Origin of the sequence: Rosenbergiella sp. YN46 (assembly GCF_036620675.1) — a bacterium.
Lineage (GTDB): Bacteria > Pseudomonadota > Gammaproteobacteria > Enterobacterales > Enterobacteriaceae > Jejubacter.
Genome location: NZ_JAZHEE010000001.1, coordinates 57,672 through 113,780, shown reverse-complemented (window position 1 = coordinate 113,780; position 56,109 = coordinate 57,672). Strand labels below are relative to the sequence as shown.

At 54.3% G+C, this 56,109-nt stretch carries 64 protein-coding genes and 1 pseudogene (2 of these 65 running past the window's edge); 62 read left to right on the top strand and 3 right to left on the bottom strand.

The window, feature by feature from the left end; all coding sequences use genetic code 11:
- The 5 genes from V3W49_RS00545 to V3W49_RS00525 form a co-directional block, all read left to right on the top strand.
- Nucleotides 1-49, top strand: the end of a protein-coding gene (locus V3W49_RS00545; protein ID WP_500142961.1) for a DinI-like family protein. The gene continues 188 nt to the left of window position 1, outside the view; only the last 49 of its 237 coding nucleotides appear in the window; its start codon lies off the left edge, out of view; its stop codon occupies nt 47-49.
- 353 nt (nt 50-402) lie between these two features.
- A complete protein-coding gene (locus V3W49_RS00540) occupies nt 403-999 on the top strand; it encodes a DUF1367 family protein (protein ID WP_500142959.1) in 597 nt (198 codons plus the stop codon).
- Complete coding sequence (locus tag V3W49_RS00535) at nt 996-1,286, top strand: DUF1364 domain-containing protein (protein ID WP_500142958.1); 291 nt, start codon at nt 996-998, stop codon at nt 1,284-1,286. Before V3W49_RS00540 ends, V3W49_RS00535 begins: the two co-directional genes overlap by 4 nt.
- Complete coding sequence (locus tag V3W49_RS00530) at nt 1,283-1,867, top strand: MT-A70 family methyltransferase (protein ID WP_500142956.1); 585 nt, start codon at nt 1,283-1,285, stop codon at nt 1,865-1,867. The genes V3W49_RS00535 and V3W49_RS00530 overlap by 4 nt, the downstream gene beginning before the upstream one ends.
- Complete coding sequence (locus tag V3W49_RS00525) at nt 1,860-2,207, top strand: antiterminator Q family protein (protein ID WP_500142954.1); 348 nt, start codon at nt 1,860-1,862, stop codon at nt 2,205-2,207. Before V3W49_RS00530 ends, V3W49_RS00525 begins: the two co-directional genes overlap by 8 nt.
- A gap of 19 nt (nt 2,208-2,226) precedes the next feature.
- Here the strand turns inward: V3W49_RS00525 and V3W49_RS00520 are convergent, their stop codons facing one another.
- Both V3W49_RS00520 and V3W49_RS00515 read right to left on the bottom strand, forming a co-directional pair.
- Entirely contained in the window at nt 2,227-3,405 is a 1,179-nt protein-coding gene (locus V3W49_RS00520; RefSeq protein WP_500142952.1) for a hypothetical protein, read from the bottom strand.
- Nucleotides 3,392-4,423, bottom strand: a complete 1,032-nt coding sequence (locus tag V3W49_RS00515) for a nucleoid-associated protein (protein WP_500142951.1) — start codon at nt 4,421-4,423, stop codon at nt 3,392-3,394. The genes V3W49_RS00520 and V3W49_RS00515 overlap by 14 nt, the downstream gene beginning before the upstream one ends.
- 236 nt (nt 4,424-4,659) lie before the next feature.
- On the opposite strand from V3W49_RS00515, the gene V3W49_RS00510 reads away from it, so the two are divergent.
- The 35 genes from V3W49_RS00510 (at nt 4,660) to V3W49_RS00340 (ending at nt 28,085) form a co-directional block, all read left to right on the top strand.
- On the top strand, nt 4,660-4,995 hold the full coding sequence (locus V3W49_RS00510) for a phage holin, lambda family (protein WP_500142950.1): 336 nt from the start codon (nt 4,660-4,662) through the stop codon (nt 4,993-4,995).
- Nucleotides 4,995-5,624, top strand: coding sequence for a glycoside hydrolase family 19 protein (locus V3W49_RS00505; RefSeq protein ID WP_500142948.1), 630 nt, complete (start codon nt 4,995-4,997; stop codon nt 5,622-5,624). The genes V3W49_RS00510 and V3W49_RS00505 overlap by 1 nt, the downstream gene beginning before the upstream one ends.
- Nucleotides 5,621-6,151, top strand: coding sequence for a DUF2514 family protein (locus V3W49_RS00500; protein WP_500142947.1), 531 nt, complete (start codon nt 5,621-5,623; stop codon nt 6,149-6,151). Before V3W49_RS00505 ends, V3W49_RS00500 begins: the two co-directional genes overlap by 4 nt.
- Nucleotides 6,151-6,291, top strand: coding sequence for a hypothetical protein (locus V3W49_RS00495; RefSeq protein ID WP_500142945.1), 141 nt, complete (start codon nt 6,151-6,153; stop codon nt 6,289-6,291). The genes V3W49_RS00500 and V3W49_RS00495 overlap by 1 nt, the downstream gene beginning before the upstream one ends.
- A gap of 117 nt (nt 6,292-6,408) precedes the next feature.
- Nucleotides 6,409-6,609: a hypothetical protein gene (locus V3W49_RS00490; protein WP_500142944.1), complete on the top strand. Its 201-nt coding sequence runs from the start codon at nt 6,409-6,411 to the stop codon at nt 6,607-6,609.
- Nucleotides 6,610-6,670: 61 nt separating this feature from the next.
- The gene (locus tag V3W49_RS00485) at nt 6,671-7,459 is read left to right on the top strand and encodes a hypothetical protein (protein ID WP_500142943.1); all 789 of its coding nucleotides are present in this window, start codon (nt 6,671-6,673) and stop codon (nt 7,457-7,459) included.
- Nucleotides 7,386-8,786 carry a PBSX family phage terminase large subunit gene (locus V3W49_RS00480; RefSeq protein WP_500142942.1) on the top strand — a complete coding sequence of 467 codons (1,401 nt, stop codon included), beginning with the start codon at nt 7,386-7,388 and terminating at the stop codon, nt 8,784-8,786. Before V3W49_RS00485 ends, V3W49_RS00480 begins: the two co-directional genes overlap by 74 nt.
- A 210-nt stretch (nt 8,787-8,996) precedes the next feature.
- Entirely contained in the window at nt 8,997-10,469 is a 1,473-nt protein-coding gene (locus tag V3W49_RS00475; RefSeq protein WP_500143253.1) for a DUF1073 domain-containing protein, read from the top strand.
- Nucleotides 10,470-10,539: 70 nt separating this feature from the next.
- Nucleotides 10,540-11,073 carry a phage head morphogenesis protein gene (locus V3W49_RS00470; RefSeq protein WP_500143251.1) on the top strand — a complete coding sequence of 178 codons (534 nt, stop codon included), beginning with the start codon at nt 10,540-10,542 and terminating at the stop codon, nt 11,071-11,073.
- Nucleotides 11,074-11,076: 3 nt separating this feature from the next.
- The gene (locus V3W49_RS00465) at nt 11,077-11,280 is read left to right on the top strand and encodes a hypothetical protein (protein ID WP_500142941.1); all 204 of its coding nucleotides are present in this window, start codon (nt 11,077-11,079) and stop codon (nt 11,278-11,280) included.
- A gap of 48 nt (nt 11,281-11,328) precedes the next feature.
- Nucleotides 11,329-12,594, top strand: coding sequence for a DUF2213 domain-containing protein (locus tag V3W49_RS00460; protein ID WP_500142940.1), 1,266 nt, complete (start codon nt 11,329-11,331; stop codon nt 12,592-12,594).
- Between the two features lie 11 nt (nt 12,595-12,605).
- The gene (locus V3W49_RS00455; protein ID WP_500142938.1) at nt 12,606-13,124 is read left to right on the top strand and encodes a structural cement protein Gp24; all 519 of its coding nucleotides are present in this window, start codon (nt 12,606-12,608) and stop codon (nt 13,122-13,124) included.
- Between the two features lie 8 nt (nt 13,125-13,132).
- Entirely contained in the window at nt 13,133-14,080 is a 948-nt protein-coding gene (locus V3W49_RS00450) for a DUF2184 domain-containing protein (RefSeq protein WP_500142936.1), read from the top strand.
- Nucleotides 14,081-14,120: 40 nt separating this feature from the next.
- Entirely contained in the window at nt 14,121-14,378 is a 258-nt protein-coding gene (locus tag V3W49_RS00445) for an STY1053 family phage-associated protein (RefSeq protein WP_500142935.1), read from the top strand.
- Nucleotides 14,347-14,751 carry a DUF4054 domain-containing protein gene (locus V3W49_RS00440; RefSeq protein WP_138096813.1) on the top strand — a complete coding sequence of 135 codons (405 nt, stop codon included), beginning with the start codon at nt 14,347-14,349 and terminating at the stop codon, nt 14,749-14,751. Before V3W49_RS00445 ends, V3W49_RS00440 begins: the two co-directional genes overlap by 32 nt.
- A complete protein-coding gene (locus V3W49_RS00435) occupies nt 14,748-15,251 on the top strand; it encodes a hypothetical protein (RefSeq protein ID WP_138096815.1) in 504 nt (167 codons plus the stop codon). The genes V3W49_RS00440 and V3W49_RS00435 overlap by 4 nt, the downstream gene beginning before the upstream one ends.
- Complete coding sequence (locus tag V3W49_RS00430) at nt 15,251-15,640, top strand: head-tail adaptor (RefSeq protein ID WP_500142933.1); 390 nt, start codon at nt 15,251-15,253, stop codon at nt 15,638-15,640. Before V3W49_RS00435 ends, V3W49_RS00430 begins: the two co-directional genes overlap by 1 nt.
- Nucleotides 15,630-16,178 carry a phage neck terminator protein gene (locus tag V3W49_RS00425; protein WP_500142931.1) on the top strand — a complete coding sequence of 183 codons (549 nt, stop codon included), beginning with the start codon at nt 15,630-15,632 and terminating at the stop codon, nt 16,176-16,178. The genes V3W49_RS00430 and V3W49_RS00425 overlap by 11 nt, the downstream gene beginning before the upstream one ends.
- A 3-nt stretch (nt 16,179-16,181) precedes the next feature.
- Nucleotides 16,182-17,327 (top strand): DUF3383 family protein, encoded by a 1,146-nt coding sequence (locus tag V3W49_RS00420; RefSeq protein WP_500142930.1) that lies wholly within the window; start codon nt 16,182-16,184, stop codon nt 17,325-17,327.
- A gap of 10 nt (nt 17,328-17,337) precedes the next feature.
- The gene (locus V3W49_RS00415; protein WP_500142929.1) at nt 17,338-17,778 is read left to right on the top strand and encodes a DUF3277 family protein; all 441 of its coding nucleotides are present in this window, start codon (nt 17,338-17,340) and stop codon (nt 17,776-17,778) included.
- A 3-nt stretch (nt 17,779-17,781) separates the two neighbouring features.
- Nucleotides 17,782-18,189, top strand: coding sequence for a phage tail assembly chaperone (locus tag V3W49_RS00410; protein WP_500142927.1), 408 nt, complete (start codon nt 17,782-17,784; stop codon nt 18,187-18,189).
- Nucleotides 18,186-18,377, top strand: a complete 192-nt coding sequence (locus V3W49_RS00405; RefSeq protein ID WP_500143249.1) for a DUF6889 family protein — start codon at nt 18,186-18,188, stop codon at nt 18,375-18,377. Before V3W49_RS00410 ends, V3W49_RS00405 begins: the two co-directional genes overlap by 4 nt.
- Complete coding sequence (locus V3W49_RS00400) at nt 18,367-20,400, top strand: lytic transglycosylase (RefSeq protein WP_500142926.1); 2,034 nt, start codon at nt 18,367-18,369, stop codon at nt 20,398-20,400. The genes V3W49_RS00405 and V3W49_RS00400 overlap by 11 nt, the downstream gene beginning before the upstream one ends.
- Before the next feature lie 2 nt (nt 20,401-20,402).
- Entirely contained in the window at nt 20,403-20,978 is a 576-nt protein-coding gene (locus V3W49_RS00395; protein ID WP_500142924.1) for a phage baseplate protein, read from the top strand.
- Nucleotides 20,978-21,280, top strand: coding sequence for a phage baseplate plug family protein (locus V3W49_RS00390; RefSeq protein WP_500142923.1), 303 nt, complete (start codon nt 20,978-20,980; stop codon nt 21,278-21,280). The genes V3W49_RS00395 and V3W49_RS00390 overlap by 1 nt, the downstream gene beginning before the upstream one ends.
- Nucleotides 21,281-21,282: 2 nt before the next feature.
- Nucleotides 21,283-22,347, top strand: a complete 1,065-nt coding sequence (locus V3W49_RS00385; protein ID WP_500142921.1) for a hypothetical protein — start codon at nt 21,283-21,285, stop codon at nt 22,345-22,347.
- 2 nt (nt 22,348-22,349) lie between these two features.
- Nucleotides 22,350-22,700 carry an STY1065/STY2022 family phage-derived protein gene (locus tag V3W49_RS00380; protein WP_500142920.1) on the top strand — a complete coding sequence of 117 codons (351 nt, stop codon included), beginning with the start codon at nt 22,350-22,352 and terminating at the stop codon, nt 22,698-22,700.
- Between the two features lie 40 nt (nt 22,701-22,740).
- Nucleotides 22,741-23,322 carry a hypothetical protein gene (locus V3W49_RS00375; protein ID WP_500142918.1) on the top strand — a complete coding sequence of 194 codons (582 nt, stop codon included), beginning with the start codon at nt 22,741-22,743 and terminating at the stop codon, nt 23,320-23,322.
- A complete protein-coding gene (locus V3W49_RS00370) occupies nt 23,322-23,732 on the top strand; it encodes a type II toxin-antitoxin system YafO family toxin (protein WP_500142917.1) in 411 nt (136 codons plus the stop codon). The genes V3W49_RS00375 and V3W49_RS00370 overlap by 1 nt, the downstream gene beginning before the upstream one ends.
- Before the next feature lie 64 nt (nt 23,733-23,796).
- Nucleotides 23,797-24,453, top strand: coding sequence for a Gp138 family membrane-puncturing spike protein (locus V3W49_RS00365; protein WP_500142916.1), 657 nt, complete (start codon nt 23,797-23,799; stop codon nt 24,451-24,453).
- Complete coding sequence (locus tag V3W49_RS00360) at nt 24,450-24,803, top strand: contractile injection system sheath initiator (protein ID WP_500142914.1); 354 nt, start codon at nt 24,450-24,452, stop codon at nt 24,801-24,803. The genes V3W49_RS00365 and V3W49_RS00360 overlap by 4 nt, the downstream gene beginning before the upstream one ends.
- The gene (locus V3W49_RS00355; RefSeq protein WP_500142912.1) at nt 24,804-26,003 is read left to right on the top strand and encodes a baseplate J/gp47 family protein; all 1,200 of its coding nucleotides are present in this window, start codon (nt 24,804-24,806) and stop codon (nt 26,001-26,003) included.
- Nucleotides 26,000-26,680, top strand: coding sequence for a baseplate wedge 1 family protein (locus V3W49_RS00350; protein WP_500142910.1), 681 nt, complete (start codon nt 26,000-26,002; stop codon nt 26,678-26,680). Before V3W49_RS00355 ends, V3W49_RS00350 begins: the two co-directional genes overlap by 4 nt.
- Nucleotides 26,680-27,489, top strand: a complete 810-nt coding sequence (locus tag V3W49_RS00345; protein ID WP_500142909.1) for a tail fiber protein — start codon at nt 26,680-26,682, stop codon at nt 27,487-27,489. The genes V3W49_RS00350 and V3W49_RS00345 overlap by 1 nt, the downstream gene beginning before the upstream one ends.
- Nucleotides 27,489-28,085 (top strand): tail fiber assembly protein, encoded by a 597-nt coding sequence (locus V3W49_RS00340; protein ID WP_500142908.1) that lies wholly within the window; start codon nt 27,489-27,491, stop codon nt 28,083-28,085. Before V3W49_RS00345 ends, V3W49_RS00340 begins: the two co-directional genes overlap by 1 nt.
- On the opposite strand, the gene V3W49_RS00335 is transcribed toward V3W49_RS00340, so the two are convergent.
- Nucleotides 28,057-28,470, bottom strand: coding sequence for a tail fiber assembly protein (locus V3W49_RS00335; RefSeq protein ID WP_500142907.1), 414 nt, complete (start codon nt 28,468-28,470; stop codon nt 28,057-28,059). The two genes, V3W49_RS00340 and V3W49_RS00335, sit on opposite strands and share 29 nt — an antisense overlap.
- Before the next feature lie 429 nt (nt 28,471-28,899).
- Between V3W49_RS00335 and V3W49_RS00330 the strand changes: the two genes are divergently transcribed.
- The 22 genes and pseudogenes from V3W49_RS00330 to tssG form a co-directional block, all read left to right on the top strand.
- Entirely contained in the window at nt 28,900-29,460 is a 561-nt protein-coding gene (locus tag V3W49_RS00330; RefSeq protein WP_500142906.1) for a recombinase family protein, read from the top strand.
- A gap of 1,111 nt (nt 29,461-30,571) precedes the next feature.
- Entirely contained in the window at nt 30,572-31,069 is a 498-nt protein-coding gene (gene tssB / locus V3W49_RS00325) for a type VI secretion system contractile sheath small subunit (RefSeq protein ID WP_500142904.1), read from the top strand.
- 35 nt (nt 31,070-31,104) lie between these two features.
- Nucleotides 31,105-32,652 carry a type VI secretion system contractile sheath large subunit gene (tssC, locus tag V3W49_RS00320; protein WP_500142903.1) on the top strand — a complete coding sequence of 516 codons (1,548 nt, stop codon included), beginning with the start codon at nt 31,105-31,107 and terminating at the stop codon, nt 32,650-32,652.
- A gap of 13 nt (nt 32,653-32,665) precedes the next feature.
- Nucleotides 32,666-34,003 (top strand): type VI secretion system baseplate subunit TssK, encoded by a 1,338-nt coding sequence (gene tssK, locus V3W49_RS00315; protein WP_500142901.1) that lies wholly within the window; start codon nt 32,666-32,668, stop codon nt 34,001-34,003.
- Nucleotides 34,000-34,653 carry a type VI secretion system protein TssL, short form gene (gene tssL, locus V3W49_RS00310; RefSeq protein ID WP_500142898.1) on the top strand — a complete coding sequence of 218 codons (654 nt, stop codon included), beginning with the start codon at nt 34,000-34,002 and terminating at the stop codon, nt 34,651-34,653. The genes tssK and tssL overlap by 4 nt, the downstream gene beginning before the upstream one ends.
- 3 nt (nt 34,654-34,656) lie before the next feature.
- The gene (locus V3W49_RS00305; RefSeq protein WP_500142897.1) at nt 34,657-36,366 is read left to right on the top strand and encodes an OmpA family protein; all 1,710 of its coding nucleotides are present in this window, start codon (nt 34,657-34,659) and stop codon (nt 36,364-36,366) included.
- Nucleotides 36,367-36,507: 141 nt separating this feature from the next.
- On the top strand, nt 36,508-36,999 hold the full coding sequence (gene hcp / locus V3W49_RS00300; RefSeq protein WP_500142896.1) for an Hcp family type VI secretion system effector: 492 nt from the start codon (nt 36,508-36,510) through the stop codon (nt 36,997-36,999).
- Between the two features lie 255 nt (nt 37,000-37,254).
- Complete coding sequence (gene tssH, locus V3W49_RS00295; RefSeq protein WP_500142895.1) at nt 37,255-39,903, top strand: type VI secretion system ATPase TssH; 2,649 nt, start codon at nt 37,255-37,257, stop codon at nt 39,901-39,903.
- A gap of 14 nt (nt 39,904-39,917) precedes the next feature.
- Nucleotides 39,918-40,475 (top strand): type IV secretion protein Rhs, encoded by a 558-nt coding sequence (locus V3W49_RS00290; RefSeq protein ID WP_500142894.1) that lies wholly within the window; start codon nt 39,918-39,920, stop codon nt 40,473-40,475.
- Nucleotides 40,469-40,993 carry a putative T6SS immunity periplasmic lipoprotein gene (locus tag V3W49_RS00285; protein WP_500142893.1) on the top strand — a complete coding sequence of 175 codons (525 nt, stop codon included), beginning with the start codon at nt 40,469-40,471 and terminating at the stop codon, nt 40,991-40,993. The genes V3W49_RS00290 and V3W49_RS00285 overlap by 7 nt, the downstream gene beginning before the upstream one ends.
- 20 nt (nt 40,994-41,013) lie before the next feature.
- Nucleotides 41,014-43,530 (top strand): type VI secretion system Vgr family protein, encoded by a 2,517-nt coding sequence (locus tag V3W49_RS00280; protein ID WP_500142891.1) that lies wholly within the window; start codon nt 41,014-41,016, stop codon nt 43,528-43,530.
- 33 nt (nt 43,531-43,563) lie between these two features.
- Nucleotides 43,564-45,132 (top strand): T6SS phospholipase effector Tle1-like catalytic domain-containing protein, encoded by a 1,569-nt coding sequence (locus V3W49_RS00275; protein ID WP_500142889.1) that lies wholly within the window; start codon nt 43,564-43,566, stop codon nt 45,130-45,132.
- On the top strand, nt 45,129-45,824 hold the full coding sequence (locus V3W49_RS00270) for a DUF2931 family protein (protein WP_500142887.1): 696 nt from the start codon (nt 45,129-45,131) through the stop codon (nt 45,822-45,824). Before V3W49_RS00275 ends, V3W49_RS00270 begins: the two co-directional genes overlap by 4 nt.
- Nucleotides 45,825-45,885: 61 nt before the next feature.
- Nucleotides 45,886-46,557 (top strand): DUF2931 family protein, encoded by a 672-nt coding sequence (locus tag V3W49_RS00265; RefSeq protein ID WP_500143247.1) that lies wholly within the window; start codon nt 45,886-45,888, stop codon nt 46,555-46,557.
- Nucleotides 46,558-46,618: 61 nt separating this feature from the next.
- Nucleotides 46,619-47,288: pseudogene (locus V3W49_RS00260) on the top strand (DUF2931 family protein).
- A gap of 109 nt (nt 47,289-47,397) precedes the next feature.
- Complete coding sequence (locus V3W49_RS00255; protein ID WP_500142885.1) at nt 47,398-47,664, top strand: PAAR domain-containing protein; 267 nt, start codon at nt 47,398-47,400, stop codon at nt 47,662-47,664.
- Nucleotides 47,665-47,667: 3 nt separating this feature from the next.
- The gene (locus tag V3W49_RS00250) at nt 47,668-48,825 is read left to right on the top strand and encodes a KPHS_23130 family T6SS system protein (RefSeq protein WP_500142883.1); all 1,158 of its coding nucleotides are present in this window, start codon (nt 47,668-47,670) and stop codon (nt 48,823-48,825) included.
- A complete protein-coding gene (locus tag V3W49_RS00245; RefSeq protein WP_500142882.1) occupies nt 48,809-52,216 on the top strand; it encodes an ImcF-related family protein in 3,408 nt (1,135 codons plus the stop codon). The genes V3W49_RS00250 and V3W49_RS00245 overlap by 17 nt, the downstream gene beginning before the upstream one ends.
- A complete protein-coding gene (gene tssA / locus V3W49_RS00240) occupies nt 52,213-53,808 on the top strand; it encodes a type VI secretion system protein TssA (RefSeq protein ID WP_500142880.1) in 1,596 nt (531 codons plus the stop codon). The genes V3W49_RS00245 and tssA overlap by 4 nt, the downstream gene beginning before the upstream one ends.
- A 69-nt stretch (nt 53,809-53,877) precedes the next feature.
- Nucleotides 53,878-54,252, top strand: a complete 375-nt coding sequence (locus V3W49_RS00235; RefSeq protein ID WP_500142878.1) for a hypothetical protein — start codon at nt 53,878-53,880, stop codon at nt 54,250-54,252.
- A 48-nt stretch (nt 54,253-54,300) separates the two neighbouring features.
- Entirely contained in the window at nt 54,301-56,064 is a 1,764-nt protein-coding gene (tssF, locus tag V3W49_RS00230) for a type VI secretion system baseplate subunit TssF (RefSeq protein WP_500142877.1), read from the top strand.
- On the top strand, nt 56,019-56,109 hold the 5' portion of the coding sequence (gene tssG / locus V3W49_RS00225; RefSeq protein ID WP_500142876.1) for a type VI secretion system baseplate subunit TssG. 1,010 nt of this gene lie beyond the right edge of the window; 91 of the gene's 1,101 nt are visible here — the first part of the coding sequence; it begins with the start codon at nt 56,019-56,021; its stop codon lies off the right edge, out of view. Before tssF ends, tssG begins: the two co-directional genes overlap by 46 nt.

Sequence of the window (56,109 nt, the reverse complement as noted above, 5' to 3'; positions counted from 1 at the left end):
GGAGCTGCTCCAGGAGACCTGGGAAAGCGCCGACGACTGGTTTTTTTAACCACACCTCATTTTAATGATTTATATAACGCCAAACGGCTGCAGGAAGCGCAGCTGTAGAGGTGTATTTGTATTCACGGCCAGAGGGGGTAAAACAGTGGCGGAATATTCAGATGTTATTGACTATTTACCCCGGGATGGCCGTGTAGTCGTGCAATGCAAAGATGGTCACGTCGTAAATGTGCGTAAGGTTTACCCTGACGAGCACATAGCATCATTTAACGCATTGATTGAACTGGCAAAACTGGCCGGATATTCTGTTGTATCGCCAGACGGCAATAAGCTATAATTAAGTGGCTGGCCTGAACAACCAGCTTTTAATTCTGAACAATTGCTGCGCTAACGGGGGAACCAATGGCGCAGTATTCTTTTATCAAATCACAGGGCGGGATATTAGTCCCCGCGACGCCTGACGCACAGGAGTTTATTGAAACTAAGGTGCGGCTGGGCGATGTCATTTATGCCGATTTCAAGAAGGCGCGGAATGCGGCATTCCATCGCAAATTCTTCTCTTTGCTGGGGCTGGGATTCAATTACTGGACGCCGGGCGGCGGTGCTATTTCTCCTGCGGACAAAACGCTGGTTAATGGCTTCGTTAAGTGGATCGCATACCACACCGGGCATGAAGGGGTACTGGATGAGCTGGCGACCCAGTATCTGGATGATACCGCGCAGAAGCGCGCCGGTAATATCAGCGCCGTAAAATCGTTTGAGGCGTTCCGCGCCTGGGCGACTATCCAGGCTGGGTTCTATATTCAGCACCGGATGCCGGATGGCAGCATACGCCAGGAGCCGAGATCGATCTCATTCGCAAAAATGGATGATGTCGAATTCTCCGAGCTCTATAAATCCGTCCTGGACGTTCTCTGGAACTACATCCTTTACCGTACCTTCCCAACCCAGCAGGCAGCCGAGAACGCTGCCGCGCAGCTAATGAGTTACGCCGCATGAAGAGAGACCTCCGTAAAGCGGCGCGCGGCCGCGAATGTACTGTGCGCATTCCGGGAATTTGCTGTTTCAACCCTGATACCAGCGTACTGGCGCATTATCGCATGTCAGATACCTGCGGCACAGGCTGCAAACCCAATGACCAGCAGGCGGCCATTGCCTGCAACTGCTGTCACGATGCCATCGACGGCAGGATTAAAACCGACTATTCCCGCGAGGAACTGCGCCTGATGCACGCAGAGGGTGTTTTCCGCACCCAGAAGGTCTGGAGAGAGGAGGGATTACTGTGAGCTATCGGCTGATATATGCGGATCCGCCCTGGACGTACCGGGATAAATGCAGAGGTGGCGAGCGTGGTGCTGGCTTTAAATATCCAACGATGACCGTCGCGGATATATGCCGCCTCCCCGTCTGGGAACTGGCTGACTCTGAATCATGCCTGCTGGCTATGTGGTGGGTACCGACTCAGCCGGTTGAGGCGCTGAAAGTGGTGGAGGCCTGGGGGTTCCGGTTTATGACCATGAAGGGCTTCACCTGGCACAAAACGAACCCCAAAAAGGGAAATTCTGCGCTGGGAATGGGGCATATGACGCGGGCCAATTCGGAAGACTGCCTGTTTGCCGTTCGTGGCCGTTTGCCAGAACGTGTTGATGCGTCCATTTGCCAGCATGTTACAGCACCACGCGGGCGCCATAGCGCCAAACCGGAAGAGATTCGCGACAGTCTGGTGGCGTTACTGGGAGATGTTCCGCGCATTGAGCTATTCGCCCGCAGCAGTGCCCCAGGCTGGGACTGTTGGGGAAATGAATGTAACAGCAGTGTCGATCTGCGAGTCGGCGAAGCGATTAAACGCGAGGTGGAAAATGCGTGATATGTATGAGGTCCTGGATCGCTGGGGCGCATGGGCTGCAGATGAACATAGCGGCGTTGACTGGCAGCCTATAGCGGCAGGTTTTAAAGGCGTTCTGCCTTACGGTAAAAAGTCGCGTCTACAATGTGATGATGATGAAGGCATTATGATTGATGGGTGCGTGGGGCGATTAAAGCAGTATAAGCCGGAAGAGTATGAACTTCTCATTGCTCATTTTGTTATCGGAATTTCTCTGCGTACTATAGCGAAGAAACGGAAGTGTTCAGATGGGACTATAAGAAAGGATCTGCAGACAGCTCTTGGGTTTATTGATGCAGTCCTTTATATGCTCAAGGAGTAAGGTAACGGCCTGAAGACCGTTACCCAAATAGATAGCTATGTGCATAAGGTGTTAGGAGGAAATAGAATTTAAATGTTAAATAAAGCCCTGTTGTAACAAATAACCCGAGAAAAACGAAAACAGCTTTTTGTGCTAATAATCTCATCGATAAACTATTGAACGTGCCATTTATATCTGTATATATGGCACTGTAATTATTTTTAGCTTGTTTTTTTTTGTGTTTTAGTTCGTCCGAGATGGCAGATAATGTTTGCCATTGATTAAATAATACAAATACAATCATCGTTGTAAAAAATATGGCGCCTAGTAATATAGCTGTATTGATTAATGCTTGCGAATCCCATTTTACAGTTTGTTTCATTTGTGTTGCAACAATTATTGTTGCAACAGGTATTCCCAATATTTGGTTTTGTATGTCGCTGAAAACCTTATGAATTTTACCCATCTCTTCAATTTTTGCCACTCGTAGCTGATCCAGAATTTTTTCATAAGAGAACCCGGAAACAAAGACTTTATAACCTTTCTGAAAACTATCAAGTAATTGTGGTAATTCACTTAAGAGGAATGGGAATGATCTTTCTTTTGTTTTTGATTCACATATGGATTTAATACTATTGGCAAGAATTGTTAGTTTTTGCTCTTTGTGTGTATCTTCAGCGAAATTAGCTATAATATTATTAACCAATTCGTCGTCAATTAATTCAAGCTCTGCTGATGAATATAATGTTGGTATTTTAAGTACATTTGAATCTACAAAGATTAGTTCAAAATTAGTTTCGTCAAGATAAGCCGAAGACTCTTTGAATAAAGATATTAATTGCAACACCTTTCGATATTTTTTTATTATAGATGGAGAGTTTTTATCTCTATTATAATAATTAATGTCTACAATAAAAAAATTGTTTGCTTCTTTTGTTCTATTCTTTGCGTTTTTTAAATAATCATCGAAAGTACGATGAAATTGCCCCAATCGTATTCTTGGTGGTTTTATATTCAAAGTTAGAGAAGAACCAACTTCTATATGACCCGATTCGACAGTGATGCCAAAATCTTGCGGGAGCTCTATGATATCAGAAACGATACTACAGAGCTCCTCTGTCGTAATGGTGAGTGTGGCTCCAGATGTGTTTTCTTCAAAGCTGGCAGCCTTATATAATTCCACTAAGTCTTTGAAATTTCTTTCTTTATTGCTGCTCATCCTCTTCACCTAACTCTGCCAAAATCTCATCCCTAAGGTTATCTGGGATCTCAGTAAGTATCAATTTATTATTATCCTGGTCGTACCACACACTTCCATCATGTAATGCTGCGCGTTCAAATTTAAGGGTCCAATTCCTTGATTTACCTTTAAAGCTCACTAGGCTTCTGATTATATTTCCATCTGGTACAAAGCCATCAGAGAATTGTATTTCTTCGTTTGTTAATTTGTTTAGTAGTAATTCAGGATCTGCTGGCCACAACTCATTTGCGAACTCTTGCGAATCGAATTGATGGCCATCTTTGTTCATTTGGCGTAGTTTATCATGAGCACGGTTAAGGAACTCTTCCCTAGCTTCAGGCTCGAATCCCCTTTCAGTAGCGAACTGTAATAATATATCCCTTAGTTTTGTTGTTTCTTGCTTTGCGAATAAAATATCATCACAACCAAGGAATTTTTTAAAATAACCAGCAACAGAGTTTTGGCCTTTTAAAAAACTAATGTATCGTTCTTTGCCATTCTGCCAGCCAGAAAGATCAATTCTTCCAGCTACACGAAGCTTAGCGATATCTAAGTATTCACTTGATCGTATATCAAAGTCCTGAACAGTTGATCCAACGGCAGAAGTTAAGATGGCTACAAACATGAAGTGATGGTTATTAACTTCAGTATGAGCAATGATAACAAAGCCACCAGTAGCCATTTGCTCAGCATCGGCACGTGCTCGTAAATGGTTTATCATTCGAATACTGGTATTATAAAAGTCTTCTTCACTTGATACATAATAATCTTCAATGATAGAGCCCATAGGGAAGTTGTCTCTATCTTCTTCAAAACGACCATAACCCTTACCAGCCCTCCCCGAGTAGCGCTGTGTAAGGTCTCCAATCAATCGTTTACAGGCATTTTGTACTGGTTTCTCATCGGGGCTGGGAACTATCGTAGCATTTTCGTGTTGTTCTTTGTTCATAATGTGAACAATGAAATGATGTGTAGTAATTTCATTTTGTTCAGACATTCGCCGATCCTTACCTATAGCCATGACATCTATGTGAGTACGGCGAAGATAATACTAGAAAAAAGCTAACGCGTACGCAAAAACTGTCGTACTCTGTTAAGAGTGATTACTACGTCACATCGCTTAATCATCGAAACCCTGCCAGCAATGGCGGGGTTTTGTCGTTTTTTAGGCTGCTATCAGTGGCCTTTCTTTCTACTACACAGCACCCCCGAGAGAATAACGGAGGTGATCCCATGATCCTGAGCGGCTTAATCGGACAAACAATGAAATGGATCGAAGATTTCCTGCCGTCGCTCTATGCAGCTACCGCCGCGGGTAGCATTTCTGCGCTGATGAGTATCTACGACGGAAAATCTGTAGTTAAAACCGTAACCGGCGCGCTGTCGTGCGGGATCCTGACGCTGTCGATCGCTGGTTCGTTAGAACTGTTCGGCCTGCCTGGTAACTCTGTGACCTTTGTCGGCGCCACCATCGGTTTTGTCGGCGCTGAGAAGGTACGCGACAAGGTGCTGGCGCTATTCAATCGCCGTATTGATCGCAACAGCGGCGACTCCATCGAGAAAAAATAATGAACGAATCACAGTTTCAAAAAGCGGCTGGTATTGGTGCCGAGGCCGCCGCACGCTGGTACCCGCATATTGACGCCGCGCTGGCGGAGTTTGGGATCACTACCACGGAAGATATAGCGATGTTTATCGCTCAGGTTAGTCATGAGTCAGCCGGATTTTCCCGCCTGGTCGAGAGCCTGAACTATACGCCGACCGCGCTGGTATCCACATTCGGAAAGGCTCGCATTTCTCAGTATCAGGCCGATATGCTGGGGCGCACCGTCGATCACCCGGCGAATCAGCCCGCCATTGCCAATCTGGTTTACGGCGGGGAGTGGGGTAAAACCTACCTCGGCAACCAGGGATCTGGCGACGGCTGGAAATATCGAGGGCGTGGCCTGATCCAGATCACCGGCCTGGCAAACTACCGGAGCTGCGGCGCCGCGCTGAAAACCGATCTGGTTTCGGCTCCCGAACTGCTCGCCCAAGATGATGGGGCCGCCCGCTCTGCGGCATGGTTCTTTTCTTCCCGTGGCTGCCTGCAGCATACCGGCGACCTTGCGGCAGTTACGCGGATTATCAATGGCGGCCTGACCGGCATAGAACAGCGCCGGAGTTTATACGGTCGGGCACTGGATGCGCTGAAATGATAGCCATAGCGGAAAAATACTGGCGGCTGCTGGTGTTGGTTGCGCTGCTGGCCGCTCTCTGGGGGTTTGGTCACTGGCGCTATGCCGCCGGGCAGGATGCAGCTAATACCGCATGGAAGCAGGAGTGGGCCAAACGTGACGCAGCAGACGCTAAAGCGGTGGCACAGCGGGAGGCCGCAGAGCGCGAAGAAGAACGCCGCCGCCAGGCTGCGGTAGATAAGGAATCGAACGATGCCGACAAAAAAATTGCTGCTGCGGCTGCTGATGCTAAACGGGCTGATCTGGCTGCTGCAGGGTTGCGGGACGAAATATCCCGAGTACAGCGCCAGCTCCGTAACAGTGAGCAGCGCAGAAATGCCACAGTTGCCGAACTCCGCCAGGCAAGGGCCGAGGTCACCGAACTGTACGCCCAGCTGCTCCGCGAATCTGACCGCGCGGCGGGAGAGTATGCGGCAGAGGCTGACCGCAGTTTTACAGCAGGCCAGGCATGTGAACGAATCTACGACGCAGTGAGAGAGAGAAAATAATGGAATACGCAATTCTTGCAGTTGGTTGTCTCATCGTTGGTTTTGTCGCTGGCGCGCTGGTGTACCGCAAACACTCGGTACAGGGTGACGCTATCGTGCAGCAGCTGAAGGAGCTGCAGGCCAAGATCGAGAAGCGATAGGGCATTACAGCAGCCATTTAATGAGTGGCTGCGATAATGGCCTTGTTATTTTTATGGAAACCCCCATTTACATCTTGTTACCCACCATTCTGGTGGGGGAAAAGAAAGGGAGTTGATATGTTAGAAGGCTATACGATTAAAACATCTGATGATCGTGAAAGGGTTCTTGCTGTCCAGGCTGCATTGGAGATAGCAAAGGCATCGGTGGGTTCTGTCGGTGCCAGTACTCAATCAAGAGTAGCCGCCGATCTCAAAGCTGTAGCAAGCGAAATTAGTGATCTGGCTGATGCTATTCAAGCAGCTGTCGCCAAACGGTAGACGGTCAATTTTTTTACTTATAACCCGCTTAGGCGGGTTTTTTGCTTTTTGAGAGGAATTAATGGCAAAACCGGACTGGGAGGCCATTGAGTCGGCTTACCGGGCCGGGGTATTGAGCCTCCGTGAAATTGGTGCTCAGCATGGTGTTACAGAAGGGGCTATCAGGAAGAGAGCCAAGAAGCTGGAATGGGTACGCAAGGGTGGTACGCAGGTACGCAAAAAAGGTACGCAGAAGAAAAACGCGCGTACCAAAGATAAGTCCGCCACCTCTGGAGATTCGCAAAAGCGAACACAGCCAGAAGATGGACGCCTCGCAGATACGAAACCGATTCGTGGTTCGCGTACTGCGCCGCCAGTAAATCCATTCCAGCCTGGAAACCAACACGCTCTTAAACACGGTGGTTACGCCCGACGCCTCCTACTGAAAGATGAAGTTATCGAAGACGCCAGAGCGCTGACGCTGGAGGATGAACTCTTTCGCCTCCGGGCGAGCAACCTGGTGGCTTCGGAAAACATCGGGCGCTGGATAACTTTGCTGGAAGACGCAGAGGGCGACCAACAGCGCAAGGTTCTGATGGATAACATTAGCGCCGCTGAAAAGGCCATGATGCGTAACACGGTGCGTATTGAATCCATCGTAGGAACGCTGGCAACTGTCGGGAAAATATTTGCTGACACCGACTACCGTAAAGCCGCCACTGAAAAAGTGTCGCTGGAGGCTGATCGCCTGCGCCGCGATGCTGGTATTGATGATGGTAATGGAGAGCGTGACCTCAATGACTTCTACGCTGACATCCAGACCGACCCTGAATCCGGTTCTGAGAAATTTCTGGACGACACAGGCGCGTAACAAGGTGCTTTTTGGCGGTCGGTCATCATCGAAATCCTGGGATGCTGCCGGTTTCGCGATATTCCTGGCGAATAAATACAGCCTGCGCTTTTGCTGCGCCCGGCAGATTCAGAACAAAATTGAGGAGTCGGTTTACACGCTGCTCAAAATCCAGATTGACCGATTTGGCCTGCGCCACAGATTCCGCATCCTGAATAACAAAATTATTAACCGGGTTACCGGCTCTGAGTTCGTTTTTTACGGCCTCTGGCGAAATATCGAAGAGATAAAGTCGCTGGAGGGGATCAGCGTGCTGTGGCTGGAAGAAGCGCACGCCCTGACTGAATATCAGTGGAAGATTCTGGAGCCGACGATCCGTAAATCCGGTTCTGAATGCTGGTTTATCTTCAACCCCGGGTTGGTCACTGATTTTGTGTGGCGAAACTTCGTTGTTGACCCACCAGAAGACACGCTGATCCGCAAAATCAATTACGACGAAAACCCCTTCCTGTCTGACACTATGTTGAAAGTTATCGACGCTGCCCGGCGCCGAGACCCTGACGGGTTTAAGCATGTCTACGAGGGAGTGCCAGAGTCTGACGATGATGCGGCCATTATCAAGCTGTCGTGGATAGAGGCGGCGGTCGATGCGCATAAGGTTCTGAACTTCGAGCCCAGTGGTCGTAAGCGAGTGGGCTTTGACGTTGCTGATAGCGGAGCCGATAAGTGCGCCAACGTCTATCGTCACGGCTCTGTTATCTACTGGGCCGATGAATGGAAAGCGAAGGAAGATGAGCTGCTGAAAAGCTGTCAGCGCACATATCAGGCCGCCCTGGAACGCAATGCAGATATCGTCTACGACTCGATTGGCGTTGGTGCCTCTGCAGGTGCCAAATTCTCGGAGATTAACGAGGATCGGCGAAGTGAGAATGCTTACTCCAGCAGAGTGAATTATCAGCGGTTCAACGCTGGTGCTGGTGTCCATGAGCCGGATGGAGAATATAACGGCATTCCGAACAAAGATTTTTTCGCAAACCTGAAGGCCCAGGCGTGGTGGCTGGTGGCCGATCGCTTCCGCAATACCTTTAATGCCATCAATAACGGTGAACAGTATGAAGTTGATGAGCTGATCAGCATTGATTCAGCATGCCCGCTACTGGAAAAACTTAAGCTGGAGTTGACCACGCCACATCGCGACTTTGATCGTAATGGCCGTGTAATGGTGGAGAGTAAAAAAGACCTGGCCAAGCGTGATGTTCCATCGCCGAACGTAGCCGATGCTTTCATCATGGCATTCGCTCCGACAGACTCCTCTCTGGATGCCTGGGCTGCGTTGGGGCGGGAATAGAAAACTGCTGAAAACAGGCGCTTCAACGAGAAAATGCGCTATGCACTTTTCGTCCCGTTTTATGCATGGTTTATTCACCCATTTTTCCTCACTTTACCAATCAAAATAGCCGCTTCGCCGGATAATCCCGGCGAGTGCTCTCGCCGTGGTGCGGGTAACGTCCATTATGTTAAATCGCGCCCTTTTTATGAAAATTTAACGGGGGGGACAATGGCCCGTAAAAATCGCCGTAAGGGCGGAAAAAAGCAGCCCGTTCGCACCGGCGACGGCTACAACAATTTCCCCGCAAAACTGGGAGCCCAAACGCAAAATATCCAGTCTGGCGGAACGTACATCCCTGGCTACCTGACGCGTAACCGCGTCGAACTGGAATTCGCCTACCGATCATCATTTCTGGTCGGTGCTGCTGTCGATGCGGTAGCGGATGACATGACACGTAAAGGGGTGACCATCGGCGGGGAACTGGATCCCGACCAGAAAGGAAAGCTGGAAACGTTCTGGGAGTCTATCGGGCTTTGGGATGGCATGAACAATACCCTGAAATGGTCGAGGCTGTACGGTGGCGCTGTTCTGGTTGCTCTCATTGAAGGGCAGGACATGTCAACGGAACTACGTCCAGAGACCATCAAGGAAAACCAGTTTAAAGGGGTGATTTGCCTCGATCGCTGGATGTTGCGGCCCAGCTATGACGACCTAGTGACAGAATACGGCCCGGATTTTGGCAAGCCGAAATTCTACGAGGTTGTGACCAACCAGCAGGGGATTCCTGCCTGGCAAATCCACCATTCTCGCCTGATCCGAATGGATGGGGAAAAGCTGCCATTCCAGCAGGCCCAGACCGAGAACGGCTGGGGGATGTCGGTTGTTGAGCGCATCTTCGAGCGTATCCAGGCGTTTGATACTGCAACGGTAGGGACAACTCAGCTAATCCACAAAGCCCACCTGCGGACGTACAGCATTAAAGGGTTGCGTAGCATCCTGGCTAGTGGTGGCCCCATGGAAAAGGGGTTGATGCGCCATATGGATATGATCCGGGAATATCAGACCATCGAAGGGATGACACTGATGGATGCCGAGGATGAATTCCAGACCCATAGTTATTCATTCGCCGGGGTTGCCGACGTCATCCTGCGGTTTGCTGAACAGGTTTCCGGCGCCACGGGGATACCTCTGGTCAGGCTGTTCGGCCAGTCTCCATCTGGTTTCAGTACCGGGGACGGCGACCTGGAGAACTACTATAGCCGGATAAACACACAGCAGGAAAACAGGCTACGCCGTGGCCTGCGGTGGCTGCTGGATATCTCCTGGCGGTCATTGTTCGGTGAGGAGCTGCCGAAGGGCGTCTCGTTCGAGTTTAACAAGCTGTGGGAGATGTCGGACGTTGACCGGGCTACCATGGCTAACAACGTGGCTACAGCCATTTCTACGCTGGTGGATCGTCAGATTATGCCGGTACATGCTGCAATGACTGACCTGCGCAACATGTCGGACGTGATCGGCATTGGCGGCTCTATCACCGATGAGGATATCGAGAATGCGAAGAAAGAGTGGGAGGAGGATGAACCTCCGGCCAGCGCTCCGCCGCCGTTCGGAGATCCAGTATCAGAAAAGCCTACTGGCGATAGCGAGCCAGGTCGGCGAAATCGTCGCGGGATCCTACGATGGTTCACAGGCCAGCGCTGACCGCGCGGCGTCGCAGCTACTCGATTATTCGCTGGTGCTCGACGACTGGGCGAAACTGACCGCGCAACGCATGTTCACCCAGGTAGAGCGCGAGGAGTGGAACCAGTGGCGCAGCGTGTCGCAATCAATCTCTGATGAGCTGCGCGATGTGGTCGGTAATACCCCCATCGGACAGACTGCCAGCGATATCGTTTACCGACAGATTCAGGTTATCAAATCCCTGCCCATTGAGGCGGCCGATCGCGTGCGGGATATACAGACCCGGGCGTTGCAGGCGGTGGTTAATGGTGAGCGACCAGATGAACTCTACGAAATGATCCTGTCATCCGGGGATGTGGCCGCCAGCCGCGCGCGCCTTATAGCCAGAACGGAAATCGGGCGGGCCACCGTGGCGCTAACAGAGGCCCGGGCCACGGCAGTTGGGTCAGAGGGCTACTGGTGGAGGATAGAAGGTGCCGGAACGCGCCAGTCACATTTCTGGATGCGAAATAAATTTGTGCGCTGGGATAACCCGCCAACGCTGGACGGCATGACCGGCCATGCTGGATGCCTGCCGAACTGCAAGTGCTGGCCGGAAGTCCAGATCCCCACATCAAGGAGATAAAAAATGAAGCATAACTACTATTCGTATTTCGAGGGATACAATACTCGCGGAGAAGTTATTTTTAATGGAAATGGCTATTTCACCACGGAGCCACATCCACCAACGAATGATAACCTTATCGGTCATGTGGAACATTTGCTTAAAATTTCCCGGGAAAAGAACCCCCTTGTAACCCGAGTAGTTATCAAGAACCTCACCAAATTGTAGACCGTCGCCCAGGCGGTTTTTTATTGCCCGCTATTCAGTAGGTAACCAATGAAATATTTCTTCACCACCCGCTTGGGCGAAACGCGCTACCTACAGGCGGACGGCTCCTTGTTGTGCAAGGACGTGCCGATCGCACGCCTCGGAACGCAAACATACCTGGCGGAAGAACTGCCGGACATTGAGCCCGGCCCGGACGGCTTGATCACTGTCTACAGAACTGAAGATGAAGTCTTCTCTCCTGAGACGATGGCGAGCTTCGAAGGTGTCGCCGTTACACTCGGACATCCGGAAGACCACGCCGGAAACATCGTATTCGTTAACCCGGAAAACTACGGTGACCTGGCGCACGGCCATATACAGAACGTTCGCCGCGGTACCGACGCAGATTCAGACCTGCTGATAGCCGATCTGCTGATAAAGCGCCAGGCGGCAATTGATGCCGTGAATAACGGGGCACGTGAAGTCAGTTGCGGATATGACGCCCACTACAAGCAGATCTCACCAGGCAAAGCGAAGCAATACCTAATCACCGGGAACCACGTAGCCATTGTTGATAAGGGTCGCGCGGGTTCCCGCTGTGCCATCGGGGATTCCGCCCCATCAATGAAAAAGGAGAAGCCTGTAATGTCATGGCTGAAAAAACTGGCGACGGCCATTAAAACGAAAGATGAAGATGCGCTGGAAAAGCTCATCGATGAGGCGCCGGATATGCCCTCTGACGGCATGAGCAATATCCCGGGCGTCACTATCAACCTGAACACGCCCGCCCAGGCTACATCGTTGCCGGAGGAGCAGCAGACCACCACCGATGATGATCCCGACCCCGAGGCAACCGGGGACGATGAAGAGATCCCGGAGTGGGGCAAGAAGCTGATCGCCGCCGTAGAGGCTCTGTCCGGGAAAACGGGTGATGCTGATCCCGATGATGACGAAACCCAGACCGACGACGAAGACGCGGAAGAAGACGCGAAAATCACCGGCGACGCGGCATATAAGCGTCACATTATCGGTGATGCTGAAATTATCGCGCCGGGATTTAAGCCGAAGGGTAGCAAGGGGATTAAGCGACAGGTACTCAACCACGCGCTGCGTACCGGCGACAGCCTGGCGGCATTCGGCATTGATGATTTTAGCAAGGTGCCGAAAGCTACCGTGGATGCCGTGTTTACCGCCGCTGCGGCGATGAATAAAGCGCGCAATCAGATCACCCCACTGACGCCCACGCGCGACAGCGCCCCTTCCGCTGGCTCCAAACATGCAAATCCGGCGCAGCTGAATCAGCAGTACGCCGAGTTCTGGAAACGCTCTAACTAAAAGGTACCCCCATGGCTGGAACTTCCTATTTAACCCGGATGCCGCTTGGCATCGCCGGGTCGATTACCCGTCTGCGCGATCTGACCACTGAACCGGTCATGCTGGACACCACCCAAAAATTCGATAAGTACGGCTACGCCGGGAAGTACGACGGCGATAAGTTCGTCCCCCTGGAAGATGGCGATTCGGTCGATAAGGTCGCCGGTATTCTGGTTCGCCCGTACCCGACGCAATCTCCCTCTGATGTGGCTTATATCGGCGTTGAATCCGGTTTCACCGGCGATGCCCTGAAACGTGGATACATTTGCGTGACTGTCACTTCCGGGGATGCCGCCGCGGCCAAAAAAGGCGATCCGGTTTATGTCCGTGTTGCGGGCGCGACCACCGATAGCCCGCTGGGTTCTTTCCTGCTGGCTCCCGATTCCACGGCTGAGAATACCCCTCAACTGACCATCGCCCAGGTTATGGGGCCAGGTGATGCCGCAGCCGGTACCGGCAAAGGGCATGTAGAAATCGCTTACAACATCTAAGGAACACTATGTTTACTATCGACAAAAAAACCGCCGATGCTGCAGGCGCTTTCCTCGTTGGCGAGCTGGAACGCCTGGATCAGACGCTAAACCTGCCGCTGGTCTCCTACAAATGGAGCCGCGACATCTCGCTGCGTAGCGATGTTTCTATTGCTGATGAGATGTCATCGTTCACTAATACCGATCTGGCCGCCGCTGGTGGTGTAAACCCCAACGGTAAGAACTGGATCGGCAAAAACTCCACGGCGATTCCCGGTGTGAATCTCCTCATCGAGAGAACTGCGCAGCCGCTGACCCTCTGGGGTATGGAAATTGGCTGGACTCTGCCGGAGCTGGCATCCGCTCAGCAGTTGGGCCGCCCGGTCGACACGCAGAAATACGACGCCATGCGCATGAAATGGAATATGGACGTTGACGAGCAGGTGTATATCGGCGATGAGGGACTGGGTATTACTGGCCTGTTGAACCTGAAACAGGTACCGGCACAGGCCGCCGCTGCGGCGTGGACGGCTGCAACCTCTCCCGACGACATTGTGCAGGATATCAATATCGTGCTGACCGATGCCTGGTTGCGTTCTGGTTACGCGATGTGCCCCCGCAAAATTGGGCTGGCTCCCGAGCTGTTCGGCCTGCTGGCCAGCAAGAAGGTTTCCGAAGCAGGGAATATTTCCGTACTGGAATACGTGAAGATCAACACTATCGCGTTCCAGGAGAACGGGGAGCCGCTGGAAATCGTCTCTATGAAGTGGGCGAGCAAGCGCGGCGCCAATGGCGCGCATCGTATCGTTGCGTACACCCAGGATGAAAAATACATTCGCTTCCCTCTGGTGCCGCTGCTGAACACGCCGCTGGAATATCGCGGCCTGCATCAGCTCACCACCTACTACGGCCGCCTAGGTCAGGTAGAAACGCCATACGCGAATACCATTTCATATCTGGATGTCCCGGCATCCTGACCACTGAGCGGGGGAAACCCCGCTATCAAGGAGAATCGCAATGAAACGATATCTGGTTGAGCGCGTTGCAACGCTGGCATTCCCGAATGGTTCCCGCGTCACCCTGGAGACCGGGATTCAGAATTACCCCGATGAAGTGGCCGCGCACTGGGCGTTTTCTGCCTACGCGAAGCCCCTGGATAATCCTACTGAGCAGCAGGAGCAGCAGGAGCAGCAGGAGCAGCAGGGGGAGGATAAGAGCGGCAAAGCCGATAAGGGGAAAGCTGATGGCAAAAAACAGCAGGCTACCGACAAGTGACCGGTTTCGCGCCGACTTCCCCGAATTTTCAGATGAAACTCGCTACCCCTCCGCTTCGATAGATTTTTACCTCGGTATGGCCGACACCATCCTCGATCAGAACAAGCTGGGTGACCAGTTCGTGTATCTGGCCGAGCTGTTTGTCGCTCATTACACAGAGTTACGCGGGCGGATAACCGCTGGCGCTTCTTCTGGGGTGAACTCATCCGGGGGCGGGGTGGCAACGTCAAAATCTGTAGATAAGGTCAGCGTCAGCTACGACACCTCCGGGATTATCAATCCTGATGCTGGTTTCTGGAATAACACCGGCTACGGGCGAGAGTTTTTCTGGTGGTGGTCGATGTTCGGCGCAGGCGGGAGGCAATTGCTATGAGTGGAGTAAAGATCACCACCGACAACGCCAGCGCGGTTTTGTCTGCGCTGTTGAATTTGTCCAAAACCGAGGTGCTGGTCGGCATTCCTGAGCAGAACGCCAACCGGGAAGACGGCGAAGTACTGAATAACGCCGAAATAGCCTACCTGCAGTCAACCGGCGGCGACGTGGTATTGGGCGGCCAGACGGTCACTCTGACGCCGCGCCCCTTCCTGGATATTGGTATCGAGGATACGTCTGATATCACCTCCGGTTTTCTGGCCGATGCGGCATCAAGTGCAATGGATGGTGATGATGCCGCGGCAAGCCGCGCGCTGGAAAAGGCCGGCATTACGGCCCAGAACGGCGCTAAGCGGGTAATTAGCGATGGTGACAGACTGGCACCACTGTCACCGGCCACGCTGGCGGACAGGCGCAGAAATGGTATCCCTGGTCAAAAGCCACTGTACGCCCACGGCTATTTACTTCGCTCGGTTAACTACGTCGTGAGGAAAAAATAATGCCATTTCTCGATGTGTCTGATGTTCTTCTCGATCCTGACTTTTGCGACAACAGCCTGATTTGCAAACGCAACACGCAAACCACGGATGCAGATGGCTTCACCAGCAACGCGACCGAGTCCATCCCGTTTGTCGGGGTGGTGACCGTTGATCGATCGCTGGAGGCCCGCAGGATGGAGGCAGGGCAGAGCATAGACGGCGCTATTTTCATTGCTACGCAGTTCCGGCTGACTCAGGGCCAGCCCGGTATTGATGCCGATGTGGTGACCTACAACGGGCGGGATTACCGCGTCACATTTGTTGACCCCTATGTGCGCTATGGCGCCGGGTTTGTGCAGGCGCACTGTGAACTGATGCCCGTAGACGGAGGGATACCCATTGACGGCTAACAGCAGTGAACAGGCGGGCTATCTGGCCCCGCTCAGCGACTCCCCGGCATACGACGAAACGCTGGAGCGCGAGATCAGCCGCTGGATCCGTGCAGTAAGCGGATTGCCCGACGGTAAAGTATTTCCGCGCTGGACAGACCCGCAGCCGGAGATACCGCCGCTCGGAACCAACTGGGCGGCGTTCGGTATCACCTCCATTCAGGAGGATGCCAACCCGGCCAGCGTCAGTAACGGCGATGAGTCGGATCAGCAATGGCAGCATGAAACCATCGTCATCATCGTCTGCTTTTACGGCCCCGGCGGTCAGGCGATAGCAACCCGATTCCGGGATGGCCTCAGAGTCGCGCAGAACAACGCCGAGCTAAATCGCACGACGCTAAGCTACGCCGATAATTCCCGCATCGTTTCCGCGCCGGAACTCATCAACAAGCAGTGGCAACGCCGCTACGACATCAACGTAACGCTGCGCCGGAAGGTAGTGCGCGAGTACGGCATTAAACGGCTGGTGGATGCACCAGTAACCTATTTTGGAGATTAACCTATGGCACAGGGCTTACCTGTTTCCAACGTTGTTAACGTTGACGTGATTATGGCGCCCAAAGCGGCTACCGGCCGGAACTTTGGCGCGCTGCTGATTTTGGGTCCATCCACCGTTATTCCGGTTGGTGAGCGTATCCGCATGTATGCCGCCGCTGAGGATATCGCGGAAGATTTCGGCGTGGATAGCCCAGAATACGAGGCGGCTGTCGCATATTTTTCTCAGTCTCCTACACCGTCCGATGTGTATATCGGGCGCTGGGCTAAAACCCCGGATGACGAAGAGAACGGAACCCCGGAAACCCTGCTGGAGGCGGTAAACGCCGCTATGCAGTTTACGAACTGGTACGGGCTGGCGATTGCCGACAGTGAGGCGATCCCTGACGCTGATTACCTGGCGGTCGCGGCAGCGGTGGAGGCGTCCAGCCTGAGCCGGATTCTGGCAGTTACTACGGACGCGGCGGCCACGATTGAAACCACATCGACCGACGATCTGGCGTCGAAACTGAAAGCGGCCAGCTACGGGCGCACATTCATTCAGTATTCGACCAGCAGCAAATACGCCGCGGTCTCTGCGTTCGGGCGTGCGTTCACCGTCAATTTCAACGGCAGCAATACCACGCTGACGCTGAAATTTAAGCAGGAGCCGGGCGTCACCTATGAAATGCTGACCGTTAACCAGGCGGCGGCCGTCGATGCCAAAAACTGCAACGTGTATGTCTACTACGCCAATGACACCGCCATTTTGCAACAGGGCGTGATGTCGAACGGTGATTTCTTTGATGAGCGCCACGGCCTGGACTGGTTGCAGAACTACGTACAGACCAACCTCTATAACCTGCTGTACACCAGCACCACCAAGATCCCCCAGACCGACGCAGGCGTAACCCGCCTGGTGGGGAACGTAGAACAGTCAATGGATCAGGCAGTGACTAACGGCCTGGTGGCCGCGGGCGTCTGGAACGGTGGCGATATCGGCGAGCTGGTGGCTGGCGACACTCTGACGAAGGGCTATTACGTTTATGCGCAGCCGCTGAGCCAGCAGGCACAGTCAGACCGCGAAGCGCGTAAGGCGCCTCTGATTCAGGTGGCCTGTAAGCTGGCTGGCGCCGTTCACTATGCCGATGTGCAGATTAACGTGGTGCGTTAAGGGGTAACTGATGAGCACTTATTCTTTTATGGATGTAACGGCCTCTTTCACGGGGCCGACTGGCGTTATCGATCTGGGCTATGGCTCTGCGAACTCGGAAGAGGGTGTGACCGTCACCATGACGGAGAACAAAAACACCATGACGATTGGCGCCGACGGTGAAGTGATGCACAGCCTGCACGCCGGGAAAAGCGGCTCGGTTACCGTCACGCTGCTGAAAACTTCCCCGGTAAATAAGAAGCTGTCTCTGGCCTACAACGCCCAGAGCCAATCTTCGGCGACCTGGGGGAATAACGTCATTGTGATCCGCAACACGGCCTCGGGGGATATCACAACGGCGCGCTCGGTGGCGTTCCAGAAGCAGCCCGACAACAACAACGCCAAAGACGGCGGGACAGTGGCCTGGGTATTTGACTGCGGCAAAATTGACCAGGTACTGGGGGAGTTTTAACGTATGGAAATCACTATCAAAGAGCAGAATTACCGCATCGCGAAGCTGAGCGTATTTGATCAGTTGAAAGTCGCCCGTAAGCTGCTGCCGGTGGTGGCGGGTGTGGTGGGGGACTTTCGCGCCATGCAGGATGGCGCGGCCTCTCTGGAAACTGCGCTGCCGAAAATCGCGGATGCTATCAGCTCGCTGAGTGATGAAGACTGCAACGCGATTATCTACCCCTGTCTGGCGGTGGTTTCGCGCCAGCACCAAAAAGCCTGGGTACCGGTATTCAGCCAGGGCGCGCTGGCGTTCGACGACATCGACCTGATGACCATGCTGCAACTGGTGGCCCGGGTGGTGGCCGATTCGCTGGGAAATTTTTTGCAAGAACTCCCTACCAGCGAGACAGCCCCCCTTCCTGCGAAATAACGTTCAACCGCCTGCCGGGTGGTGAGGATTTTATCCTGCGCCCGGCGCTGAAATTCCAGATTGATCAGAAAGACCTGGACAGCGGGCGGGTTGATCTCGCCCGTATCGCGCTACTGAACGATTATCTGGATATGGACGCGGACAATATGAACCGAATAGAGAAATGGAGAGCGGCCAATGAACGCTGAGGTGATGAAATCGTTTTTGGTTTCGCTCGGTTTCGACGTTGACGAGTCCGGACAGCGAAAATTCGAGGCGACGCTGACCGGCGTCACGGCGAACGCCATTAAGGCCGGTACCGCTATCGAGGCGGCGGCGCTGTCTGTTGTAGCGTTTACGGCGAAAATTGCCAGCGGTCTTGATGAGCTGTTTTGGGCGTCCCAGCGCACTGGCGCCAGCGTCCAGGGTATCAAAGCGGTCGGTTATGCCGTCAGTCAGGTCGGCGGTGACGCTAACGCGGCGCGGAATTCACTGGAAAATCTCGCCCGGTTCCTGCGTAACAACCCGGGCGCCGAAGGCTTCCTGAACCGGCTGGGCGTGCAGACCCGCGACGCAAGCGGGCGTATGCGTGACATGTCACAGGTGTTTGCCGACGCTGGCCGCCAGCTCAGTAAAATGCCGTACTACCGCGCTAACCAGTACGCGCAGATGCTCGGCATTGACGAAAATACCCTGATGGCAATGCGCCGGGGACTGGGACAGTACCAGGGCGAATACTCCGCCATGGCGAAGGCAATCGGCTTTAATGCTGACCGGGCGGCGGAATCCTCCAATCGCTTCATGACGTCGCTTAAGTCGTTCGGCACTCTGGCGGGGCTGGCCCGGGATAAAATCGGCTCCGGGTTGGCTGACGGCCTGGCCGACTCGCTCGATACCCTGCGTAAGCGCATCCTCGACAACTTCCCCAAAATCGAGGCGGTGATTACCCGCGGTGTTAAAGGCATCCTACGGCTGGCTGACATTATCAATCACCTGGTATTTCGCCTCATCCAGGGGGTCGACGCGCTGGCGCGCTGGTGGTCGTCACTCAGCAAATCAACCCGGGAGCTGATCACTCTGTTCGGCGCGCTGACGGTGGCCCTTCGCCTGATGAGCAGCGCCTTCTGGATGTCGCCCATTGGCATCATTACCGCACTGGCTGGCGCTATCGCGCTACTGTGGGACGACTACCAGACCTGGAAGGAGGGCGGCAAAAGCCTGATTGACTGGGGGAAATGGAAACCGCAGATCGACACCGCCATGAAAGCGCTGGCGGAGTTTCAGCGATCTGTTTCTTCGCTTAAAGACGCGCTGCTGACGCTGCTGGGAATTGACCCTAAAACATGGTCACTGAAATGGGACTTTGAGAACTTCATCACCCAGATGGGTGAGTTCGGCAAGATGCTGAATATGATTGCCGACCTGCTGAACGCCATCAAAGACGGCAACTGGGGCCAGGCGGCCAGTATTGGTAAGCAGTTGCTCAAACAGGGAAGCGATCAGCCTGATGCCCTGCCAGCGGTAACGGCCAGCGCAGAGGCTACCCGCAAAGGGATCATAGACTGGTACAACACAGCCAACGACCAGTTAAACCAGTATCTACCGGTGTGGATGGGGGGCACACCGAAAGCGCCAACGGTGCAAGGCGCACCGGCAGCGGCGCAGGATATTCCGGGTAATGCCCCAAGGGGTATCCGCAACAACAACCCCGGCAATCTGAACTACGTCGGCCAGCATGGCGCCACGCTCGAACGCCCCGGCGGCCGGTTCGCCCGGTTCGAAAGTGCCTTTGACGGGCTACAGGCGCTGGGTCGCCAGCTTCTTCGTTATTTCGATGGCAAAACTACCGGGCGGCGCCTGCAGACTGTGCGCGACATTATTTCGACCTGGGCGCCAGCGTCAGATAACAACAACACAGCGGCATACATTGCGCAGATAGCGCGGCATCTGAATGTTGCTCCGGACGCAGCGCTAAACCTGCGCGACCCTGAAACACTGTCGCGGCTGATGAATGGCATCATTCGCCACGAGAACGGCGCAAATCCGTACCAGCGTGAGCTGGTGGCCGCCGCGGCAAACTCGGCAACCGGCCGGGGGGCGGAGGTGAACCAGAGCAACACCTATCACATCTACGGTGGTGGGGATCCCCGGTCGGTTGCGTCCGAGGTTGAACGCCGCCAGGTCAGCGCGAATTCCATGGCGCTACGCAATCAGCAAACTAAGGTGGGGTGATAATGGACTTTTTATCGACGCTGTTCCGACAGCAGAGCCGGGCAATCGGATTACTGGTGCCTGCTGTCGTTGTCTCTGAAAAGCACGCTGACACGCTTGAAATCACCGAGCACCCGGTAGAGACCGGCGCCGCGGTATCAGACCACGCGTATAAGCGCCCGGCGGAAGTGACCATGGAAGTGGGGTTTTCCGGTGGCGGCTCCCTGCTGGACTTCGTGAATACGGCAGCCATCGGCCTGTCTGTCGGGCTGAGTCCGAAAGAAACCTACCAGCAGTTGCTGGAGCTACAGGAAAGCCGGGTGCCGTTCGACGTTGTGACCGGAAAGCGGCTTTACAGCAACATGCTGATGCGCGCCCTGGAGGTTACGACAGACCGCACCAGCGAAAACGTGCTGATGGCAACCCTGACGCTGCGCGAGGTGATTATCACGTCCACTCAGTCGGTACAGGTTGCGGATAAAAAAAATATGGCCCAGGGCGTGAACACGTCAGCGGTGCAGAACTCCGGCACGAAAACCACGACGCCGGTAAATCAGTCCCTGCTGTCCAGCGGGGCCGGCCTGTTGGGGGTAGGGTGATGTCCATAACTGAAATACCGCTAACAGCGAATAACCAGACGTTCAGTATCTCTCTGGCCGGTACAGACTACCGGATAACCGTGCTGTGGCGCGGTACGTTCTGGTGCCTCGATCTTGTTGATGCCGCAGGTAATACGATAATCGCCGGTATCCCCCTGGTCACTGGTTATGACCTGCTGAAACAGTACGAATACCTGAAACTGGGATTTGCGCTGTACGTCGTCTGTGACGTTGCAGGGCAGGAAAACCCCACATCGTATGACCTCGGCACTCTATCCCATCTACTGGTAGTAACGGAGTAATCATGTCACAGAACTGGATGCGCCACTTTGAGCTGCAGCTTACCGACGACCAGGGGCAGGGCATATCCCTGTCGGATTTTAAGGTCACGTTTAACATTGAGTGGTTCAATATCAGCAAACAGAACCGGATCGGGACGTTCAGAATTTACAATCTGGCGCCCGACACGGTGAACAAAATCACCGCCGGGGAGTTCAGCAAAATAAGGCTTATCGCCGGGTATGAGGGCATTGCCGAAACCGTATCCGCTGACCAGGTAGGGATCGCCCAGGACGTTAACGAGGATGAAATCGGGACGCGCAACGGGCGCAACTTCGGCCTGATTTTTAGCGGCGACGTTCGCTATTCGGTGACCGGCAAAGACAATCCCGTTGACCGCTATGTGCTGATTCAGGCGGCCGACAGTGACCAGGCGTTTTTGACGACGGTCACCACCACCACGATCGGTGCGGGGTGGACGGCGGACAGCCTCAACGATGTGCTGATGCAGGGTTTCAACGCCAACGGTGCAACCCAGGGGCGCAAGCCGGAAATGCCGCCCACCGTATTTCCCCGCGGGCGGGTAGTGTTTGGTGTGACCCGCGACATTATGGACAACGTAGCCGCGCAGTGTAACGCCCGGTGGATGTTCGTTGACGGCAAAGTGGAAATGGTGCGCGATGACGAATATGTGCATGAGGCCATTGTACTGAACAGCGAAACCGGGCTGATTGGCATGCCGCAGCAGACGATCGGCAACGGCGTTAACGTGCGCTGCCTGATAAATCCGAATATCCGGGTGAATGGCCTGATTCAGTTAGACCAGGCCTCGGTTTACCGCACTGCGCTCAGCAGCGACGAAATCGCGATGGCAGGCGGCCAGATCACCACCGAAGACCAGAACGGCAATCTGACGCTGTCTGGCACCACCGCGCAGCCTGCCAGCATAGCCACCGATGGCATTTATATTGTCAGGGGTATTATGTACACTGGTGATACAAGAGGCCAGGCGTGGTACATGGATCTGATGTGCGAAGCGCGTGGTGCTACCGATATGCGTTCTGCCGCATCTTTACAACAAAGAGGGTAAAAATGAAAAGCTGGATATTGTTAGTGTGCTGCTTGGCTCCTGGCTTAGCGATGGCGGGCAATAGTGGTGGTATTACACTGCAATGTTCAGGTTATAGGTTGGAACTTATCCCTGACTCTATGTTTAAGATTAATGGTGAGTTCGTTACCTCTCAAAAAATAAAAGATCTTGGCACCGATGGTTTAAAGGTCGATATGGGCCTCATGCCAGCCCGCGACGGCAATAACTACGGATTCCAGTACATTCGCCGCCCCGGCACCGAGAAGCGCTTCCTGAACGTCCAGCTACTCCAGAACAGCATGGACGCGCCAAAGGTGATTGGCTCTTTCCCGTGTAAGAAAGTAGCGGGTTAGTGCTAAAATGATACTGTGAAATACAAGACAGGATACGAAGATGATTGCAGGACTTGAAGCAATGGCGTTACAGGTAACAGATGTTCGATCTGTTTCTCGCGCCGCCCAACAGATAGTTACTCCGCTGGCTACAACGAACAGTAAGCTGGCAACATCTCCCGTACCTGTCAGCCCTGATGAAGTTAAATTCGCGCTGGACAGGGCTTCGGTTGCTATTGATGTCGTTGAAAGAAAACTCATCGAATGCGCTGATATTATTGGTGCAATGGATGCGCCAGAAGAAAACGGGCTTGCTTTTACGGCTGAATTCCCCGAAGAATTAAAAGCCAGGGCCGATCTTTTGACTGACCAGATAGAAAATCTGAAAAATGTTTTCTCTCTGGTGGAAAGCGCCGAATCGTGGAAACCATACCTTCCTCTGGTTCAGGACAGAAAGAAAAAGGCAATCCGGGCTATCGCTAATTTGCGAAGCGCGTACCTTAATATTGCTCTTATAGCTAATCAGTATATATCCCCCGTTCCGGCTGTTGACAGTAGCGTAGAAGGGAACTCGGAAGAATTTGCGTCTGCGGTTTCTGCTTCTAATCGTCTGCTGGGAATCAAACAGTCGGAGTGGCGGTAATGGCGAAGGTTTGCATTCATCCCGGTATCGCAGATAACCCAACCGTTCAGGGATACGCGAGGGAGCTATCGAGTTTCCTGAATGGTGTTTCTTTATCGGGAAGGCTGGGTAAAAACGGTGGGTTCGAGAGAAACACCTCTGCCACAGCCTCCGGCATTATGAAAATGCATATTAAAGTTCCTGGGGAAGGGTTCTGGAATCCACGGCAAAGGCAGGCCCAGAGAACAAGTGATAACTATCTTGTTTATGCGCGCCACTGGGACATGATCGATCTGTATCAGGTTATTGCGATTGTCACGCCCGATGCTCATGCCAGAATTGATGGCTTGCTTCCTGACATTATCAAAGCCGTGGAGGAATCCTTTCACGATTTGAATGAAAACCAGTTAACGCAATATGTATTTTATTGAATAACCAAATATCGTATGAAGGGCCCGCCACTGAGCGGGTTTTTTATTTCCTGGAGATAATGAAATGGCAGTATCCGCACAAACACGATCCGGCGATCTGTCGGAGGCGCTTAGCGCTGAGTCCACCAAAACCAAAGAGCAGCTACGCGTGGCGCTGCCGGGGATTATCCAGTCGTTCAACCCCGCCACAGTTACCGCAGAGATACAGCCGTCGATTCAGTACACGCACGTTGATAACGACGGAACGGCTATCCAGCAGGATTACCCGTTGCTGGTCGATGTGCCGGTGATATTCCCCCGTGGCGGCGGTTGTACGCTGACCTTCCCGGTAAAGAAGGGGGACGAGTGCCTGGTGGTCTTCGCAGACCGCTGTATCGATTTCTGGTGGCAGTCCGGCGACGTGCAAAAATCCGGCGACCCACGTATGCACGACCTTTCTGACGGTTTTGCCATTGTGGGGCCAATGTCCCAGCGCTACAAAATCGGCAACATCAGCACCAGCGCCGCGCAGCTGCGCACCGACGACGGCAGCGCCTTTATCGAACTGGCCGCCGGTGGTGCGGTGACTATCACCAGCCCACAGGTCACGATTAATGGCCCTGTGCAGGTTAACGGTACTATCACATCCACCGGTGACCAGACCGCCGCAGGCATCAGCCAGGTGAACCATACCCACGGAGGCGTTCAGTCTGGTAACAGCAACACAGGTAAACCGCAATGAGGTATCGACGCGAGGATAGTAGCGGCGATTACACCTTCGGCCAGGGTGACGACACCTGGCTGGTGAACTCGCCCGAAACGGTGGCGCAGGCGGTAAAAACGCGCTTTGAATTATGGTACGGCCAGTGGTTTCTGGATACGACCGACGGCACACCGTGGATCCAGTCTGTACTGGGTAAGCAAAAGCCGGAGGTTTACAACCTGGCAATACGCCAGCGCATTCTGGAAACCCGCGGCGTTAACCAGATCACCGAGTTCAACAGCACCATTAACACCAGCTCCCGGCGCGTCGTATTCACGGCGACCATCTCCACTATCTACGGACAAACCACAGTAACCAGCGAGGCATAAATGGCCCTTAACCTGGACACGCTCGGCTTATCGGCAACGGTAACCGCCGACGGCATCAGCGCGCCTGATTACCAGACGGTGCTGAGCAAAATCACCGACTATTTCCGGCAGATTTACGGCAGTGACGCCTATCTGGAGCCGGACAGTAAAGACGGCCAGTTAGTGGCGCTGGTGGCGCTGGCGGTGCATGACGCAAACAATACCGCTGTAGCTGTCTACAACTCGTTTTCCCCGTCCACGGCTCTGACTGATGCCCTGACAAAGAACGTCAAAATCAACGGCATTGTGCGCCACGGAGCCACCAACTCCACGGTAGACGTCACGCTATCCGGTGAAGTGGGGACGGTCATCACCAACGGGTCGGTTAAAGACGTTAACGGCATGGTCTGGAACCTGCCAGCGACGGTAGCGATCGACACTGACGGCTCCGCCACGGTAACCGCCACCTGTGCCACCTCGGGCGCCGTAGCTGCGATGGTGGGGAGCGTTAACCTGATAAACACCCCGACGCGCGGCTGGATATCTGTGACCAACTACACCGCCGCTACAGTAGGCTCTGACGCAGAGACTGACGCAGAGCTACGTCGGCGCCAGCATCAGAGTGTCGCTATCCCGTCGATCACTCCATTCGAAGCCGTGGACGGCGCCCTGGCAAACGTGGCCGGGGTGAGCCGACACAAACTGTATGAGAACGATACCGGGCGCACTGACGAAAACGGCCTACCACCGCACTCAATATCCGCCATTGTGGAGGGGGGCGACGTCGAAGAAATCGCGCAGACTATCCGCGGGAAGAAAGGCCAGGGGGTATCAACATACGGTAAAACCACGGTGCAGGTACCAGATATTTACGGCAACCCGCACAGCATTTCGTTTTCGCGTCCCTCGGATGTCCCGGTTTACGTCTCGATCACCCTGGAGCCATTCACTGGCTACACCACGCAGATAGGCGAGGAAATCCGCCAGGCGGTGGCCGACTATATCAACTCGCTGGCGATCGGCGAGAGCGTGAAGCTAAGCCGTGTGTACTCCCCGGCTAACCTCGGTGTGGTCAGCGGCGGGAATGCCCGTTACTACGACATCAACGAGCTGCTAATCGGGAAATCAGCGGGTAGCGTGGCCGCCGCGAATATCGCGATTGCATACGATGAATCGGCATCGTGCGACACCGACAACATCAAAATCACGGTGACGTCATGAGCAAATACACGCGACTAATCACCAACTACCACGCCACCAAACCGCTGTTCTACCAGCACGTGGATTTGTCCACCCGGCCGCTGATCGACATCGATACCGCGATAGCCGGGCTTATCGACAATTTCGACATCGATACCGCCGTCGGCGTGCAGCTCGATATCCTGGGCGAGTGGATCGGGCGGTCGCGCATCGTCGGCGTTCCCATTACCGACATCTATTTTTCGTGGGATACCGACGGGCTGGGCTATGACCAGGGCGTGTGGCAGGGGCCTTATGACCCTGATGCCGGCCGGACGGCACTCAGTGACGACACGTACCGGATCATCCTCAAGGCGCGGATAGCGATCAACAACTGGAACGGCCAGAACGACACGCTGCCGGAAATCCTTGATACGGCGCTGGCTGGCTCTGGCCTGCGAATGCAGATCGTCGATAACCAGGACATGACTATTTCAGTGTGGGTGTTTCCGGAAACAGATATCGATGACGTGTCCCGCGAGTTGCTGGCGGCTATCCGGCAGGGCTATCTGACAGTGAAAGCCGCTGGCGTGTGGGCTGGCGATATCGAAACGCCGGGGATAGAAACCCCGTCCACCGGCACTAAGTTTTTTGGGCTTGATATGGATAACGAATACATCGGCGGGTTCGATGTTGGATCATGGGAGAAAATACTGTAATGGCTACCAACGATTTTAAGGCTTTTGCTACCGGCACTAATGCCAATGTGATGAGCCAGGAGGAATGGGAGGCGCTACCTGCGGTTATCGATGGATTCACCAGTGGTAAGGCGTCGAGTGCGCAGGTCAATAAAGCGTTGCGCCAGGCGTCGTTCGTCGCGGCTGCGCTGGCGCAGTTCGTCGCAGAGAAGACCGACTCCGACGTGTCCGACGATGGCGATATCGCCGCGTTCGTTGCGAAGCTGACCAGCGGCTTTGCTGCGCAGTACCTCAGCCGCGAAAACCCATTCGGCGATATCGCCGCAGATGGTGAAACGGCCATTTCCACGGCTCTCGCAAACCTCGGTTTGGGGGAAGGCAGTGCGTTGCCGGTTGGCGTACCTGTTCCGTGGCCGTCGGCGACGCCGCCAGCGGGCTGGCTTAAATGCAACGGTGCTACGTTCACGGCGGCGCTGTATCCGAAGCTTGCGCTGGCGTACCCGAGCGGGAAGCTGCCTGATTTGCGGGGCGAATTTATTCGTGGATGGGATGATGGGCGTGGTGTTGATGCTGGTAGAATTTTATTGGTCGCTCAAGCTGAAACAAAAATCAGTAACTATCATGGCAATGGTAGTAGTTATGACGAGGTATCAACGGGCGTACCTGGTTCCCCACCTAAAAACTTTGCATATAACGTGGATTCGAAAGAGCTAATTAGTTCCACTTTTACTTCATATGGCTCTCAGGAAATGACTATGACTGGAATCGCTTACCGCTTTGGCGTTAGGCCGCGCAACATCGCATTTAATTACATCGTGAGGGCCGCATAATGAGCGCTATCCTGGATAAAAATAATATTGCCACCACTGCCGGGGATCTGACGGTTTACAACTATGCGGCAGACACCCGCGAATATCTGTCCTCTGCTGTGGAATATCTGGCGGTGGGAGTGGGGATCCCGGCTAATTCTGCTGTAGATGAACCACCGGCGAAAAAGAAAGGGAAGGCAATTTGTCGCAACGCCGACGATGCTGGGTGGGGATATGTCGCAGATCATCGCGGTGAAACCGTCTACAGCACAGAGAATGGCGAGCCGGTGGAAGTTACAGCACCAGGTGATTACCCGGCGGGAACGACCACTACAGCACCGGCTACGCCATACGACGAGTGGGATGGGGAAAAGTGGGTAACTGATACCGACGCTCAGCACACCGCTGATGTGGCCGCCGCAGAGCAGCAGAAAGCAGCAATGCTGGCAGAGGCTCAGGCTACGATCAGCATCTGGCAGACCGAGCTACAGCTGGGCATTATCAGCGATGACGACAAAGCCAGCCTGATTAGCTGGCTGTCGTACATCAAAGAGCTGCAATCCGTTGATACCGATGCAGCGCCGGACATCAACTGGCCGGTTGCTCCGGCGGCGTAGGCCACTCAATATCTGGAGCGGTGGAGGTGTCTACGGCACTCACTGCGTCCAGATAGTCCAGCCATTCGTTAAACTGCGCCGTTTCATCCTCAGAGAGGCGGCCCAGCGCTAATTTAGACGGCCATTGCTGCCCGTTTATCCAGGCGTTGGCCTCATCAATCTGCCGCTGCTTTTCGGCTTCCGTTTGTGCAATCAATTCCTCTTTCGTCGGAGGAGGAATGTCTACCAGAACAGGACGCCCCTCAGTATCGCTCGACCACTTTTTACAATCAGGTGTAGCCTCGGTTTTAAATGGATGTTGGTCATCATCAATCTCAATGCACTGGCTAATATCGTGAACGCCCGGCAGCGCTTCATTGCAATCAACAGGATTCCAGAACCACATATCAATATCCCTCCACAACGATATATCCGACAAATTTTGATAAATATAATCCAGTTGCGTTAGAGCTATTTGATACCGACATAGAGAGAACCCTGATAGACGTTAGTGATTCAGATGAATACCCAGGGAATTCCAGTCCATTATCAATACCAGTATTCAGGGCCATGGCGATATTTGTAATCGTTGTCTTAAAGGACGTTGGGAACCGAACAATCTCTCCCGACGAGGGTGCCGTGATAATCAAAGGAGCATTATTCGGGAATTTCATGCCCTGTCTGATAAATCCGTCGCTGTATACCTCATACCAGCCATTAGCGTTGGAATCCTTGGCGACCATGTATCGGGGCGTTTTTGACAGTTCCCCCAAACCGAGGTTTTAGAGAACAGCGCTTGCATGCCATTATTTGCGCTTTGCCGGGGGTAAACAGCGTGTTAATCGGCTATGTAAGGGTATCGACGAGCGATCAGCATACGGAGCTACAGCGTGACGCGCTGGAAAAAGCTGGTTGCGATTTAATCTTTGAAGACCGGATCAGTGGTAAAGCATCAGAACGGCCAGGATTAAACCAGTTGTTAAAGCGGCTGGCGCCCGGGGATACCCTGATGGTGTGGAAGCTCGATCGCCTGGGCCGCAGTATGCGCCATCTGGTAGCGCTGATTGAGGAGCTGCGCGAACGTGGGGTTAATTTCCGTAGCCTGACCGACAGCATAGACACCTCATCGGCAATGGGGCGTTTCTTCTTTCATGTAATGGGCGCTTTAGCAGAGATGGAGCGCGAGCTGATTGTCGAACGCACCCGGGCGGGACTGGCATCGGCCAGAGCAAAGGGAAGGGTAGGCGGTCGACGTCCAAAACTTACCCCTGAACAGTGGGAGCAGATCGGACGGCTGCTGGCAACCGGCCATTCCCGTTCCGAACTAGCGCGCATTTTCGATATCTCAGAGAAGACGATATATAAGCGTTTTCCGGCAGGGAAATTGATAGAATAAGCGGAAACTTAGCGTCATAAGTGATTGATGTACTGAGTACAAAAAATAACAAATTATTCAACTAATACTCCTTAACTGGTTGAATTTTAAATATTTAGTCTTGGTCTTGAAAACCGGCGAGGGGAAACCCTCCCAGAGTTCGAATCTCTGCGCTTCCGCCATCTTTAAACCCCATGATATTGAGTATCATGGGGTTTTTTATTTTGTGCTGAAATGAGTACACCATTCAGCAGGTCATCATTCGTTAGCTTATATCGGCGGCCTGGTTTAGTTGCTATCAGGCTGAGATATGCTTTCCCGGCCGTCTGCGTGCCGGCCTGTGCCGCCTGGCTCCGTTCCCCGCGTTGAATACCCTCGCCTGGCTGCGTGGCGTTATGCCAAGGATGATGCCGCAGAACCCGTCACCCGGGGCGCTGGCCGTGCCGATCCGTAAGGAAGCGATGCATATCCCATATGCAGATACCCGTATCTGGCGGGCTGCTGGCGTCACGGATAGGCAGAAATCGTCCAACAGGCTGGACGGGTCGGTACATCATGTGCAGGCGGAACCAAAACAGGAGCCCGACAATACAGTGTCTTTCGCTATTATTGACGTTCTGAGGCTTGCATTGTAATACCTTATCTATTCATCATGTCACGTGAGCGAAATTAAGAGTAATCGCATCTGAATGATAAAAATCCTATAAAAACCTCGTTCCACGGGATGTAATTGCTCATATCCTGTTTTCATCTACAATATATTTTCCGGTAGCGAGGGGGTTTTATTCCCCGGACGGGCTGATTTGGTGCTTGCTGCACTGGCGTTATTTCTGAGTTGAACGGCTTTCATTGATTTATATCAACTCAATACCTCAATTGCGGTATGTGTCTTTTTTTTCTTCTTTGTGCCTGCCTGTTGTCCTGCATTTTATTTTTAAGCTGGTTCGATAGTCTGTATTTTGTTCTTGTGGTGAAGTTTTGTTTTGATTTTCGTTAGTGGAAAATTCTTAAGAATTATCCAATTGTAGTTCTATGATCTGCGCTGTTGATCGTCTGTAGCGTAATGCTCTAATATGCGCTGTAAAGAAACAGGGTTTCAGAAACCACTCACACAGCGATCAAAGAGGGATTTATGAGCGACAGCTTCCAGAAAGAAATACCCAAAGCCCGTATTAACCTGAAACTTGACCTGCATACCGGCGGGGCGAGTAAGAAAACTGAGCTGCCGCTCAAATTACTGGTGACCGGTGATTTTAGTAACGGCAGGGAAACGGCGCCTCTCTCTGAAAGAGAGAAGGTTAGCGTTAATAAAAATAATTTTAATAGTGCCCTCTCGGAATTTTCCCCTTCAGTAAACCTCACCGTTGAAAACACCCTGGCCGGCGATGGCAGTGAAGAAAATATCAACCTGACCTTCCGTGATATGAAAGATTTCACCCCGGAGCAGGTGGCCCGCCAGATCCCCCAACTGAAGGCCATGCTGGCCATGCGCAACTTACTGCGCGACCTGAAAGCGAACCTGCTGGATAACGTCACCTTCCGTAAGGAGCTGGAAAAAATCCTGCGCGATCCGGCGCTCAGCAACGAACTGCGTAATGAATTGTCTGCCCTGGCGCCGCAACAGGCGTAACAAAGGCCCTGTGTTTAACGGATTAACGAGAGAAAATGCTGATGTCTGTAAAAAATGAATCGGTCGCCGGCGGCGAAAGCGTGGTGCTGGAACGTTCTGAAGCCGGTGGCGTATATGCCTCCCTGTTTGAAAAAATCAACCTGAACCCGGTCGATAAGCTGAGCGCCCTGGAGTCCTGGCAGGATAACCAGGCGATGTCGGATGCGACGGCGGACGAGCGCGTCACCGCCGCTATGCAGATTTTCCTGGAGCGGCTTAAGCAGTCCGGCTCGAAGGTGGAGAAGCTCGACAAGACCCTGCTGGACCACCATATCGCCGAACTGGACAGCCAGATCAGCCGCCAGCTGGACGCAGTGATGCACCATCCGGAGTTCCAGCAGGTCGAATCACTGTGGCGCGGCCTGAAGCACACGGTGGATAAAACCGACTTCCGTCAGAACGTGAAGCTGGAGATCCTCGACCTGTCGAAAGAGGATCTGCGTCAGGACTTCGAAGACTGTCCGGAAATTATCCAGAGCGGCCTGTATAAACATACCTATATCGATGAATACGACACCCCGGGCGGAGAGCCGATTGCCGCGCTGATTTCGTCTTATGAATTCGACGCTTCGGCTCAGGACGTGGCGCTGCTGCGTAATATCTCCAAAGTTTCCGCCGCGGCCCATATGCCGTTTATCGGCTCGGTGGGGCCGAAATTCTTCCTGAAAGAGACCATGGAAGAGGTGTCGGCCATCAAGGATATCGGTAACTACTTTGACCGCGCCGAATACATTAAGTGGAAGTCGTTCCGCGACACCGACGATGCCCGCTACATTGGCCTGACCATGCCGCGGGTGCTGGGTCGTCTGCCCTACGGGCCGGATACCGTGCCGGTGCGCAGCTTTAACTATGTGGAAGAGGTGAAAGGGCCGGATCACGAAAAATACCTGTGGACCAATGCGTCATTCGCCTTCGCGGCGAACATGGTGCGCAGCTTTATCAATAACGGCTGGTGCGTGCAGATCCGCGGGCCCCAGGCCGGTGGTGCGGTGCAGGACCTGCCGATCCACCTGTATGACCTGGGTACCGGCAATCAGGTGAAGATCCCGTCGGAAGTGATGATCCCGGAAACCCGCGAATTTGAGTTTTCTAACCTGGGCTTTATTCCGCTTTCTTACTACAAGAACCGCGATTACGCCTGCTTCTTCTCGGCCAACTCGACCCAGAAACCGGCGCTGTACGACACCGCGGACGCCACCGCTAACAGCCGTATTAACGCGCGCCTGCCCTATATCTTCCTGCTGTCGCGTATCGCCCACTACCTGAAGCTGATTCAGCGCGAAAACATCGGCACCACCAAAGACCGCCGTCTGCTGGAGCTGGAGCTGAACACCTGGGTTCGTAGTCTGGTCACCGAGATGACCGATCCGGGCGACGAGCTGCAGGCTTCGCACCCGTTGCGCGACGCTAAAGTGGTGGTGGAAGACATTGAGGATAACCCGGGCTTCTTCCGTGTGAAGCTCTACGCTATTCCGCACTTCCAGGTGGAAGGTATGGACGTGAACCTGTCTCTGGTTTCCCAGATGCCGAAGGCGAAAGCGTAAGGCGGTCACAGGGATGAAAATTTATCGTCCGTTGTGGGAAGACGGCGCCTTCCTGGCTCCGCAGCAGTTTCAGCAGCAGGCGCAGTGGGATGCGTATGTTAGTGATACCGTTGCACGGATGGGGCTGGCCCATCCGTGGGGCGTTATCGCCGCAGAATTCGACGATGCCGGGCTGGCACTTTCCCGCCTTAACGCCACCCGTATTGTCGTGCGTTTTCCTGATGGCACGCTGGTGGATACCGATCTGGCGGACAACCTGCCGCCAGTTTGTGATTTGTCGGCAGCCGCCGGTCTGGATTCGGTTGAGGTTCTACTGGCACTGCCGTTACTCAGCGCCAATGGTGGTAACCTGGATGACGGTCAGGATCATGACCGCCCTCGTCGCTGGAAGGCCGAGCGGGTACCGGTGCAGGAACTGGCTGGCAGTGAGCGTGGTGAGCTGGCGGTTCTGCGCCATGCTATCACGCTGCGACTTTCTGCCCAAGAAAATGCGGCGTATCTGACTTGTCCGGTCGCGCGCCTGATGCGCAACGCCCAGGGACAGTGGAGCCGTGACACTTCTTTTATACCGCCATTACTGGCGCTTTCTGCAAATTCGACGTTGGTGATCGCGCTGGACGATCTGCTGAAACGTTTGCAGGCGCGACGGAGCCGTCTGATGGCCATGCGTCGTGAAAGCAATGAACGGATGGCGGATTTTGCGGTGGCGGATGTTTCTCTGTTCTGGTTGCTGAATGCCCTGAACAGCGCTGAGCCGGTGCTGACGGAGTTGTTGCAGGCGCCTTCCCGCCATCCGGAGCTGCTGTATCGGGAGCTGGCACGTCTGGCGGGCAGCCTGCTGACCTTTTCCCTTGAGCATGACGCCGGCGATATTCCGGTTTATCGGCACGAGGCGCCAGAGCAGGTGTTTCCACCACTGCTGACATTGTTGGATAAGTTACTGGAAGCCAGCCTGCCGTCCCGCGTTGTCAGTATCCAGCTTGAGCACGAAGAGCAGATCTGGAAAGGCTCGCTGCACGACGCCCGCCTGCGTGAAGGGGCAGATTTCTATCTTTCGGTACGCGCTTCCATGCCGAATCATGAACTGCAGGTCAGATTCCCGCAGCTATGCAAGGCAGGGAGTTTTGCCGACGTCTCTGATGTCGTCAATGTAGCGCTGAGCGGCATGGTCATCAAACCGCTCAGCCATGTGCCGGCCGCTATCCCTCTGCGTCTTGAAAACCAGTATTTCTCGCTGGATCTCACCTCAGATGCGGCCCGTGCCATGCTGGAAGCTGGTAGCTGTACCTTCTACACCCCGAGGTCGCTGGGGGATGTGAAACTGGAACTTTATGCGGTGTTACGGACATGAATACCTCCGATCTCAGCCAGATAGAACGTATTTTCTACCCCGGTTGGCTGATGGCGAGCCAGTTGCGCGGCGGACAGGAAGTGCGTGACGGTGAGCGTTTATATCGCCGGGCCAGCCAACTGATTCAGGAAGCCCGAACCGCGCTGACCGATGCCGGCTACAGCGATGTCAGCCGGGACCATATGATATATGCCTTGTGTGCGCTGCTGGATGAGAGCGTGCTTAACCGGGGAAGCACCGATGACGGCTACCTGACCTGGCGGCGGGATCCGTTGCAGGCCCGATTCTTTGGCACGCTTAACGCCGGAGAGGAGCTCTGGGAGCGTATTCGTAACCTGCTGAAGGAAACGGCGCCGGATACCGCGGTACTGACCTGTCTGTATCGTACCCTGCAACTGGGGTTTGTTGGTCAGTACCGAGCGCAGGATGATGAACGCCGCGAGGATGTGGTCAGGGCGTTGGGTGAGCGGGTTCCGCCGTTTGCTCTGAGTCAGGATGCGCCGATCGTGGTTCGTGCGTCACGCCTGCGCTCCGGGCGCCGTCTGTACTGGCTTTCCTGGGGTGCCGGCATTGTTGTGCTGGTGGCGCTGTGGTTTTTCCTCTCTGCCCATCTCACCGATATGGTGGGGCAGATAACCAGGCCGGGGTAAGCCATGCGCGATCTCTACCGGATCATGCTGACCTGTCTGACAGGGATGTTGGCACTGTGGCTTATCCTGGGATTCTGGCCGCTCTCTGTGGGCAGCAGGGTGGTGCTCAGCCTGCTGGTCGTTCTGGCCTGTGGCGTGATGCTGTGGCGCCAGTGGGTGGTATCCTGCACGCACCGTGAAGCGATTCGTGATATTGCGGATGATAATCTGCCGCCGGAGGATTTTCAGGGAGCTGTGGTTCTGGTATGTGGCGACAATGACTCCCTGTTTGAACCCGACAGTCGGTATCGTGAAACCCGCCAGGGCTGGTATTTACGGGTCAGGGATGTTGAGCAACTTCCTCAACTGGCGCAGCATCTGAGCCTGGTACGTCCGGCGTTAATCTCACAGATTTCTGTGTTGGTAGCGATACTCCCTGAGCACCACAGTTCTCAGGATGATTTTACACAGCGCCTGCGGGGCTGGCAGCGAGCCGTGGTGCAATGCAGACCCTGGCTCAGCGGACTGCCACCATTCTGGATGGCTTCGTGGGTTTCGCCGCCTCAGGCCTGCCGGGAGGAAGAACCCGTCTGGTTCACTTCTGTCAGCCATGGTACTGGTATCCGGATCCATCTGCCGGGGCAGGGGAACCAGCCCCTTTCTGAGTGGGTCAGTGAAAGTCATGCGTCAGGGCGCTTCGCCCGTCTGAGTCAGGTTTTGTGGCTCAACAGCCTGCTGAGCTGGCAGGGGGAGAACGTTGACAGTCTTTTGGCCGTGCGTCAGGGGGAGCTACCGGCGCTGAAGCCCTGCGCCTGGGGAGTCTGCATGGTGCCGATCAGCGGACAGCGTGGCAACCTGTGGCAACAGCATATTGCGGATATCACGGCCCTGCCGCCGGACAGTTCCGATCGCGTCCATACATTACCCCTTCCTGAATTACTGCTATCGGGGCTACCGCGCCGTCGCGGCATTAGTCGCAGAATGGTGTTCTGGCGTTATGCCGGATTACTGGGGGGGATTTTTCTGGCCCTGGCGATGCTGGCCTCGTTTATTAATAACCAGCGCCTGATTCGCAGCGTGGGCGATCATCTTGCGCTCTATCACCGTCTTAGTGGAAAACCGCCTGCGCCGAAGCTCCGGGCGCAGCAGCTGTTGCGTGCGGACGGACGACTGCTGGATGACTGGCAGCGCCGTGGCGAACCCCTGCGTTACCGCATGGGGCTGTACCAGGGATTGCATCTGATTGCGCCTGTAGAGGCTGCCGTCAGCGACTGGGCGCCGCCGCCGCCTCCTCCTCCGGTGATTAAGAAAATCGTCCAGGGGCCGAAAACGGTGCGCCTCGACAGCATGTCGCTGTTTGATTCCGGTAAATCGGAATTGAAACCCGGCTCCACCAAAATGCTTGTCAACTCGCTGGTGGGCATTAAGGCCAGACCCGGCTGGCTTATCGTGGTCAGCGGCCATACCGACAATACCGGCAATCCGGGGCTTAATCAGACGCTCTCCCTGAAGCGTGCCGAAGCGGTGCGTAACTGGATGCGGGATACCGGTGACGTGCCGGAAAGCTGTTTTGCGGTGCAGGGCTATGGTGAAAGCCGCCCAATCGCAACCAATGACACGCCGGAAGGCCGCGCGCAAAACCGCCGTGTCGAGATCAGTCTGGTACCGCAGGCCAATGCCTGTCAGGTACCGGGCGTTACCACAACGTCATCGCAGGATGATGACGAATCTTAAATCAATACACAAAGTCATTCGGGCCGCATCGCGGCGGCAACTGAATGAGCCCCCGGGAGCATAGATAACGATGTGACCGGGGCGAATGAAGGCAGCTAACAGGCAGTCTGAAGGACGAAGTGTAGAAATGGAGTAATTACGATGGCAATTCCTGTTTATCTGTGGCTGAAGGACGACGGCGGCGCGGACATCAAAGGGTCTGTGGACGTTCAGGATCGTGAAGGCAGCATCGAGGTTGTCGCTCAGGAGCATAACCTGTACATCCCGACCGACAACAACACCGGCAAGCTGACCGGCACCCGTATCCACACGCCGTTCCTGTTTACCAAGGAAGTCGACTCTTCCAGCCCCTATCTGTACAAGGCGGTGACGACCGGCCAGACCCTGAAGTCTGCGGAATTCAAGTGGTACAAAATCAACGACGCGGGTCAGGAAGTGGAGTACTTCAACACCAAACTGGAAAACGTGAAGGTGGTGAAGGTGAATCCGGTGATGCACGACATCAAGAACCCGTCCTTTGAAAAGCATAACCACCTGGAGCAGATCGAACTGCGCTACGAAAAAATCACCTGGACCTACAAGGACGGCAACATCATTCATTCCGATAGCTGGAACGAACGCGCCACCGCGTAAGCCCTTTCTCCTCTTTCCGGAGGGGAGAGGCGGCATAAGTCCTTTTCCCTCTTTCCGGAGGGGAGAGGCGGTATAAGTTCTTTTCCCTCTCCCCTTTGGGGAGAGGGTCAGGGTGAGGGGCCATTTGCTGAGCGCCTGCGGGTAGCGGGCTTTCAGCAAAGAACACCACACCAGCCTGCTTCCGTACCTGATGCGCTTTGGTCCACAGCGACGGGCGGTAGCATGCCTGCCAGGAATCGACAAAGAGAGAAACTCATGGAAAATCCCGCCATCCTGTTACGTCGTCTTAACCCCTACTGCGCCCGCGCTATGGAAGGGGCCGCCTCGCTGTGCCAGACCCGCGCCCATGCTTCAATCCTGCCGGAGCACTGGCTGCTGAAGCTGCTGGAGCAGGGCGAAGGCGATCTCACCGTACTGGCGCGCCGTTACGAATGGGATATGGACAGCCTGTGGCAGGAGCTGCTGGGCTGGCTGGATAATCTTCCGCGTTCGGTACGCAGCCGTCCGCAGCTTTCAGACAGCATCCAGACCCTGCTGCAGGAGGCCTGGCTGCGGGCCTCGCTGGCAGGGGAAACGTCCATCCGCAGCCTCCATCTGCTGATGGTCCTGACGGAAAAGCCGACGCTGGCGCAGTGCGACGGCCTGTGGCCGCTGCTGACCCTGGGGCAGAGCCAGCTGGAACGGCTGCGCGGGCTGCTGGACGCTCAGTCAGACGAGCGCCCGGAGGTACAGCAGGATGCGGCGCTGGCGCAGGACGACGCCGAGGTGGAGATGGTCGGGCGCCCGGTGGGGGCGGAAATCCAGGAGGGTGAACTTTCCCCCGCGCTACAGAACGCGCTGGATAAATTCACCCTGGATGTGACGGCGAAAGCGAAGGAAGGAAAGATCGACCCGGTGTTTGGCCGTGATAACGAAATCCGCCAGATGGTGGACATCCTCTCCAGGCGCCGCAAGAACAACCCGATTCTGGTGGGCGAGCCGGGCGTGGGTAAAACCGCGCTGGTGGAAGGACTGGCGCTGCGCATTCATGAGGGCAACGTGCCGGAAAGTCTGAAGCCCGTGACCCTGCGCACTCTGGATCTCGGCCTGCTCCAGGCCGGTGCTGGCGTGAAGGGCGAATTTGAACAGCGGCTGAAAAATATTATCGATGCGGTACAGCAGTCGCCCACGCCGGTGCTGCTGTTTATCGACGAGGCCCACACCATTATCGGCGCCGGCAACCAGGCCGGAGGGGCGGACGCCGCCAACCTGCTGAAACCGGCGCTGGCCCGCGGCGAGCTGCGCACCATCGCCGCCACCACCTGGAGCGAATACAAACAGTATTTTGAGCGCGACGCCGCGCTGGAGCGCCGCTTCCAGATGGTGAAAGTGGACGAGCCGGACGACGACACCGCCTGCCTGATGCTGCGGGGCCTGAAACCGCGCTACGCGCAGCACCACGGGGTGCATATCATCGATGAAGCGGTCAGAGCCGCGGTCACGCTCTCGCGTCGCTACCTGACCGGCCGCCAGCTGCCGGACAAAGCGGTGGATCTGCTGGATACCGCCGCAGCCCGGGTGCGCATGAGCCTGGACACCGTGCCGGAAGAGATAGTACGTCCGGGTGCCGCCATCACCGCCCTGGAAATGGAAAAGCAGGCGTTGCTGGAAGATATCGCCGTCGGTAATCACGGCGATGGTGAACGGCTGGCGGCCATCGATACCCGGATGGAAAGCCTGCGCGAACAGCAGGATGTGCTGGAGCAGCAGTACCGTCAGGAAAAAGAACTCACCGCCCGGCTGCTGGACTGTCGCGCCGATATCTCCCGCCAGGCGGAAATTGCCGAACTCCGGCAGGCGCTGGCAGAGCTGCAACAGTCGCAGGCGCTGCTGATGCCGGATGTCGATGCCCGCACCGTGGCCAATGTGATTGCCGACTGGACCGGCGTGCCGCTCTCCTCATTAATGAAGGACGAGCAGACTGAACTGCTGACCCTGGAAGCGGAAATCGGCAAACGGGTGGTCGGGCAGGATGTGGCGCTTGCCGCCATTGCCCAACGCCTGCGCGCGGCCAAAACCGGGCTGACGGCCGAAAACGGTCCCCAGGGTGTGTTTCTGCTGGTCGGCCCCAGCGGCACCGGCAAAACCGAGACCGCGCTGACCCTGGCGGACTGCCTGTACGGCGGCGAGAAGTCGCTGATCACCATCAACCTCTCTGAATATCAGGAGCCGCACACCGTCTCCCAGCTGAAAGGCTCGCCGCCGGGCTACGTCGGCTACGGGCAGGGCGGCATTCTGACCGAGGCGGTGCGTAAGCGGCCTTATAGCGTGGTGCTGCTCGACGAAGTGGAAAAGGCGCACCGCGACGTGATGAATCTGTTCTACCAGGTGTTTGACCGCGGCTTTATGCGCGACGGTGAAGGGCGGGAAATTGACTTCCGCAACACGGTGATCCTGATGACCTCCAACCTGGGCAGCGACGCGCTGATGCAGTTGCTGGATGACCAGCCGGACGCCACAGAAGCTGACCTGCATGAACTGCTACGCCCGATGCTGCGCGACCACTTCCAGCCGGCGCTGCTGGCCCGCTTCCAGACGGTTATCTACCGCCCGCTGGGCAGGGATGCGATGCGCGCCATTGTGGGCATGAAGCTGGACCAGGTGCGCCAGCGTCTGGCGCGCCACTACGGCATCGCCACCCACACCCGCGATGCGCTGTTCGACGCTTTAACCGATGCCTGCCTGCTGCCGGACACCGGCGCCCGCAATATCGACAGCCTGCTGAATCAGCAGATCCTGCCGGTGCTCAGCCAGCAGCTGTTAAGCCATATGGCCGCGAAGCAGAAGCCGCAGACCCTGACCCTGGGCTGGGATGAGGAAGAAGGGATTGTGATGGCGTTTGATGATGCTGATACGGAACAGTGAAAGGGAGGCAGGGAATGTCTGTTAATGCTACCAGTAAGAAGAAAGATCAAAAGCAGAAAGAAAGCTCTGTCAGATTATTGACATTGGGTGAGATTGAACTGGCGCGATCGGTTTTTAAATCGACGATCGCGTATCACAAAGTCTGGATTCACCATAACAGTTATCTTCCTTTTGGCCTCCAGAATAAAGAGACCGCCATGGCTCCTGATGGTGAAATTTATTTTCGTGAGCACTATCGGAATGATTATTCGCTCAGTGTGCCTTTCTATCAGCATATGTTTATCCATGAAATGACGCATGTCTGGCAGCGGGAAAAAGGCATGAATGTTATTCTCAGGGGGCTATTCAGCCGGATAGTCAGTTATCGTTATATAATGGATGGGCGCCTGTTAAGTGAGTATCCCATGGAGCAACAGGCACAAATCATTGCCGATAATTTTATCCTACAGGCCGAAGGATACACCAAATGGTGTGAGCTGAGGAATAATGATGTTGTTACGCTTGATGGCAATATCAGCGAGCCGGTTATTCGGCAACAGTATGATAATACGTTGCGGGGGTTCCCATGGTAAGCGTCATTAGGCAGTGTTATTTATTTATTGTGACTTTTTTATTCTGCCTGCCGGTACTGACTGGCTGCCCGGGAGACCGATGGCGGTTTGATGAGGAGGCAACAGTCAGCACCATGGGCGATAATGTCTGTTTTACTGTACCTGATGCGGGGAATTATCAACCGGTAGATATCGCCATTAATCCCCGGGGAACACCATCTAAAGAAAAAAATATCATATTTAACCCGATGCTCCGTGTTGTGAATGGTCAATTATGTATTCCCCCGGCATTCTATCATTTTCCGGACAAAGGTCAGTTTATCGTTAGCTATGTTTTGCTCTCCGAACGCCATAAAGCGGCTGCACGCAAAATGGTAGCAGGCGTGGAGATCTCCAGTGGATGTATTTTTAATATTCCTCTTACGGTCGGGGAAATATCGCGACCTTACAGCGAAATAAAAAATGGTGAAGTTGCGTCTGATTGGGAAAGTCATGCAGGCTCCTGCGAACATCCTTATTCATCAGCGCCCTCTAACTAATATTCACGGAGTGAAAATCAATGAATCTGAAAGACGCTATGCAAAACGTGGTAACCGCGGCGGGAACTCTGAATCGTTATCAGCTTGATATCCCATCCTGTCCGTCGCCTCTGGATGTTGAGGAGTTCAGCGGTTCTGAGGGAATCAGCCGATTATATAGCTATGACATTATTTTTACCTGTACGGATAAAGATCTTGATGCCAGCCAGCTGTTACGTAAACCGGCCACCCTGACCATGGGAACCGGCCTGTTACAGAGCCTGACCGAACAGAAAAAAGTACATGGTGTCGTCACGGATTTCCGACGGATATCCGGCTCTGCCGACCAGGCGTTGTTTCAGATTACGCTGAAGCCCTTCCTCGCACTATTGGGCAACCAGTTCCGCACCCATCGCTTCTTTGTTAATAAATCGGTACCGGAAGTGGTGGAGCAGGTACTGACGGAGCACGGCCTGAAGGGCTGGGAATATGTGTTCAGCCTGAAGTGTGATTACCCTAAACGTGAGCAAATCAACCAGTACCAGGAAAGCGACCTGGCGTTTATCGAACGTCTGCTGGCGGAAGTGGGCATCTTTTATTTCTTCAGGCTGCAGCCGGATACCGGAACCGAAGTGGTCCATTTTGCCGACAGCCAGAGTGCCCTGGAATTTGGCAAAACGCTGCCGCTGAACAGCCCGTCGGGCACTAACGACAACGGGGTGGATTCGGTCTGGAATATTCATGTGATGCACAACGTGGTGGTCAGTTCGGTGATGGCGAACGACTACAACCATCGTGAGGCACAGAAGGTACTGAAGTCCGCGCCTGCGGATATGACCCGCGGCGAAGGCGAAGGCGTCACCTACGGCGAGGTGTACCACTACCGGCCGCGTCACCTGGAAAGTGGGGATAAATTCCAGCCTGCCGCTGAGAGCGGTAACTTCTGGGCGCGACTGGAGCACGAGCGCTTTCTGTCCGGGCAGACGCTGGTCACCGGTAACAGCACCGATGCCACCCTGAGTCCGGCGCAGGTCCTGACCATAACTGAAACCGCTATCCCTCCCACGCTGCCGGCGGTCACGGAAAATGGCGTGATGATTATCAGCGCGGGCTTTACCGCCAGCCGCGAAAGCGCCCTGCAGGTATACTGGACGGCGATGCCCTACAGCGAAACCCGCTGCTGGCGCCCGGCCGCGAAGCCGCGCCCGGTGGTTAGCGGCACGCTGACGGCCCGTATCACCAGCGCTAAAGAGAACGATATCTACGCCTGGCAGGATGAAGCCGGCCTGTACCGGGTGAAATTTGATGCCGACCTGGATGATAAATCGCAGGGGCAGGAGAGTATGCCGGTACGGTTGGCTAAACCCTATGGCGGAGACGTCTACGGCTTTCATTTCCCGCTGATTCAGGGCACGGAAGTGGCTATCGCCTTCCATGAAGGCGACCCGGACCGGCCCTATATTGCCCACGCTTTGCATGACTCGCGCCACGTTGACCACGTTACCGAGAAGAACAGCACCCGCAATGTGATACGCACTGCGGGCCTTAACAAACTGCGGATGGAAGACAAACGCGGCGAGGAGCATATTAAGCTCAGTACCGAGTACGGCGGCAAGACGCAGCTCAATCTGGGGCATAATGTTGATGCATCCAGGAAGTTGCGCGGCGAGGGGGCGGAATTACGTACCAATGACTGGGTGAGCATCCGGGGTGGCAAAGGGATACTATTGAGTGCTGATAAACAGCCTGGAGCGCAGGGAGAAATGCTTGATATGCAAGCAGCCATCCTGCAACTGAAACAGGCATTATCACTGGCAGAAAGTCTGAATGCGGCTGCGGGCAGCGCTAAAGCAACTCCTGGCGAAACAGACAGTCAGTTACAGCTTAATGAGGCCCTGAATGATCTGCAGGAAGCGGGAATACTGGCTTATGCACCTCATGGTGTGGGCGTTGTCAGCCCGGAGGCTATCCGTGTTGCTTCGGGAGGGCAAAGCGTTGGTATTATGTCAGGTAAAAATACGGATATAAGTGCAGCAAAATCAGTCACTGTTGCTGCAAAAGAAACCGTCAGCCTGTTTGCACAAAGTGAAGGCATGCAGCTGTTTGCAGGAAATGGGGGCGTAGACATTCAGGCACAGGGCGATGCCATGAATATCCAGGCCCTTAAAGATCTCTCGGTCGTGAGTAACGCCGGAAAAATTACCATAAATGCCAGTCAGGAATTACTGATGACCTGCGGTGGTGCCTACATCCGGATGAGTGGCGGAAATATTGAGCTTGGCTGCCCAGGAAACATCTTACTGAAAGCGGCAAACGTACAGAAAATGGGGGCCGCCAACATTAACATTCCGGCGAAAGAGCTTCCTATGGGGTTTGGGGGGAGCTATGTTCTGGCTGATGATAAAGATATTCCATTCAGTAAAACGATGTACCGGATTACCACATCCGAAGGCGCAGTATTCAGCGGTGAAACGGATGAGCAAGGGAATACGCTACCTGTATTCACCGCATTCCCATCCGACATGAAAATTGAGATTTTACGCAGTGACAGCGAATGATGCTGGGTAAGCATATTTGAAAAGGACCACGAAATGACAGAATATTACTGTTACGATGCCCCTGACGGCGATCATAAAACCTGCATTCGTAATACGGCAAAAAAAATTGTGCTTCAGCGGAACCCTGCCCGAGGAGTGACATTAACAATAGGGGTGTTTTTTGACGGAACAGGGAATAATCTTGAGAATACGAATTTTCGTCTGGAACAATGTAAGCCTGAGCGCTATGGTCTTGACGCCCGGGAGTTGGCTGTATTCAGTAAAAAATGTATGGCTAAAAAAGGATACAGTGACACGGCTGCAACAAGTTATTTGGGGTATTACACTAATATTCACTGGTTGAATACCCTATACCAGCAAGATGAACAAATAGAAGATGATGTCTGTGAAGCACAACGAGCCGTCTATATTGAAGGAATAGGAACCACAAACAAGAAACCAGACTCAATGTATGGTTTAGCTTTTGGAAATGACGAAACGGGTGTTATTGCCAAAACCGATCGGGCGATAGAACTGATAAAAAAACAAATTTCAATATTCATTGAAAAGAATGACATGAAATCTATCGCCATCGCAAAAATCCAGTTTGATATATTCGGCTTTAGCCGTGGGGCAGCGGCTGCCCGGCATTTTGCAAATCGAGTTAATGATGAAGATCCTGCCCTGGTGGAAGCGATTAAGGTGGGCCTTTGTGGCTTTATGCAACATGGAAAACCTGCTGGAGAAATCCGGTTTATTGGCCCTTTTGATACCGTTGCAGCTGTCGCCGCGCTTTCAGATGGTCTTGATCCCCATGACAGTAATAACCATGACGTTAAACTGGAGTTGCCCGCGGGTATTGCAAAACACGTCTTTCAGATCACAGCAATGCATGAGTGCCGTTACAACTTCTGCCTCAATAGTATCAAAGAGTCCTGGCCAGAACTGAGCCTGCCTGGCGTGCATTCTGATATTGGGGGAGGATATAATCCGGAAGAGTCGGAGTATTACTTTCTGACCCGTCCTGAAATTGAAACTGTACCGGAAAATACTCCTGAACAGACGACCCGGGTCTACCGTAATGCTGCATCCCAGAGTGAATTACTTTTTGGATTTCCATCCCTCGCACCATTGTTGCAATCAGGAGTGATAAAAGTAGAGAGCAATTATGATAACAGAATGCCTCCGGACCGTTATAACAATTTCAACAAAAAGGTGGGCGCGGCTGTCACGTTTGAACGTACGGTATCCAATGACTGGTCGAAAGTTGTTCTGAGGGTTATGTATGAGATTGCCAAAGATGCAGGAGTATTATTCGAACCGATTCGTCAAACCAATGTTGAGTTGAAATTTAATGATGAATTAATGCCGCTATGCAAAAAAGCCATATCTCAGGGGAAGGCGATTTTTGCTGGCTCTCAATCCACACCATTTACACTTGATGAGATTAATGCCATTGGAAAATATATTCACTGTTCAGCAAACTGGAATGCTGTAGATTACGATTCAAAGAGAAAAGTGACCAGTGGTGCAGGCGTGTCTGCGGCATTAAGTTTTGTCAACCGGCCTGATGCGAACTGGCGACGTACGATTTATAATATGAAGGGAGAAGTCATATCATGAAAAAAATATCCGTTTTATTAGCAGCCTTGTTTGTATCCGGATGTGCATTTGCAGGTGGAAACACGGATAAACCCACCAAACTTTCCAGTTTGCTGGCGCCCTATGATGAATGGTATTTTGATTTTGTTTACCCAAAGGCGTTACCAGCAGTTGTAACTTATGCGGAGTTGCTGGATACAGATGGGATTTTTTACCGCTTCAGAACGCTGGATGGAACGAAACCCAGTCGCAGTAGTATAGGGAAGTGGGGAGATAAACTTGGTTTTGGGATTACAGCATTTAATAAAGCTAAAAACCCGCCTCAGTTTATCCATTTCTGCTGGGATTCAGTTATCGATAAAAAAGTTTACGAGACCAGAATAACCTTCAGCGGCGAAGTCTGGAAGATGATGCTGACGCCTTATTTTGCCCCATATGAAGAAGCTGAGAGCGCTTATCATAATGGTGCTAAAGGCGAACAGCGCTACCATCGCTTTATGGTTATCGGCCTGGCACCGGAAGGTAAAGTCAGGGCATGGTTACAGAACAGCCGTAAGCCGAATATAGAACTCAAGGATATCCTGGTTGAGACCGTATCTGGTGATAAGTTAGATATGTGCAAAAAAATCACATCCAGTGATTTTTCTTATGGTTACGATGACGATATAATACAATTTATTAAAGGTAAAAAATATCCTTACGGCCAATGGTAAATAATTGTATTGGCCCTGGTTCAGGGAGGGTATATTGAAAGTATATCTTTTGGTTATTATCATGTGTTTTATCTCTGCTAATGCCCTTGCGGATAATAATGCTGAAAAGTCATCTGAGTTACCCAGTTTGCTGGCGCCCTATGATGAATGGTATTTTGATTTCGTAACACCTAAGGCTTTGCCTGCTGTTGTAACCTATGCGGAGTTGCTGGATACAGATGGAATTCTGTACCGATTCCGGACTCTGGATGGGGTTAATACAAGTGATGCCAGTGTTGGTCAATGGGCTAAAAAAGGATTGGGTGGAGGTATTCCTTCATTTAATAAAGCTAAAAATCCGCCCCAGTTTATCCATTTCTGCTGGGATTCAGTTATCGATAAAAAAGTTTACGAGACCAGAATAACCTTCAGCGGCGAAGTCTGGAAGATGATGCTGACGCCTTATTTTGCCCCATATGAAGAAGCCGAGAGCGCTTATCATAATGGTGCTAAAGGCGAACAGCGCTACCATCGCTTTATGGTTATCGGCCTGGCACCGGAAGGTAAAGTCAGGGTATGGTTAAAGAACAGCCGTAAGCCGAATATAGAACTCAAGGATATCCTGGTTGAGACCGTATCTGGTGATAAGTTAGATATGTGCAAAAAAATCACATCCAGTGATTTTTCTTATGGTTACGATGACGATATAATACAATTTATTAAAGGTAAAAAATATCCTTACGGCCAATGGTAAATAATTTTATTGGCCCTGGTTCAGGGAGGGTATATTGAAAGTATATCTTTTGGTTATTATCATGTGTTTTATCTCTGCTAATGCCCTTGCGGATAATAATGCTGAAAAGTCATCTGAGTTACCCAGTTTGCTGGCGCCCTATGATGAATGGTATTTTGATTTTGTTTACCCAAAGGCGTTACCAGCAGTTGTAACTTATGCGGAGTTGCTGGATACAGATGGGATTTTTTACCGCTTACAGAACGCTGGATGGAACGAAACCCAGTCGCAGTAGTATAGGGAAGTGGGGAGATAAACTTGGTTTTGGGATTACAGCATTTAATAAAGCTAAAAACCCGCCTCAGTTTATCCATTTCTGCTGGGATTCAGTTATCGATAAAAAAGTTTACGAGACCAGAATAACCTTCAGCGGCGAAGTCTGGAAGATGATGCTGACGCCTTATTTTGCCCCATATGAAGAAGCTGAGAGCGCTTATCATAATGGTGCTAAAGGCGAACAGCGCTACCATCGCTTTATGGTTATCGGCCTGGCACCGGAAGGTAAAGTCAGGGCATGGTTACAGAACAGCCGTAAGCCGAATATAGAACTCAAGGATATCCTGGTTGAGACCGTATCTGGTGATAAGTTAGATATGTGTAAAAATATTACTGACTTTAGTCGCGGGTATAAATATACAAAAGGGACAAAGGATTTTGTTAAAGGTAAAAAATATCCTTACGGTCAATGGTGATGAGTTGTTTTCTTTATTGGGCGATTTTTTGTTCTGCGATGAAAGTATCTGATTTGGGGAAGGTGTTTTCTGTCTCTTATGTTTTTACTTAAATATAACGGTGTTTTATATGACTAAAGGCTTCGTTTTACTGGGTGATAAAACTACGCATGGTGGAAGCGTTATTTCAGCATCATCAACCATGATTGTGAACGGAAAAAAAGTGGCCCTGATCGGCGATATGGTTAGTTGCCCTAAAAAAGGACATGGTACCAACCCCATAGTGGAAGGCTCGCCTGAATGGTCATCTGACGGTAAGGCTGTTGTCGTTGACGGATGCAAATGCCAGTGCGGATGTCAGGTGATTTCCAGCGCACCGGAGTGTGCAATAGGATAATCCATGGGCTGGAAAAGAGCGAAGTCATTAACAACGGAGTTACCCCCGGTACCGTCCATGATGGGGTGGTTCCTAAGCGGTGTGCTGATGGTCATCGTCGGGGTTCTATTATTCATGATCCACGCAGCCGGTATGGTGAAAGAACTCTCGGGTCTCAATATCTGGCTGGTCTCCCTCACACCATCGGGGATCTGGCTGTTTCTTCTCTGTCTGAGAGGCTGGCTTTGGGGTAAAGAAGTTGAGCGACATGAGTTTCTGAAGAAAGAGTCCGATCATGCCCAGAAACAGTGGGAAACCTGGGCTGAAAGGTATCTTGCAATTGTTGGCAGTTGCATTTTTTTACCCGATAAAATCACTGTGGCATGTCTTCATCACGAATTACCGCAGCAGTACGGCCTTATCAGAAAAATAAACTATCTCCCTGGTCGTAACCATCTGGCCGATGAGTCCTTGCAGGTACTGCTTAAAGGTACAACGGGGGCTCTTTACCAGTTGCCCGCTGATCTTCCAGTGAGGGTGACGCTGATAACCGATTTGCCTGACGCTGGGTTGTCAGAGTCCTTTGCTACAGTTTGGGCATCCTTGTTTCCGCAGCGCGCTGTTCCTGGCGACATCACGATAACCTCTAATTTTTCCATGGGATGGGTCGAAGAACGCCTTAAACAACCGCTCCTGAATGTTGATCTGCTCCTGGTGATGCAGCTGTGCGGCGATGGCGCGTATTCTGACGGGCTGGCCGCGCTGCTGATGACCAGTGATGATGTAGCACAAAAATACCGCCTGCCGCACCCGGCCCGCCTGTTGCGCCCGATGCCACTGGAAATGGACAAATTTGACGAGGATTTCACGCTATTCCTTGAGACTCAGATTGCCGCTTGTCGTACCGCCAGCGTATTGGGTGACAGCCGCTGCTGGGAAAAGATTGCCGCGCCACTCATGACTATCGGGAGCGAACACGGCGCCGGGTGGGATCCTGCCGGACGTATGCTGCTGGAAAGATGGTGCGGTATCCCGGGGCCTGCGGCGCCGTGGTTGCTGACTGCTCTGGCAGCCGATCTGGTCAGTCTGGCTAATACCTCTCTTCTGACGTTGTTCTCCTCCAGAGAACAACGTTTTATCAGTACAGTCACATCAGGAAGTGAAGATGAACACATCGGGTAGTCTGTTTGGCCGGTTCGGGCGGATTGGAATCGTACTTGCCGGCGTGGTGGCGTTGTGGTGGTTGATAACTCATTATGGCGCACGTCTGGGCATAGGAACACGTAACGGACAAGTTCTGACATTAGTACTCCTGTGCCTGGGGCTGGCGTTTATCCGTTATCTTCCGGCCATCAAAAGATATGCACAGGAACTGACTCATCGCAGGAAAGCTCGTCGGGAAAATGGCTTACCTGGCGATGAATCCCGGCTTATACAAACCCCACCCCGCAACGTCACCGTCAGTGAAATCCGCAACGCCATGCGTCACCTCTACAACCGCCGCTGGGCCAGTAAAATCCGCATTCTGCTGGTTACCGGCGCTGCCGCCGATGTGGAGCGGCTCACTCCTGGCCTCACCAGCCAGTACTGGCAGGAAGATAAGGGCACGCTGCTGCTGTGGGGCGGCGATCTTAACGCACCGACGGATAGTGCATGGCTGAAAGCCCTGCGTAAGCTGCGCCGCCGCCCGGCGGATGGCATGGTGTGGGTGACCCCGGCCTTTGACCGGCTGTCGGCCCCCGGGTTGCAGGCGCCATCCGCCGCGCCTTCCGACAGCGCGATGGATACCCTGGCTCATGCCATCAGCGAGCGCATGACGGCACTGGGCTGGAATCTGCCGCTTTATGTCTGGTCGCTGCATCCGCGTGCCGGCCAGCCGGAAGGGCGTATCACCCAGGCGACGGGCTGCCTGCTGCCTGGCAGTTGTGGTGCCGGGGAGCTGGAACAGCAGCTTCAGACGCTCGCGGACCAACTGACCCACCGGGGAATTGCGCAGGTCTGCGATTCGGTGCGGCACAACTTTTTGCTGACCCTGGCCGATCAGCTTATCCGCGAGCCTGAAAGCCTGTCGCAGCCGCTGTCGGTGATGCTGAATCCGTATCGCCCCCTGCCGCTGGCGGGCGTGGTGTTCAGCCAGGTCTCGGCCGGGGCGGAGCGCAGCGTAAAGCATCACTGGGGCAGGGATAAACGCTGGGATGTGCTGCCGGAATCGGTGCGCTCACTGCCCGCCAGCCTGCGCCCCCGTAAACCCGGTATCCACTGGCCGCGGGTGGCGGTGTCGGCGCTGGCTCTACTGCTGGCGTTATGGGGTATCTGGATGCTGGTCTCTTTCGCCAGCAACCGCAGTCTGATTAACAGTGCTCAGCAGCAGGTGGCGCTCTCCTCTGAGCACCAGAAACCGTTGCCTGAGCGTCTGCACGCGCTGCTGGCGCTTCAGAAGACCCTGGGGCAGCTACAGTACCGCGCTGAGCATGGCGTTCCCTGGTATTACCGGGCCGGTCTCAACCAGAATAATCAACTGCTGAGCGCTTTGTGGCCGCGCTACGCCGACAGCGCACGGCCGCTGTTACGCGATGCCGCCGCCGCCCATCTTCAGCAGCAGCTTGACGAATTTGTGGCGCTCCCTCCGGACAGCCCGCTGCGTGAACAGATGGCGAAAGCCTCCTGGGAACGTCTGAAGCTGTATCTGATGCTGGCCCGTCCACCGCGTATGGATGCCGCCTGGTTCAGCACCACCCTGTTGCAGGACTGGCCCCGGCGCACGGGCATCGCGGATGGCGCGTGGCGAGGTATGGCGCCGTCGTTGCTAACGTTCTATGCCGCCAGCCTGAAAACGCATCCGCAATGGCGCTGGCCCGCGGATGAGAATCTGGTCAGCCAGTCCCGCGCCCTGCTGGTTCGCCTGGTGGGCATGCGCAACAGCGAATCTTCGCTGTACCAGAAGATGCTGTCACAGGTGGCGAATCTGTATATGGATATGCGGCTGGAGGATATGACCGGCGATACCGATGCGTCACGGCTGTTTACCACCCCCGATGTGGTGCCGGGCATGTTCACCCGTCAGGCCTGGGAGCAGGCGGTACAACCGGCCATTGAAAAAGTGGTGAAAGAGCGCCGTGAGGAGCTGGACTGGGTACTGACCGACAGTCAGCAAAAACCTCAACAGGAAGGCTCCCCGGAAGCCTTGCAGGCCCGTCTGACGGAACGCTATTTTGCCGACTTTGGCGGCGCATGGCTGGAGTTTCTGAACGGTCTGCGCTGGAACCGGGCCACCACGCTGTCCGACGCCATCGACCAGCTTACCCTGATGGCCGATGTGCGCCAGTCGCCGCTGGTGGCGCTGATGAACACCCTGAACGTTCAGGGCCGTACCGGGCAGACGCGGGAAGCGCTCTCCGATTCGCTGGTCAAATCGGCGAAGAATCTGCTGGGCGCTGACCAGAAAAATGCCATCGACCAGAGCGCCGGCGCTCATGGCCCGCTGGACGCCACCTTCGGGCCGGTGCTGGCGCTGATGGATAAAAACCGGGCCGGGGGCCAGGCGCAGAGCCTCCAGACTTACCTGACCCGCGTCACCCAGGTGCGTCTGCGCCTGCAACAGGTGACCAACGCCGCCGACCCCCAGGCCATGACTCAGGCGCTGGCCCAGACCGTGTTCCAGGGAAAAGCGGTGGATCTGACGGAAACCCGCGATTACGGCAGCCTGATTGCCGCCGGGCTGGGGCAGGAGTGGAGCGGGTTTGGCCGCACGGTCTTTGTTCATCCCATGGAGCAGGCCTGGCAGCAGGTGCTGACCCCGGCGGCAGACAGCCTGAATGCTCAGTGGCAGCAGGCGGTGGTCAGCGACTGGAACAGCGCCTTCGGTGGTCGCTATCCCTTCAACAGCGCCAGCAGCGATGTTTCCCTGCCGCTGCTGGCTAAGTATCTGAATGCTGATTCCGGGCGCATTGCGCAGTTTTTACAGACACGGCTCAAAGGCGTATTGCACAAGGAAGGCAGCCACTGGGTGCCGGACAGCATTAACGCCCAGGGGCTGACCTTTAATCCGGCCTTTCTGGCCGCCATGAACACCCTGAGCCATATTTCGGACGTGGTGTTCACCAACGGTGAAGCCGGACTGCATTTTGAGCTACGTCCGGGAACGGCTTCCGGTGTGATGCAAACCAGCCTGGTCGTTGACAGCCAGAAGCTGGTCTACGTTAACCAGATGCCGATGTGGAAGCGCTTCACCTGGCCTGCGGATACCGAGGCGCCGGGCGCGAGCTTAAGCTGGATAAGCACTCAGGCGGGAACCCGCCAGTATGCGGATATGCCCGGCGCCTGGGGATGGATACGCCTGCTGGATAAAGCCGCCGTCAGCGCTTACCCGGGGGTGGCCAGCAGCTACAGCCTGAGCTGGAAGGTGCCGGATGGACGTCATCTTAACTACACTCTGCGCACTGAAGCCGGCGAGGGGCCGCTGGCGCTCCTGAAACTGCGCAATTTCCGCCTGCCGGCAACAATTTTTAGCGTCGATGCCGCCGCGGTACAGAGTACGATGGCCGACGCAGATGTGGAGGAAAACGGGCTATGACATCACTGAATGCGCTGGTGAACGCTTGCCGGATGGAACAAAGCGCGCTGTTGCAGCAGGCCCGTGACCACGTGACGTTGTGGGAGTCCTGGCTGCTGCCTCTGCCCGGCGATTCAGCCGTCGGTGAAGATCCGAGCTATGACGACGACTTTCAGCAGATGCGCGAAGAGGTAAATAAACTCTCCGGGGCGGATACCGGGTTGATTTGCGCTCTGGCTGAAAAGCTGCTGACTGGCGTGACCAAAGATATCCGCGTGGCGACGTATTACTGCTGGGCAAAACTGCACCAGGAGGGGGAGCAGGGGCTGGCGCAGGGGCTGGCGCTACTGGCGGGTTTGCTTACGCGCTTCGGCTCGCAGTTGCACCCGCAGCGCGATCGCAGCCGTAAAGCGGCGCTGGAATGGCTGACCAGTGCCCGTATGCTCGACAGTCTCTCCCTGTATCCGGAGGTGGTGCGGGAACAGGCGCAGCATACCGTCGGGGCGTTATTGCTGATGAGCGACGCGCTATCCCTGTTGCCTGAAGAGACACGACCACAGCTGAATGCCCTGTACAGTGCGCTGGAGGCGCGTCTGGTCAGTGCAGGGGGCGTGGATGCGGTGGTTCCTCAGAATGTCAGCGGCGCCACGCCGGCTGCATCCTCCCTTCGTAGTCAGGCGCCGGAGCCTGGCCGTATCACCTCCGGCCAGGAGCTGCTCTCTCAGGGGCGTACGCTGACGGCCTGGTTACGGGAACAGCCCGGCGGCTGGTTAGCGGCCCATCATCTGATGAAAAGCCTGCGTCACGACACGCTCCAGGAGCTCCCGGCGATAGCGGGCGACGGGCGAACTCGCATTGAACCGCCTAAAGCCGATCAGCGGGCGTTACTGAAACGCCTTTATCTGCAGCAGAGCTGGAGCGAGATTCTGGAGCAGGCCGACAGTCTGTTCTCCCGCGGGGCTAATCATCTGTGGCTGGATTTGCAGTGGTATATCCACCAGGGGCTGATGAAGTCGGGGCAGCAGGCGCTGGCGGAAATTATCGCTGCCGACCTGAAAGGGCTGCTTACCCGCCTGCGGGGGCTGGAAACCCTGGCCTTTAATGATGGCACTCCCTTTGCCGATGAAGTGACCCTGAACTGGATAAATCAGGCGGTGATGGATACCGGCAGCGCCTGGGGGAATGAGGTGGCCGCCGCCCCGGTGAATGGCGCCGGTGACGATATTCTTCAGCTGGAGCCGGAAGCGGTGGCGCTTGCCGACAGTGAGGGGACTGAAGCGGCGCTGACCTGGCTACAGGGCCGCCCGGATATTACCACGGCACGTCAGAAGTGGCTGCTGCGCCTGGTGATGGCACGCCTTGCCGAACAGTATGGCAGGAATGAACTGGCGATACATCTGCTCGGTGAACTGGGTACGCAGGCCGATGAGGTTACCCTGGCGCACTGGGAGCCGGAGCTGTTGTTCGAAATTCGGGCACGTCATCTGAAACTACTGCGGACGAAAGCCGGGCGCAGCGAAGCCGACAAGGCCCGTCTGGGGCCGTTAATGGAACAACTACTGGCCGGTCTGATAGCCCTCGACCCGGCCCGGGCGGCGGTGTTGTGTGGATGATGAAAACGCCTTGCGCAATGAAACCTCCGCCCCTCAGAATAAACATGACTAAAGAAAGGTATGCGTATTATGTTTAAGTATCTTCTGGCTATCTGTTTTTTATTTGCGCCGCTGGCACATTCATTTGACGGGTTTTCGGTATTTTACCTGAAAGGCGGTTTCCATCGGATTGATGAAGTCACTGACTCAATGGGAAAAACGACTTATTCAGATGAAACCGGGCAGATACTCGGGACTTCGATAAAGGAAAAAGATGGCAGCACGACTTATCGCAACAAGTACGGACATCTGGCAGGCTCATCCACAGCAGAAGTCGGTAAACAAATAATATACAAGGACCAGTCCGGGAATATCATTGGTAGCGTTACGCTGACTGATGCAAGTGGCGGTGCCATTTACCGTGACAAAGATGGAAACGTTCTGGCTACGGCCTCCCATGATTAATCTGCCCTGCTTCTGGTCAGCTCCTTTAATTCATCTATCTGGAAACACATGGACGACTTAACCTTACGCTATTACGACGCCGAGATGCGCTATCTGCGTGAAGCGGCAAAAGAGTTTGCCCGGGCGCACCCTGACCGTGCCGCGATGTTGGATCTGGATAAAGCCGGTACCCCCGACCCTTATGTGGAACGCCTGTTCGAAGGTTTTGCCTTCTCAATGGGGCGACTGCGGGAAAAAATTGATGATGACCTGCCCGAGCTGACCGAAGGGCTGGTCAGCATGCTGTGGCCGCACTATCTGCGCACTATTCCGTCGCTGTCGGTGGTGGCGTTTACCCCGGAATTGCAGTCAATGAAAATGGCGGAGCAGGTGCCTGCCGGTATGGAGGTTTATTCCCGACCGGTGGGGCCCCGCAATACCGTGTGCAACTATCGTACCACCCGCGATATGGTGCTGAATCCGCTCAGTGTCTCGGGGGTCACCATGACCACCGAGCCGGACGGGCGCTCGCTGTTGCGCATTCGCTTCGCCTGTAGCGAGCAGGCCGACTGGTCGCAGGCGGATTTGAGCCGCCTGAGCCTGTATCTGGCGGAACAAGCGCCGGTCAGCAGCCAACTGCACCTGATGCTGACCCGGCGCCAGGCGGCGATGTATCTGCGCCTGCCTGGCCAGGTCGATCGTGTTCGTCTTGATGGTTATTTCTCGCCGGGCGGTTTCAGTGAAGAGGACGGACTGTGGCCAAAAGGTGAAACCGCGTTCAGCGGCTATCAACTACTGCTGGAATACTTCACCTTCCGCGAGAAATTTATGTTCGTCAACCTCAACGGGCTGGAGGGCATCACACCACCGGCCGGGGTGGCGTATTTCGATATCGAGGTGGTGTTCACTCACCCCTGGCCGTCGGATCTGCCGGTGACCGATGAGGCGCTTTGTCTGCACTGCGTACCGGTGATCAACCTGTTTACCCTTGAAGCCGATCCTCTCACCATCAACGGACTGGAAAGCGAATATCTGTTACGACCTAAACGGCTGCAGGACGGGTATACCGAAATCTATTCCGTTGACTCCGTGGTGGGCTCCGGGCGTACCGGTGATGCCGAGTATGTGCCGTTCAGTAGCTTTCGCCATAAAGGCGGGATGATGCGTCGCCAGGCGCCGCCGCGTTATTACCATACCCGGGTAAAGCGCGGTGTGACCGGTTTGCATGACACCTGGCTGATTCTGGGGGGGCACCAGTGGGAAGAGGATCGCGCGTTCTCCCGCGAGACCGTGTCATTACGTATCACCGGCACCAATGGCCAGCTGCCGCGCCGGGCGCTGCAAAGCACGCTGTTGGATCGCTGCGAACAGGTGGTGCAGACCCGTCTTGCGGTCAGGAATCTCTGTAAGCCGACGCTGCCGGTCTATCCTCCGGCGGAAGACCGTTTTCACTGGCGCGTCCTGAGCCATCTGGGTTCCGGCTTTCTGAATATGATGAGCAGCGCGGAAGTATTGCGCGGCACCCTGGCGCTCTATAACTGGCAGGAGGATGAGTTGAATAACCGGCGTCTGGACGCCATTCAGCGCGTTCAGCATCACCGTATTCAACGTTTCGAACAGGGCTTTCTGCTGCGCGGGCTGGATATTGAAGTCACGCTCGACAGCAACGGCTTTACCGGTGAGGGCGATATCCATCTGTTTGGCGAACTGCTGAACCGTTTTTTTGCCCTCTATACCGATATGAATCAGTTTAATCAGCTCACCCTGATTGTTCAGCCAGAAGGAAAATGTATTCGGTGGAAAGAGAATCACTGTCCGCGCCTGCCCGATTGATGCAGCAGCTGGGCGACCGGCTGCCGTATACCAACTTTTATCGCT

Coding starts and splice junctions, on each gene's coding strand:
- V3W49_RS00540 (WP_500142959.1), top strand. CDS start 403: ATGGCGCAGTATTCTTTTATCAAATCACAGGGCGGGATATTAGTCCCC.
- V3W49_RS00535 (WP_500142958.1), top strand. CDS start 996: ATGAAGAGAGACCTCCGTAAAGCGGCGCGCGGCCGCGAATGTACTGTG.
- V3W49_RS00525 (WP_500142954.1), top strand. CDS start 1,860: ATGCGTGATATGTATGAGGTCCTGGATCGCTGGGGCGCATGGGCTGCA.
- V3W49_RS00520 (WP_500142952.1), bottom strand. CDS start 3,405: ATGAGCAGCAATAAAGAAAGAAATTTCAAAGACTTAGTGGAATTATAT.
- V3W49_RS00515 (WP_500142951.1), bottom strand. CDS start 4,423: ATGTCTGAACAAAATGAAATTACTACACATCATTTCATTGTTCACATT.
- V3W49_RS00510 (WP_500142950.1), top strand. CDS start 4,660: ATGATCCTGAGCGGCTTAATCGGACAAACAATGAAATGGATCGAAGAT.
- V3W49_RS00505 (WP_500142948.1), top strand. CDS start 4,995: ATGAACGAATCACAGTTTCAAAAAGCGGCTGGTATTGGTGCCGAGGCC.
- V3W49_RS00500 (WP_500142947.1), top strand. CDS start 5,621: ATGATAGCCATAGCGGAAAAATACTGGCGGCTGCTGGTGTTGGTTGCG.
- V3W49_RS00495 (WP_500142945.1), top strand. CDS start 6,151: ATGGAATACGCAATTCTTGCAGTTGGTTGTCTCATCGTTGGTTTTGTC.
- V3W49_RS00490 (WP_500142944.1), top strand. CDS start 6,409: ATGTTAGAAGGCTATACGATTAAAACATCTGATGATCGTGAAAGGGTT.
- V3W49_RS00485 (WP_500142943.1), top strand. CDS start 6,671: ATGGCAAAACCGGACTGGGAGGCCATTGAGTCGGCTTACCGGGCCGGG.
- V3W49_RS00480 (WP_500142942.1), top strand. CDS start 7,386: ATGACTTCTACGCTGACATCCAGACCGACCCTGAATCCGGTTCTGAGA.
- V3W49_RS00475 (WP_500143253.1), top strand. CDS start 8,997: ATGGCCCGTAAAAATCGCCGTAAGGGCGGAAAAAAGCAGCCCGTTCGC.
- V3W49_RS00470 (WP_500143251.1), top strand. CDS start 10,540: ATGTTCACCCAGGTAGAGCGCGAGGAGTGGAACCAGTGGCGCAGCGTG.
- V3W49_RS00465 (WP_500142941.1), top strand. CDS start 11,077: ATGAAGCATAACTACTATTCGTATTTCGAGGGATACAATACTCGCGGA.
- V3W49_RS00460 (WP_500142940.1), top strand. CDS start 11,329: ATGAAATATTTCTTCACCACCCGCTTGGGCGAAACGCGCTACCTACAG.
- V3W49_RS00455 (WP_500142938.1), top strand. CDS start 12,606: ATGGCTGGAACTTCCTATTTAACCCGGATGCCGCTTGGCATCGCCGGG.
- V3W49_RS00450 (WP_500142936.1), top strand. CDS start 13,133: ATGTTTACTATCGACAAAAAAACCGCCGATGCTGCAGGCGCTTTCCTC.
- V3W49_RS00445 (WP_500142935.1), top strand. CDS start 14,121: ATGAAACGATATCTGGTTGAGCGCGTTGCAACGCTGGCATTCCCGAAT.
- V3W49_RS00440 (WP_138096813.1), top strand. CDS start 14,347: ATGGCAAAAAACAGCAGGCTACCGACAAGTGACCGGTTTCGCGCCGAC.
- V3W49_RS00435 (WP_138096815.1), top strand. CDS start 14,748: ATGAGTGGAGTAAAGATCACCACCGACAACGCCAGCGCGGTTTTGTCT.
- V3W49_RS00430 (WP_500142933.1), top strand. CDS start 15,251: ATGCCATTTCTCGATGTGTCTGATGTTCTTCTCGATCCTGACTTTTGC.
- V3W49_RS00420 (WP_500142930.1), top strand. CDS start 16,182: ATGGCACAGGGCTTACCTGTTTCCAACGTTGTTAACGTTGACGTGATT.
- V3W49_RS00415 (WP_500142929.1), top strand. CDS start 17,338: ATGAGCACTTATTCTTTTATGGATGTAACGGCCTCTTTCACGGGGCCG.
- V3W49_RS00410 (WP_500142927.1), top strand. CDS start 17,782: ATGGAAATCACTATCAAAGAGCAGAATTACCGCATCGCGAAGCTGAGC.
- V3W49_RS00400 (WP_500142926.1), top strand. CDS start 18,367: ATGAACGCTGAGGTGATGAAATCGTTTTTGGTTTCGCTCGGTTTCGAC.
- V3W49_RS00395 (WP_500142924.1), top strand. CDS start 20,403: ATGGACTTTTTATCGACGCTGTTCCGACAGCAGAGCCGGGCAATCGGA.
- V3W49_RS00390 (WP_500142923.1), top strand. CDS start 20,978: ATGTCCATAACTGAAATACCGCTAACAGCGAATAACCAGACGTTCAGT.
- V3W49_RS00385 (WP_500142921.1), top strand. CDS start 21,283: ATGTCACAGAACTGGATGCGCCACTTTGAGCTGCAGCTTACCGACGAC.
- V3W49_RS00380 (WP_500142920.1), top strand. CDS start 22,350: ATGAAAAGCTGGATATTGTTAGTGTGCTGCTTGGCTCCTGGCTTAGCG.
- V3W49_RS00375 (WP_500142918.1), top strand. CDS start 22,741: ATGATTGCAGGACTTGAAGCAATGGCGTTACAGGTAACAGATGTTCGA.
- V3W49_RS00370 (WP_500142917.1), top strand. CDS start 23,322: ATGGCGAAGGTTTGCATTCATCCCGGTATCGCAGATAACCCAACCGTT.
- V3W49_RS00365 (WP_500142916.1), top strand. CDS start 23,797: ATGGCAGTATCCGCACAAACACGATCCGGCGATCTGTCGGAGGCGCTT.
- V3W49_RS00360 (WP_500142914.1), top strand. CDS start 24,450: ATGAGGTATCGACGCGAGGATAGTAGCGGCGATTACACCTTCGGCCAG.
- V3W49_RS00355 (WP_500142912.1), top strand. CDS start 24,804: ATGGCCCTTAACCTGGACACGCTCGGCTTATCGGCAACGGTAACCGCC.
- V3W49_RS00350 (WP_500142910.1), top strand. CDS start 26,000: ATGAGCAAATACACGCGACTAATCACCAACTACCACGCCACCAAACCG.
- V3W49_RS00345 (WP_500142909.1), top strand. CDS start 26,680: ATGGCTACCAACGATTTTAAGGCTTTTGCTACCGGCACTAATGCCAAT.
- V3W49_RS00340 (WP_500142908.1), top strand. CDS start 27,489: ATGAGCGCTATCCTGGATAAAAATAATATTGCCACCACTGCCGGGGAT.
- V3W49_RS00335 (WP_500142907.1), bottom strand. CDS start 28,470: ATGTGGTTCTGGAATCCTGTTGATTGCAATGAAGCGCTGCCGGGCGTT.
- tssB (WP_500142904.1), top strand. CDS start 30,572: ATGAGCGACAGCTTCCAGAAAGAAATACCCAAAGCCCGTATTAACCTG.
- tssC (WP_500142903.1), top strand. CDS start 31,105: ATGCTGATGTCTGTAAAAAATGAATCGGTCGCCGGCGGCGAAAGCGTG.
- tssK (WP_500142901.1), top strand. CDS start 32,666: ATGAAAATTTATCGTCCGTTGTGGGAAGACGGCGCCTTCCTGGCTCCG.
- tssL (WP_500142898.1), top strand. CDS start 34,000: ATGAATACCTCCGATCTCAGCCAGATAGAACGTATTTTCTACCCCGGT.
- V3W49_RS00305 (WP_500142897.1), top strand. CDS start 34,657: ATGCGCGATCTCTACCGGATCATGCTGACCTGTCTGACAGGGATGTTG.
- hcp (WP_500142896.1), top strand. CDS start 36,508: ATGGCAATTCCTGTTTATCTGTGGCTGAAGGACGACGGCGGCGCGGAC.
- tssH (WP_500142895.1), top strand. CDS start 37,255: ATGGAAAATCCCGCCATCCTGTTACGTCGTCTTAACCCCTACTGCGCC.
- V3W49_RS00290 (WP_500142894.1), top strand. CDS start 39,918: ATGTCTGTTAATGCTACCAGTAAGAAGAAAGATCAAAAGCAGAAAGAA.
- V3W49_RS00285 (WP_500142893.1), top strand. CDS start 40,469: ATGGTAAGCGTCATTAGGCAGTGTTATTTATTTATTGTGACTTTTTTA.
- V3W49_RS00280 (WP_500142891.1), top strand. CDS start 41,014: ATGAATCTGAAAGACGCTATGCAAAACGTGGTAACCGCGGCGGGAACT.
- V3W49_RS00275 (WP_500142889.1), top strand. CDS start 43,564: ATGACAGAATATTACTGTTACGATGCCCCTGACGGCGATCATAAAACC.
- V3W49_RS00270 (WP_500142887.1), top strand. CDS start 45,129: ATGAAAAAAATATCCGTTTTATTAGCAGCCTTGTTTGTATCCGGATGT.
- V3W49_RS00265 (WP_500143247.1), top strand. CDS start 45,886: ATGTGTTTTATCTCTGCTAATGCCCTTGCGGATAATAATGCTGAAAAG.
- V3W49_RS00255 (WP_500142885.1), top strand. CDS start 47,398: ATGACTAAAGGCTTCGTTTTACTGGGTGATAAAACTACGCATGGTGGA.
- V3W49_RS00250 (WP_500142883.1), top strand. CDS start 47,668: ATGGGCTGGAAAAGAGCGAAGTCATTAACAACGGAGTTACCCCCGGTA.
- V3W49_RS00245 (WP_500142882.1), top strand. CDS start 48,809: ATGAACACATCGGGTAGTCTGTTTGGCCGGTTCGGGCGGATTGGAATC.
- tssA (WP_500142880.1), top strand. CDS start 52,213: ATGACATCACTGAATGCGCTGGTGAACGCTTGCCGGATGGAACAAAGC.
- V3W49_RS00235 (WP_500142878.1), top strand. CDS start 53,878: ATGTTTAAGTATCTTCTGGCTATCTGTTTTTTATTTGCGCCGCTGGCA.
- tssF (WP_500142877.1), top strand. CDS start 54,301: ATGGACGACTTAACCTTACGCTATTACGACGCCGAGATGCGCTATCTG.